The organism is Enterococcus montenegrensis (assembly GCF_029983095.1).
GTDB classification, from domain to species: domain Bacteria; phylum Bacillota; class Bacilli; order Lactobacillales; family Enterococcaceae; genus Enterococcus_C; species Enterococcus_C montenegrensis.
Map to the genome: position 1 here is coordinate 2,334,539 of NZ_CP120467.1, position 57,671 is coordinate 2,392,209.

A 57,671-nucleotide genomic window follows, 5' to 3' on the forward strand; every position below is an offset into this window, starting at 1 on the left:
ACGCAAATAGTGAAATAACGATCGATTGCGTCAAGACAACATTTTTAGAAACGCCATATTTATTTTCTTTTTGGAAGCCAAACTTAGGTGGTAAGAAACCTTCTCTTGCAACTTGAATAATAGTTTTTGAAGGACCAGTTACCCAAGCAGAAAGTTGTAACAAGACACCAATGAACACCATGAAACTGAAAATATTACCAATAATTTTTGGCAGACCCAAAATTTCGCAATAAATGATGATTGGTTGGGTAATATTGGCCAATTCCATTTTGCCCGCTGGGACTACATTGGCAACAAGCATTGCATTAATAACGTTTAGTAAAACTAAACCAATTAAAGCGATGAAAACTCCCTTGGTATAATTTTTCGTAGAATCTTTCAAACGAGGCATATAAACTGAACTCATTTCGATCCCAACGAAAATAAAGCTAATACCTGCTAAATATTTTAATGTTTCAATATGTTGCAAGTCTGGTAAAACCTTTGACCAAGAAAAAGCACCCAAGTATCCATTTGATACTAAGCCAACCTTGAAAAAGGCAAATAAGCCAAGTACAAACATTACAACAACGGGGATATATACGCCTAACCAAACGCCGATGTTACCACCGACTTTGGCCATATCAAATTTTAAATTCAAAATGGTAATAATCCAGTAAATAATTAAAATACAAGCTAAAACAAACCAGTGATTATTGCCTAATGCGACATTACCAAATGTATTTCCTAAAAGTGGGCCTAAAGTTGAGGCTACCATTACCATTCCTGGGAACATTTGCACCCATAGTAACCACGCAACTACAAAACCCCATTTGCTACCTAAGGCAGTTTTTACCCATAATTGTGGGCCGCCTTCTTCTGGCAACATGGTAGAAAGTTCACCGGAAATCATTGAGATTGGGCCGGCAAAAAAGACAACTGCAAAAATTGAATAGAAAATTAATGTCCATCCAACTGCTGCTAAAGTTGGGATACTCCGAACGGTGGCACACAAAGCCATTGTTAGACCAATAAAAGTCCCCAAACTAATTTTATTAATATCTGACTTACTCACTTTTGACACGCTCCTTAAAATTGGACCGCAGTCGATCAGTTACCTGACGGCAACTGACCCTGCCGTCTACTGACTGATTAGTGTGCTGAATGTACTAATTTTTCTGCATAGATTTTTTCCAATTTTTCTTGAAGCGCAACTTTGATTTTTTCAGCATATTGTTCAAAGTTTTCTTCTTTATTCATATATGGTGTCATTACGCTGGCACGCAATACGGTAATTTTTTCCACCCGACGCCATTCTGCATCTGAAAAACCAAGTTGGTTAACAAATTGTAATGGGCTGTCACCATAATCAGGCACAGCAAAGTCAGTATGTGAAGTTAAGAATTCATTACCATAAATGCTTCCTTTGACATATGAAGAGTAGTCATAAACATCGTGATTTAATTTATTCATTGCTTCTAAATCATCATTACCTTTTTCTTTGAAGACATAGTCTACCATGTTGAAATCAGGATAAGTTAATGGGTGTACTTCAATTTCTTTATCGCCAACTTTAAAGGACAAGTTATTTAAGAAGTTAAAGAAACGGTGTGAACCTTCAATAGATGCCCCCATTAATTTACCATATCCGGCAACATTCAATGGTAAAACATGATGTGCAGCCCAAACACTGGCAGCTGTTGCACCGGCTTTGGAACCTTCTAAGATATAAGCGCCTAGTAAGGCAGGAATATCAGCGCCTTTTTCAAAAACGTAAGTTGCAAAATAAGAAATTACGTCCCGCATCCGAATATCTTGGATAACAATCCCACCAGCAGAATAAGGAACATAACCCATTTTATGCGGGTCAATTGTAACAGATTCAGCTTCTTTTATGGCACGATAAGCATTGTACACTTCTTCTAAAATATAATTTTTATTTTCAGTGAAGACCCCATTTTCAAAATGAACATCTTTTAATTCTTCAAATGGGATAAAGTTATTATCTTCGTCTAAGAAAATGGCACGACCATAACCGCCATAAGCAGCGTCTACGTGCAAGTAGAAATAAATACCGTCTTTTGCTAAAACGTCGCGTAGGGCAGCAATTTTATCGATTGGGTCGATTGCGCCTTCTTCTGTTGAACCAACAACACCCACAACACCTAAGATTGGTGTTTTATCAGCGGCTAAATTGCGCACGATTTTTTCAAGTTCATTAACATCCATCCGGTAATTGTGATCCACTGGTACTGGAATAACTTGATCCAAGCCAATCCCAATAATGTCAGCAGCTTTCAACCATGAGTAGTGTTTTGTTTGTGGAACTAACCATTTTCCTAATTTTTCTAGGTTTTTACCACTACGGGCAGAAGCAGCTTTAATATCATCAATTTTTTCGGGCACTGTTGCAAGTAAGTCCATAATTTCTTTCGTAGACAAATTCAAAAGTTCCCATTCTGACTTTCCACTAACCAATTCTGGTGTAACTTCTTTCATGGCAAGCGGTAATGATTTAATGTTGCGGGCATACCATAAGCCTTCCAAATTTGCTAAAGAACCGTCAGCAACAATATGTCCCCAACCATCGCTATAGCTCATTAATTGCGCGAATTCACGTCCTACTTCTTCTTCCATTTGACTTGTAGCAGGAGATGATTCATAGGCTACGTTATTGCCGTTCCAAAGCATAGCAAAGTTATAAGCTAACAATGATGGCATTAACGTTTCTGAGTTCATATGTCCCCAGTAACGTCCGGCAGTATGCCATGGGACAGAATGACTGCGCATCCGTGATGAAATTTCAGATAAAACATCTTCCATTTTGTTGACAGTGTTTTTAAAACTTTCACTGCTTTTTTCTTCAGGCGTAATAATTGGCATGTCTTGTGGCATGTAATTTTGACGCCAGCCTAAATGCTCGTCTACTAATTCGTTTAACAAAGCTTTGTAAATTTGGCCATTTTCAGCTTTGTCCCCAATAAATAGGGCATTTAGATTCAAATCGTTTCCTTGTTCACTCATGATGAACTCCTCCTAAAAAAGTATTGATAAAAATTTTGTCGTTTGTAGGTTACACCTGTTCTTTTTAAAAGTAAAATCATATCTGGACTGTTTTTTAATCAAATTCTTAATTGTTAAATTGTTTTAAAGTTCAAGTCAATTGTGAAAATTTAATAAACCAGTCCGCGTGATACTTTTTATCTGAAAATTCTAAACAGATGTAAAAACAATCGTTATTTTAATCGGCGGAATTTTAGTCGTTTTTTTTATTCGTGAATTATTTTTAGGTTAACCTCAATCTGATAGTCATTATCTTTGTGAAGTGATTTTATTTTACATACGATAAAAAAAGAGCACTCTGTCAAGACAGAATGCTCTTTTTCGTAACGTATTAACAGTGATCTTTACTTTTTTAAGACCAGTTCATCATTTGAAATGGAAAATGAAAATCATTGTTTTTCAAGGTAAAAAATTATTGAATTCTAATTTAATACTTTGGCCAAAAAGTATTTTTTCTTACCTTTTCTGATAACAACGAATCTTCCTTCGAAATGATCAGATGGTGTTACGACAAAATTTAAATCAGTGATACGATCACCGTTAATACTTATAGCTCCGTTTGAAACATCTTCTCGTGCTTGACGTTTTGATGGTTCAATTTTTGTTGCTACTAATAATTCCACGATATTTTCAGGGTCGTTGGAAATTTCAACTGTTGGCATTTTGCCAAAACCTTGTTCAATTTCAGTAGCATTTAAATCTTTGATATTACCAGAGAATAACGCTTCGGTAATTTTTTGCGCTTCGTCTAAATCTTCTTGGCTGTGAACAAAGCGGGTCACTTCTTCAGCTAAGCGGCGTTGTGCTTCCCGTTTTTCCGGTTCAGTCGCAACTTTTTGCGCTAATGTATCGATTTCTTCTTTATCTAAGAAAGTAAAGAATTTCAAGTATTTAATGACATCCCGATCATCTTGGTTCAACCAAAATTGGTAGAATTCAAATGGGGAGGTTTTCTTAGGATCTAACCAAACAGCGCCTCCGGCAGTTTTACCAAATTTCGTTCCATCTGCTTTTAGCATTAAAGGAATTGTTAAACCAAAGGCTTCTGCTTCTGGTCCTTCTAATTTTCTGATCAAATCAAGACCAGCTGTAATGTTTCCCCATTGATCGGCACCACCGATTTGAAGTTGTACACCAAAAGTTTTGAATAGGTGTAAAAAGTCGATGGATTGTAAAATTTGGTATGTGAATTCGGTAAAGGAAATCCCCACTTCCAAACGACTTGAAACAATATCTTTTGCCAACATTGTGTTAATGTTGAAGTTTTTACCGTAGTCTCTTAGAAATTCCAATAATGAAATTTTTGATAACCAGTCAAAGTTATTTACAAAACTAATGTTAGCATCTTTACCAAATAACTTGCGCATTTGATTGGATAATGCATCCACATTATGTTGCACTGTTTCCATTGTTTGCAAAGTTCTTTCTGTTGTACGACCACTAGGATCCCCAATTGTTCCTGTTCCACCACCGATTAAAATATAAGGACGGTGGCCCGCCAATTGAAATCTTTTCATCATCATGAAAGGAATTAAATGTCCAATGTGCATGGAATCACCTGTTGGGTCGACACCACAATAAAGCGCAATGCTCTTTTCATCTACGAGTTTACGTAGACCTTCTTCATTGGTTTGTTGGTTGATGGCATCCCGCCACGTTAATTCATCAATAATATTCATCTTATTGACCTCCGTCTATATTTATGAAAGCAGTAAACTGCTGGCATAGCAAAATTTTATTTTGTTATTAAAAAATGTTTTTTATTACACGACGTTCAAATGTAAGTAATTTTTAATTTAGGATATAAAAAAAATCCCTTGGCAATTTTGCCAAGGGACGAAAATTCGCGGTACCACCCAAATTATATGCTATAAAAGCTAGCATATCACTCAAACATTTAACGCTGTCGCGCGGCTTTACGCCAAGACTCCGGAAGTGTAATTCACACAATTAGCATGTACTGGTTTGCAGCTCCACCAGCTCTCTTTAACAGCGGCTATTGTCCTACTGTGTTTCCATCACAGTCATCATTTATTAATGTGTCTACATCATAAAACTGTACAATCGGTTTGTCAACAAGAAAGACGTTATTTTTTTCAGAATAACATTTTTTGAAATAAAAATTACAGCGCTATTTTTCCCAAAAAAATTAGCTGTCACAGCATAATTATTCATAGTGAAAAAGGTATGGTACATCACTTTGACAAGCTTTTTCCATCGGTATAAAAATTGCAGGTGTCACCGGCAAACACCTTACTATAAAATAACAAAAAAAAGACTGGGATAATCCCAGCCTCTTTCACTTTATTTATTCTTTACCCATCGCTCGTTGGAAAGCTTTCACAATTTCCACGACTGGAATAATCGCAAAGGATGAACCAACAACAATTCCCCATTGATATAAATCAAGATGTGCAACGCGGAAGATATCATTTAATCCTGGTACAACAATGATTACCATCATCAAGAAGAATGAAAGTAAAATTGCCCAGTTGAATGATTTGTTGCGGAATGGCCCAACTTTAAATAAGGATTGGTGAACAGATTTCACGTTAAATGCGTGGAATAACTGCATCAAGCCTAGGGTTGCAAATGCCATGGTTAAAGCATCACTATGAATTGCTTCATAAGTTGCGTGTACTGGCCACTGGATAGCAGACCAATAAACAAATAAAACCGTAGCCGCTTCTAAAATACCTTGATAAATGATACTTGAGAAGACACCGCCAGAAAACAAGTTGGAGTTGCGTCCTCGTGGTTTATGACTCATTAAATCTTTTTCAGCCGGTTCCATTCCCAAAGCAATTGCTGGGAAAGTATCCGTTACTAGGTTGATCCACAATAAATGAATTGGCAACAAAGTATCCCAATTTAACATCGTTGCAATAAACAACGTCAAAACTTCACCCAAGTTAGCTGCCAATAAATATTGAACAGCTTTTTGAATATTAGAGAAAACTTTACGACCTTCTTCTACAGCCACAACAATTGTTGCAAAGTTATCATCAGCTAAGACCATATCAGAAGCCCCTTTAGAAACTTCTGTACCGGTAATACCCATACCAACACCGATATCTGCTTGTTTTAAAGCCGGAGCATCATTAACACCATCGCCTGTCATCGCAACAACTTTGCCTTCTTTTTGCCACGCTTTAACGATACGCACTTTGTGTTCTGGAGACACACGGGCATAAACAGAATAGTTTGCAACTTTTTGCGCAAACTCATCGTCAGACATTTGATTTAATTCAGCACCTGTTAAAACGGCAGCATCATCCCCGGCTTTAATAATCCCAAGACGTGCCGCAATTGCTTCTGCGGTATCTTTGTGGTCACCAGTAATCATAATCGGACGAATACCGGCTTCTTTGGCTACCTTAACAGCATCTGCAGCTTCAGAACGTTCTGGGTCAATCATGCCGACTAAACCAGCAAAGATTAAATCATTTTCGACTACTTCTGTTTCTAAATCAGTTGGAATAGCGTCCACATATTTATACGCCATACCTAAAACACGCAATGCTTGTTTGGCCATATCTTTGTTATTGCTCAAGATTTTTTGTTCTTCAGCGTTTGTCATTGGTTTTACTTCATCAAATACTTGATACTGTGTGCAACGATCTAGTAAAACATCTGGTGCGCCTTTAACAGCAACTAAATAGCGACCATCTGCTTCTTGGTGAATGGTTGACATTAATTTACGATCTGAATCAAAAGGTAATTCTGCAACTCGTGGTTCTGCTGCTACTTTTTCAGTAACATCAAAGCCTTGGTCTTGTCCAAATTTCACAAGTGCAGTTTCTGTTGGGTCCCCAATTAATTCGCCTTCTTGACTGAATTTTGTGTCATTGGCGTAGTTCATAATTTTAAGGGCCATATTGTTATCTGGAATATGTTCAGACGATGGATATTGACGATCATTGGTATAAAGTTTTTCAACTGTCATTTGGTTCAGCGTTAACGTCCCTGTTTTATCTGAGGCGATGATATCTGTTGAACCTAATGTTTCTACCGCTGGTAATTTACGGATAATCGAATTACGTTTTGCTAATACTTGCGTACCTAAAGCTAAAATAATTGTAACGATTGCTGGCAAACCTTCTGGAATTGCAGCAACGGCTAGAGATACAGAAGTCAATAGCATATCCATCCAAGGTGTACCGTTAACTAAAGTTCCAAACAAGAACATGATCACAGCAATAACTAAAATTGCAGCTGTTAAGAATTTACCTAAGTGATTCAAGTTATTTTTCAGTGGTGTTTCGGTTTCATCCGCAGCTGCCAACATACCTGCAATCTTACCAACTTCGGTATTCATCCCTGTATTTACAACTACACCTTTACCACGACCATAGGTAACATTACTGTTGGAATAAGCCATATTAATACGGTCGCCAATACCAATTTCAGTACCTTCTAAAACAACTAATTCTTTTTCTACTGGTACAGATTCTCCAGTCAAAGCCGCTTCTTCAATTTTTAAAGAACTAGACTCAATCAGACGCATATCAGCTGGAACAACATCGCCGGCTTCTAACAATACGATATCCCCAGGCACCAGATCTGTACTCTTAATTGATAACGCATGACCGTCTCTTACAACATTGGCATTTGGTGTGGACATGTCTTTTAAAGCTTCAATCGCAGCTTCTGCTTTTGACTCTTGGACAACACCCATCACTGCGTTAATAATGACAACTAACAAAATAATGATGGAATCAACCGGCTCGTGAGGCGCAGAAATAATTGCGGCAACCAATAAAACTAAAATCATCAAGTCTTTGAACTGTTCAAAGAACTTTTGGACCATTGATTTTTTCTTGCCTTCTTCCAGCTCGTTTTCACCGTATTCACTTAGACGCTTTTTGGCTTCTGCGGCACTTAGACCGTCAGCAGTTGCATCTAACTCTTTTAGAACCTCATCTGGCGTTTGGGAATAAAACGCTTGGCTCAACTGCTGTTTTTTGTTTTCTTCTGACAATTTTGTTCCTCCTTTGAAATTATCATCCACAAGTCAGCTAAAAAAAATAGACTTGTGTATGTGCATAACATACATAAGTCTCACTAATTAAGGCAACACCAGAAAGTTAATTTCGGTTGGTGATGTTGCCACAGCTTATGCTGCTAGTTACTCCCTCATGAAAACATATAAATACAAGAAACATTATATAGTAGATTGCAGCCATGGGCAAATACTTTTCGCAAAAATCCATGGTAGAAACAAATTAAGGTTAGCTTTTTTTCGCGCTTTTTTTTCCTAAAAAAAACGCTGATTAAATAATCTTTGCCACTAGCTTTCAACTCTTTAAAAGTAAGAAGGAGATTTTCGAAAATTGTTGCACAAATTTTTGAAAATTCTATACTTCACTTACAGTTTAAATAAAATAAGCCATATTACTTACGTGAAAACGTAAGTAATATGACTCGTTTCATTAGGCGATCACGGAACCATTTGGCATTTGTTTTGGTGCCTCCACAATGGCTAAGTTTCCTTTTTCATCTTCTGCTGATAAGATCATTCCTTGACTCACTTGTCCCCGCATTTTTCTTGGTTTCAAGTTCGCTACGATTACGACCTTTTTACCAATCAGCGCTTTAGGATCAGGATAAAATTCCGCAATCCCTGATAAAATTTGGCGATCTTGACTGTCCCCAGCAGCTAGACGAAATTGTAATAATTTGTCTGCCCCTTTGACTTTTTGACAGTCAATAACCTCTGCGACTTTCAATTCTACTTTATCAAAATCATCGTATTTAATTTGTTTTTCTTTTACTGAAACCAATTCCGTTTCTTCTGGATCCCATTTTACTGCTTCTTCTGGGTTACTTACTCCTTCAGTCATTTTCTTTTGAATGTAAGCAACTTCTACTTCTTGATCCAAACGAGGGAAAATTGGCGTACCTTTGGCAACAACTTTCGTATCACGTGGAAATTCCCCAAAACGTAGATCTTTTAAGTCCATTGTTTCTGGATCCAAGCCTAATTGTTGGAAAATTTTCTTTGGTGTTTCAGTCATAATCGGTTGTAATAAAATTGCCGCAATACGCAGACTTTCAGCTAAATGCACCATCACACTGTTCAATTCAGCTTTTCTTTCTTCATCTTTGGCTAATACCCAAGGCTCTGTTTCATCAATATATTTATTGGCACGAGAAATCAACGCCCATACTTCTGATAAAGCAACACTAAATTCCATTTTATCCATCGCTTGGTGATAACGCCCCACCACATTTGCCGCTGTTGTTGATAATTCACTATCAAAAGCGGTAACTTTTGATGCATAAGCAGGGACATTGCCATCACAATATTTATTAATCATGGCAATTGTACGGTTCAATAAGTTCCCCAAATCATTGGCTAAGTCATAATTTACCCGCGCAACAAAATCTTCTGGGGTAAAGACACCATCAGAACCAAAAGGCATTGCCCGCAATAAGTAGTAACGCAGAGCATCTAAGCCGTAACGTTCCACGAGCATTTCAGGATAAACCACGTTACCTTTTGATTTACTCATTTTGCCATCTTTCATTAATAACCAGCCGTGACCAAAGATTTTTTTTGGCAATGGTAAATCTAATGCCATTAACATAATCGGCCAATAAATCGTGTGGAAACGAACAATTTCTTTGCCTACCATATGCACATCTGCTGGCCAATACTTGTCAAATAAATGCGTATCGTCTGAACCGTAGCCCAATGCCGTAATATAATTTGACAAAGCATCGATCCAAACATAAACAACGTGTTTTGGATCAGATTTAACTGGAATCCCCCACTTGAAAGTCGTTCGTGAAACTGCTAGGTCTTCTAAACCTGGTTTAATGAAATTATTGATCATTTCATTTTTGCGCGATTCCGGTTGAATAAACTCTGGGTGTTCATTGTAATATTCTAGCAGGCGATCTGCGTATTTACTCATACGGAAGAAATAAGATTCTTCTTTAACCAATTCAACTTCATGACCGCTTGGCGCTTTACCGCCAATCACTTTACCATCTTCATCACGATAAACTTCGGCTAATTGGGTTTCGGTAAAATACTCTTCATCAGAAACTGAATACCAACCTTCGTATTCTCCTAGGTAAATATCACCTTGTGTTAACAGTTGATCGAAAATTTTTTGAACAGCCGCTTTATGATAGTCATCTGTTGTCCGAATAAATTTATCGTAACTAATATCTAATGTCTTCCATAATTTTTGAATGTCTGCGGCCATTTTATCCACATATGTTTGGGGTTCAACCCCCAACTCCAATGCTTTTTTCTCAATTTTTTGACCGTGCTCATCAACACCAGTTAAGTAAAAAACATCAAAGCCCATTAAACGTTTGTAACGAGCAACGGCATCACAGGCGATTGTCGTGTATGAATTTCCGATATGCAATTTGCCGCTGGGATAATAAATTGGGGTTGTAATATAAAAAGTTTCTTTGCCAGCCATGGATTTTCCTCCTAGTTAATAAAAAAGTTAAATGACTTACCTTAAAAATACAGTCAAAAAAATAAAATAAACACCAAAATAGGCTGCTAACCATACTTTAGCCAAGGTAGTCAAACTAATTTTCAAGTACACATCACGTAAATGATTCTTAGCTAGTATACCACAATTCCAACTTTCTTTAAGTCCTTTTCCTTGTAAAAAACATCGGCAAATTCATTTTCCCTCTATTTCGTCGCCTTAAAAAAAGTTTTTTTGGTATAATGAAAGAGATTAACGAAATTGAGGGAAATAATATGACTAAAAAACATCGTCTTCTAATAGCGGCAATTGCCATTTTAACGCTCTTGCACATGGTATTTTGCGCCTTTTACAGCCGCTTGTACGGCTATTTTAATTTACAAGATAACTTACGACTATTTCTTTTAGCAACATTAATATTTCGCGGGATTTTCTTGGCTGTTATTGCGATTTCAGGCTTTATTAGCCTAAATGACAAAGCTAGTAAAGTAACGCCCTTTTATTTGATTTTCTTTTTGTTTAATTTGATTATTCCATTTGTTTTTAATTAAAAGTAGAGGTGAGCCGTTTATGCCAGAATTTGCAACATTAGCTGAAGAAAAACAATACTATGAACAAGTCGCCACCGAAGAAGAATTTCTCCAGTGGTATAAAAAACAAGATCACCCAGAATACGAAAAGCCATCTTTAACTGTAGACATGGTTTTAATGTGTTACAACAAAGAAGAAGATCAATTAAAAATGCTTTTAATCAAACGAAAAAGCCATCCTTACCGTAATTCTTGGGCTCTCCCAGGTGGTTTTGTTATGCCCAATGAATCAACGGATGACTCTGTCTTACGAGAAACGCAAGAAGAAACTAGCGTCGAAATTTCTAAATCAAATATTGAGCAGCTCCATACTTTTAGTACGCCTAATCGCGATCCTCGGGGTTGGGTCGTCACCGTCAGCTATTTAACTTTTATTGGTGAAGAACCACTAAGTGCCGGCGATGACGCCGATGACGTTCGCTGGTTTACGATGGAAAGAAAAGGTAGTGAGCTTTATTTAACCAGTGGTCACGATGTTGAAATCATTTTGAATTTAAAAACCGGCGCTTCTTCTGGCAGTGACTCTTTGGCTTTTGACCATAGTCAAATTGTCTTAAAAGCATTTAACCGGGTAGCAGAAAAAATGGAGCATGAACCGCGCGTCTTACAAGTCTTAGGACCAACTTTCACGATTACCGAAGCTCGTAAAGTTTTTGCGAAATTTTGGGGCATGGATTTTAAAAGTATTGATCATTCCAACTTCAAAAAAGCTATGTTGCAATACTTTGTTGAAATCGGAGAAAAACCATTGGGAATTGGTCGTCCTTCAAAAATTTATCGTTTAAAAGATGATGTCCTGTTGGCAAAATTTTGATCAAAAAAGCTCTCGGTACTCATTTAGACACGAATAATCAATCAATTTTAGAAGACTTCAGCTTTTTTTTTAGCTGGCTGGTTTACAAAATCAGCTAAAAAAACGTCATTAAGGCCAATGACATTTAACTGTCAGCCTTTAATGACGTTTTTTTATTTGGTTTATCATAATTAGTGAACGGATTCCTAGAAACAAAGCCAAGCTTTTTTATCCCCTAGGCGAGCCCTGGAGTCCCTTCCAGTTAAACTGTTTAACTGATTTTTCGCACCGTTTTAGCGGCTGTTAAAAAAATCACTTTTTTCCCGTACCAATTGGCTTTATACTGCAACTTAACTAAAAAACTTTGCCAGTCCGCCAACGTAAAAGATCCCTCTATCCCATTTTTTGGGACTTCAACATATAAAAAATCATAGTTTTTAATCAGATGCATTGTTAGTTCGTCAATCCACGCTTTTTTTTGCTGTTGCTTATGATGGTACAATTTTTGTACCTTTAATTTTTGTTTTTGATAGTTTTTGGCCTCTGCCAATCTCACTTTTCGTTGCTGTGCACTTTTGGCTTTTATTTCCAATTTTCGTTTGGCTTTTTTTAACTTGGTTTCAAGGTCATTTACACAAAGTTGACGACAAAATTTTAATTGATTGCCTACAACAAGCTGATTTGGAGCAAAACGTAATTCAATTTCAGTTTTAGTCTTAGGCAAATGATAAACTTCTTCTTCACATAATAATGAAACATAAAACTGTTGCAAATTCTTTGCAGTAATTGTTGCAGATTTAATTTTTCCTACCACTTTTCGATGACAAACAACAGCAATGGGCTGTTTTAATTTAGGTACCTTCAATAAGTTATCCTTTAACCAGATTGTCTGTTGCTGATTATTCGTGGTGTAAGACTGCCACGTACTTTTTTTGAGCTTCATTTTTGGATGCCCACTTCTACCTTGATAATAATTTTGAAATGCGCGCGCTAAATTTCGTTGTGCATTTGCTAATGCCAAGCTATCGGTTAATTTTAAAAAAGGAAATTCCTTTTTTAAGGCAGCAGGTGTCAGCTTTTTACTTGCTTCAATCGTATTGAACTGACGCTGTTTTAAAAGCGTATTGTACGTAAAGCGAACGCAACCAAAAGTTTGAATTAAAAATTTTTGCTGTGCTTTGGTTGGATAAATGCGAAACTTGTAAGCCTTTAGCACTTTCCTTTGGTTTTTCCCCATATTTTCCCCTTAAAAAGCATACTCCCCAACAAAACAACAAGCCGGCAATTGCTGGTAACTAGCAATTACTTTTTCTTCAATATAAAATGCAACACTTAAATTTTCTGAATATTGCATCTTTTATCTTTGTAAACAATTTTAAAGAATCTTCTGAAAAATTGCAAGCCCGTTTTTACTTGTGAAAAATTTATACATTCCAATTAAAAATACTCGAACACCTTTAGTTAGCTAGCAGACCAACTTTAAGGTTATTCGAGTATTTGTTGTGCTTGTTTATTCTTCTGTTAGTTCTTCAAAATCACCAATTCGCTTTGCCATAATAATATCTGGTTTAAACCAGCCGTTTGCGTCTGGAATTACACCGGTAATTTGATAGCCCATTTTTTGATAAAAACTGTAGGGGTGATTCTTTAGATTTTTTATTTGCGCAATCGTGCCAAAAAGATCCTGATACAAATCAACTTGACTTAACGTTGTTTCATCATTTTCGTCATCGGTACCTAAATAAATAGTAATGCCACCACGAGATGCAATTTCAGATTCTAAAAAAGATACTAAGCGAGCCCCGATTTTTTGACGTCTAAAATCAGAAACAACAACTAATGGATGCATTTCCCAGCCGGTTTGACCATATTGTGGGATTGCCCCAACAAAGCCGACTAAGTCATCTTCCACCAATGCGGCTACGGCAATACGCTCTGGTGCTAACAATTTTTCAACTTCTGCTTTTGCTGTTTGCCCATAATCTTTCGGCCAAGTTTTCGCTAAAAGATCCGCCAACTGGTCTCTTAAAATCCGATTATCTCGTTCAAATTCTGTAATTAACATTGGCATGCGCCTCCTGTAGTATTATGGGTAGTTTACCAATAATTAGAAAATGTCGGAAATAAAATGCTTTTTACTTCTTTTCAATGAAAAACGCAACGTCATTTTTAGCTTTTGGAAAAAAAGCCCGCTGTTTAAGTAATAAGCTAAAACCAGGGTAAAAAGGCTGGCCGATGATAAAAAAAGTTGAGATAAAAGCCAGGCTGACTTTCATCTCAACTTCAAAAATTTTTCTTTCGGATATCTGAGTGGACGTTAATTCATCTCAACTCCTATTTGCAAATAAACAGTGTGACTAAAGGAGCTTCTTTTGCGATAAGTGCAATTCTTGAAGAGGTAGCGCTTGTTCCAACCGCTCTTAAGCTTGCTGTTTTTGCTTTTGTTCTTGCATTTTTTTACTACGTAATTGCCCGCAAGCCGCATCAATATCTGTTCCGTGTTCTTTGCGAATAACACAATTAATCCCATTGCGTTTTAAAATATCGTAAAAACGTAAAACATCTGCTTTATCGCTGCGGGAGTATTGATCGTGCTCACTAACTGGGTTATAAGGAATCAAGTTCACGTAGGCTAATTTTTTCTTATCTTTTAATAGATCTGCCAATTCTTGCGCATGATGTGGGCGATCATTTACATTATTTAACATAATATATTCAAAAGTCACCCGTCGATTTGTCTTTTCAATATATTCGTCGATTGCTTCCATTAACACTTCAATTGGATAGCTTTTATTGATGCGCATCATGGAACTTCTCACTTCATTATTAGGTGCATGCAATGAAATCGCCAAGTTAACCTGTAACCCATTGTTTGCAAATTCTTTAATTTTACGCGCCAAGCCACTAGTTGAAACAGTGATATGGCGAGCGCCAATGGCTAAACCTTTGGCATCATTAATGACTTGAATAAAGTTCATCACGTTATCATAATTATCAAATGGTTCACCAATTCCCATTACCACAACATGGGAAACACGTTCATCTTCACCGCGTTCATCAAAGTAATGTTGAACCAACATAATCTGCGCAACGATTTCTCCGGTAGTTAAATCCCGTTGTTTGCGCAAAAGCCCACTGGCACAAAAAGTACACCCAATATTACAGCCAACTTGGGTCGTGACACACACAGACATCCCATATTCTTGTCGCATCAAAACAGTTTCGATCATTAATTTATCGGGCAACTCAAATAAGTATTTGACCGTTCCATCACTCGCTTCTTGCACAACCAGTTGTTTTAATGGATTAACGATGAAATGCTCTTCTAACTTTGCGATTAAATCTTTAGACAAGTTGGTCATTTGGCTGAAGGCTGTCACCCGTTTTTCATAAAGCCATTCCCAAACTTGGGTCGCTCTAAATTTCTTTTCGCCATTTTCAATAAACCAATGAATTAATTCTTCTTTATTTAAACCATAAATCGATGGTTTCATTGTAGGTTTTCTCACAATTTTTCCCCTTTTTGACAGATTCGCTCCATACTATAACAGATTTATTGTCCTTATTTCAATAAGGGCAGGATTTTTTTAAAGAATAAGAAAAATTTAAAATTCAAGTGTGGCTAAAAAGTATGCTAACTTTTTAACGAAGTATCTAAAAAATTGCGACATATTGGTATTTTTATCATAAAAAATAACCACTTTATCTGACTTGTTCCCTATTTTACTTTCTCAAAAGCAAGAAGGGGAACTGCAAATAAATAGTGGTTATTTTCTCAGGTGCGGCTAAATTACGCCGTTACAGCTTGATAGACTTTGCGGAAGTAAAAGATGCGCGCGACCAAGTAATAAATAATTTGGATGACTACAAAAACGCCAAGAACTTCCCAACCAGCTAGCTGCATCCCCATTTTAAACATATGATACATGGCAGTTAGTGCCACTGCGCCATGAATAACCGACACAATAATTGGGGTAAAGAATAAAATACCGATTTGTTGATAAATCATCTTTTTCAGCTCTTTTTTGGCCAAGCCCATTTTATAAATCATCTTGAATTTTTCAATATCGACATCCATATCACTATATAAACGGAAATATAAGAAACTACCGGCAGATACGAAGAAGACAATCCCAATGAAAATTCCGACAAATAAAACAGGTGCGTAACTTTGGATAACCATATCTTTCATAAATTCGACTGAAACGATATCAGTATTTTTTTCCACCGCTTTACCGGCTTTAATCTGATCTTCTACACTTGCATTCGGGGTAAACCAATAAACATAGTGATTTGGTTGATAATCTTTCATTGCAACTTGATCACTAACGACATAAGTTGGTATAAATGTACTCAAAATGGAAGTATCTTCTTCTTTTGTGACTTCTAAATTACTACCTGCCACTGTCACATTTTTTGTTGTTGCCGCATTTTCCATCCCACTTGTGTCTTTTAATTGAATCGCAGTCCCCTCTTTTAGCGCTAAGGCTTGCGTTTTAGTAGCCTTGGCTAATTTATTGTATTCACTTTGGCTAATAACTTGAATCCCTTCACCAGTATAAACACTCACGGGTACTTCATCAGCTTTAATATCATATTTTTCAAGCGCGCTATTTACAGCCTGCACAGAAGTTTCTTTGGCATCAAGTGCTTGAAAGGCGTATGACGTAGCATCCATATTACCTACCAACAATTGACGGAACCCATATAAAGAACCAATTGCTGAAAAAGCTACGGTAGAAATAATCGCAACTAAAAAGAAGGAGCGCGCATTATCTTTCATCCGAAAAGCAAGATCTGAAAAGACGACCATATTGGTTTTCTTCCAAAAGACTTTTTCGTTTTTCCGTAATTTTTCAATAACCCAAACACTTAACTGATCAAACAAAAATTTCGTGCCCACAATGACTACAAAAACAACTGGTAGAAAAACGATAATAACCGCAGTTTCTGGCGCTAGTAAGGCAGTAGCGTAACCTGCTGCAATCAAAACTACCGCTAAAATACTTTTCCAACGAGAAACTTTAAAGGAGCCCTTACCTAATTCACCGGCTTTTAATAACGTTTGCACGTTTAGTTTAGGTAATCTAAATTGAATGACAAAGGAAATGACAAAAAACAGTGCCATAAAGGCCACAACAGTTAACGCTAATGCTTTAACCGGAAAATAAAAGCCTAAATCAATTCGCATTAAAAATTTTGATAGCCATAAAATAAGCTGTGAAAATAAAACACCTACTAGACTACCACTAATTGTCGCAAAAAAACCAATGACAATATTTTCAATAAAAACCATCTTTCGTAACTGTTTAGGGCTCATCCCTTGAATCATTAATAGTCCGAATTCTTTTTTTCGGGATTGTAAAAAAACATCCATGGAATAAAGAACAAAGAAAAAAGCAAAACCGTAAATAATGATTGCGGCTCCTAGCATCCCCACTTGGGCTTTTGAATTTAAGGCATCCCCAACAAGTTTGGGATGAAAAGCAAAAACGCTAAAGGTGAAAAAAACCATCACCGCAAATAAAGTACTTAAAAAATAAGCAAGGTATAGGTGTTTGTTGCGCATCGTATTACGCACAACGAATTGTCTAAAATTCATTGTCAACCCCCTCAATTGCGGCTAATTCCTCCATGATTTGGTTATAAAAGGCTTGCTGACCATTTTGGCGTCTGATTTCATGAACCAATTCTCCGTCTTTAATAAATACGATTCGTTCACAGTAGCTGGCTGCCAATGGGTCATGGGTTACCATTAAAATTGTAGCTTTTTCTGCTTCATTTAATTGTTGCAATAAACCCATCACGTCTTTTGATGACTTGGTATCTAAATTTCCGGTTGGTTCATCGGCTAAAACCAATTCTGGTTGATGAATCATCGCTCTTGCAACTGCGACACGTTGCGCTTGTCCGCCGGAGATTTCAGCAATTCGCTTTTTCAATAAATCCCCGATCCCTAAGCGACTTGCTACTTCTTTAACCTGACGCTTCATGACCGCTACTTTTTCACCATCCAAGGTTAGCGGTAAAACGATATTTTCTTCCACTGTTAATGTTGGCAATAAATTAAAGCTTTGAAAAACAAAACCCAGTTGATTGCGACGAAAAGCAGCAATTTCTTCTTGATTTAACGCATGAGGGTCTTTGCCATTTAACAAAATCTTGCCGCTAGTTGGTTCATCAATTGTGGCCAATAAATTTAGAAATGTTGATTTCCCACTTCCTGAAGGTCCCATAATACCGATGAATTCACCATCGTCGACTGTTAAGTCAATTCCTTTTAGTGCTTCATATTTCATGGTGTCCCCATAAACTTTACGTAAATTTTCAACTTGTAACATCTTCGCACTTCCTTAGTCATTCGTATTTGATAAAAATAATTTGTCTGATTTACCTGTTACAATCAGACCTCCTGTTTACTCTTTTAGTTTACGAAACTTTCGGCTAACACAAAATAGATAGGGCTAACAAGGGCCTAACACTTTTGTTAGGTGTCTTCATGTAATAAATAAATTTGATTGGTACAAAAAAAACCTGAATAACTAACTTTTCTTATCCCGCCATAAGCTTCGTAAGAAAAGTTAATTTTCAGGTTTTATTTTTGAACTTTTTGAACGCTTAGAAATTTTTTGACTTTATTTTCCCTGTTCTTTTTGCTTTTGTTCTTTTTGTTCCAGTTCACCGTATGCGTTACGAGCAAAGGTATTCCCGCTTGCGGCTCCACTATTACGTGATAGACGGGCGATTTTACGCAATAAATTTAGCAAGAGTTCTTTCATACTTCACCTACTTTTGGCAAATAGCAAAGCTAACGGAATCATTCACCCCTATGCTACCCCCCAATTTATACCTTCTTTATTGATAAGAAAAGCTACTAAAACGCCCTTAATCCTTACGTGATCCGGGTAAAATATTACGAAATTGGGATTACTGTTGGAATTTAAAAAAATTTCGCCTTATTGTAAACATTAGCATTTACACAACTTGATCTGCATATGTTTACCACAAAGCATATCCAAAAGGGAACAATATATTTTTAGCGTTGAAAATGAAACTATTTATTCAAAATCTTGCGGAAGTTCTTCTGGTTCACTTGGTTCAATTAAAACTTTACGGGGTTTACTACCTTCTGAAGGCCCCACAACACCATGCATTTCTAATTCATCGACTAGGCGTGCTGCTCGGTTGTAGCCAATACGAAAACGGCGTTGCAGTAAAGAAACACTGGCAGTTTGCATTTCAACGACTAAATCTTTTGCCTGTTCATACAACTCATCTTCTGGTTGTGCATTGGCGCCACTGTTTGTTTCGTCTTCTTCGGTTACCATCATTTTCTCTTCATAGTCAGCACCTTGTTGTTCTGTGATGAATTCCACGACACGTTCCACTTCATGATCGGAAATAAATGCGCCTTGAACACGAATCGGTTTATTTTCGCCCATTGGTAAAAAGAGCATATCGCCACGACCAAGTAGTTTTTCTGCGCCATTGCTATCTAAAATGGTACGAGAATCTGTACCGCTAGAAACAGCAAAGGCCATACGTGAAGGAACGTTTGCTTTAATAATCCCGGTAATAACATCGACACTTGGCCGTTGTGTAGCCAAAATCATATGAATACCCGCTGCTCGTGCCATTTGCGCTAGGCGAATAATCGCATCTTCCACTTCATTTGAAGCAACCATCATTAAATCCGCCAATTCATCGACAATAACAACAATAAATGGCAAAATCGGGTTGTTTTCCCCATGACTTAAATTACGGGCTAAAATCATTTCATTGTAGCCGGTAATATTTCTAACACCAGCTGCGGCAAATTTCTCGTAACGTTCTTCCATCTCTTTAACAACTTTTTGCAATGCTTGCGCGGCTTTTCTAGGATTTGTTACAACCGGAGTTAAGAGGTGAGGAATACCATTATAGACATTTAATTCCACCATCTTTGGATCAATCATCATTAATTTGACTTCATGAGGTTTTGCTCGCATCAAAATGCTGGTGATAATCCCATTGATGGCTACTGATTTCCCGCTACCAGTGGAACCAGCAATTAACAAATGCGGCATTTTAGTTAAATCAGCCGTTTGTACCCGCCCGGAAATATCGCGGCCAAGTGGTACTTCTAATAATTTATCAGGATGATCTGGCTGTGCCTCAATAACTTCTCTAAAGGAAACTGTACTGATACTGCTATTGGGAACTTCAATCCCAATTAAAGATTTTCCGGGAATTGGCGCTTCCATCCGCACATCTTTTGCCGCTAGTGCCAATGCAATATCATCGGTCAAGCTAACAATTTTGCTAACTTTAACACCAACAGCCGGTTGCACTTCAAATTTTGTTACTGCTGGTCCTAGACTAGCCTTCACAACTTTGGCATCGACGCCAAAACTTTGGAAGGTTTTTTCTAAGACTCCAATATTGTGTTCAATTTTTTGATACTCATCACTTTGATCAGTCGGTGGTAGTGAATCTAATAATGTAACATCTGGCAATTGATAATCACGATCTTCTGCTTCTGCAGGAATTTCAAAGTCTAAATCTTCACCGTCATCTGGCATTTCTGCCGTAGTTTCTGAAAGATCTGGTGTATTTTGTATTTTAGAATCCATTTTGGGTTTTACTGCTACTTTTTCTTGGAAGTGATCAATCGGCACAAAACTCAATTGTTCAGCTTCGACTGCCGTGTCAACTTTTTCTGTCGCTGCCAATTTTTCTCCAGCAGTCATGGGACGCACTTGATTTTTTTCATTGCGGGCCAACTCTTCTTTAGCCGCTGCTTTTTCTTCTGCAATTTTTTCGGCCTTTCTCGCCGCTTTTTCTTCTTGTCGCGCTTTTTTCGCCGCTTGTCGCGCAGCTTTTTTCGCAGGATCACCAGCTAAAAATTCTTGTAAATTATCCCCTATATTTTGCAAGTGTTCTACTAATTCACCGCCACTCATCATGCTGACTAAAAACAACCCTACTATTGCAAGTAAGAAGGCCAAAAAATAGCTCCCCACTTGGGAAACAAGAAAGTAGCTTCCCTGATACAAAATTGCCCCCAACATACCGCCGCCGACATTTTGACTAACTTGATTAGAGCGAATGTCTCCTAATAAGGTTCCCCAAGTCGTAGTGATAATATTGGGTGTGCCGCTAATCACATTGCGGAATAATAGAGCATGCAAAAATAATAACAATGCCGCATAAATCAGCAAGCCACCAAAAAAGCGGCGAAAACTTTCAAACTTTGCTGCTGTCGTTTTAACCATTAACCACAAGCCATACAAAGCTAAAGCCACAGCCAAGATAGGATACGTATTTCCACCGATAATCCGCAAGCAATTTGCAATTAAGGTGCCTAAAAAGCCTAGCTTAAATAAACCCAATCCGGCAAATATAATAAATGCGGCGCCGATTGCCGCCAACATCATTTTTTCTTGTTGCTGTTGTTGTTTTTTAGTCACGCGTTTCTTTTTCTTCTGGCGTTTTGGTTGTGCCATTTTCAATCCCTCATTTCATCTTCTCCATTATACAAAAAAAAACAGGCGAACAAAAGTTTTGTTCAGCCTGTTAAAAGTTATCTTTTCGCAATTATTTTGGGGCGACATCTTCACCAAACCATTTTTCAGAAATCTTTTTAAATTCACCGTTGTCTTTTAATGTTTTAAGTGCTGTATTAATTTTTTCTACTAAAGCCTGATCATTTTTTCTTACGCCAATTGCGTAGTCTTCATTTTCAAAAGGACCTTTGATGATATTGTAATCATCCATTTGCTTTTTCTGCGTTAAATAATAATCAGCGTAGACTTTATCGATTAATAAGCCATCGATTCGCCCATTTTCTAAATCAATAAAGGCTTCGTTAAAGCTAGCGTATAAGACCGCATCATTATCGGCCACAATATCTTTTAATACTTCTGGTTGCTTTGTAAACAAGTCATACCCAGAAGAACCTTCTTGCGCGCCTAAAATTTTCCCCTTCATATCCTTAAAAGCAGTTAATTTACTTTTCTTTGGTGTTACTAACACTTGGTCATTTTCCATATACGTATCTGAAAAAAGAACTTTTTTCTCCCGTTCTGCCGTTTTGGAGTAGCCATTCCAAATGACATCAATGGTCCCGTTATCTAGTTCTGTCTCTTTCATAGACCAATCAATGGATTGAAATTTGACCTTTTGTCCTGTTTCTTTAAATACTGCTTTGGCTAAATCAATATCAAAACCAACTAAATTTCCCTTCTTGTCTTTAAACCCCATCGGCACAAAAGTATCGTCTAAACCCATAACAACTTCTTTTGGTACTTCGTTTGCTTTCGTTTTAGGATTTTCCTCTTTGCTTGCACAAGCCGCCAGTAAACCCAGACTTGCCACTACTGTTAATAACGCGCCCCATTTTTTTAATTTCATTTTCCAAACCTCCATTTTTTCCCATTTATTTTGGTGATACTTTTAACGTTTGATCGGCAATATGTTCGGCAAAGGCCCAATCATGGGTAACCACAATTTGAGTGACGCCTTCTTTTTTTAAAGATAAAATTAGTTTTTCCACTTGTTCTCTTAAGGCTGGATCTAGAGCACTCGTTGGTTCATCATAAGCTAGAACTTGCGGGTCCATTGCCATCGCCCGAGCAATCGCCACCCTTTGTTTTTGACCACCAGACAATTGGTAAGGATAACTTTGTAATAAATCTTCTAAGCCTAGTTGAGCTGCTAATTTTTCGGCTTTTTTACTATAGACAGCTTGTGTTTCTTTTAAGACTAACTTTGGCGCCAAAGTTATATTTTCAAAAACGCTCAGGTGAGGAAATAATTGAAAGTCTTGAAACACCACACCAACAACTTGTTCTTGTTCATTTAAGGCAGTGGGATTAAAGGCTTTACCGTCTAATAAAAACGTTCCGCTATCTGCTTTTTCCAAACCTGCCAACATCCGTAGTAGCGTTGTTTTCCCGCCACCAGAAGGACCCACAATAGCTAAAATCTCGCCGTCTGGAATATTTAAATCCAAATTTTCAAAAATATTTTTTTTACCAAAAGCCTTGTTAATTTTTCTTAATTCCAACATTTCTACTTCACCTGCCTAACGGTAATAATTTAATTTATTTTCTAAAAGTTTCATAATTAACGTAAATAAACCAGTCATTACTAAGTATATCAAACCAACACCAACTAACGGTAGTAATGTTGTATCCCGTTCCATCGCAATTTTGCCGATACGCATCATATCTGAAAGGCCTAAAATGTAAACCAATGAAGTATCTTTTACTAAATTAACAACTTCATTTCCCACAGAGGGAAGAGTAATTTTTACAACTTGCGGAATAATAATTTTTTTGATCGTCTGCATTTTACTTAGGCGTAATACTTGGGACGCTTCATATTGTCCTTGGGGGATGGATTGAATCCCGCCACGAAAAATTTCAGCAAAATAGGCAGCATAATTAATCACAAAAGCCAATAGCGCTGCATCAAAGCGATCTAAAACCAAAGCTGGTAGCAATAAAGGCAACCCATAAAAGATAAAAATTAACTGTAGTAGTAAGGGTGTCCCCCGCATTACCCAAACATAGACTTGCACCAATAGTTTGAAAGGTTGCAGGTGACTCGCTAGAACAAAAGCTAAAATAATCCCTAGCGGAATCGAGCCCAATAGCGTTAAACCAAATAATTTTAATGTGATGCCTGCACCAGACAACAATTGTGGTAAAACAGAAATTAAATAATTCATTTGTTTCTCTCCTTTATTTTTCTAATTCAAAAAAGTGGAAGACACTGGGTCAGACGCAACTTTTTAACCTGACAAATTAAAAAGCAGGTGTATGAATCGCTCACGGTCTATCTTTTGATAAACGAAAAATTTTCGTGTGAAAATTTTTACTTCCAGATAAAAAAAGCCCTCTGACTTTTACATCAGAGGGCGTAACAACGCGGTGCCACCTCTTATTTTTTACTTTTTCACAAAAGTAAACTTAAGCAGTCAAATCAAAATAGCAAAGCTTAAAAACTCCCTTGTACTAAAAAAATGGGAAATTTAAGAAAAATTATACCCAACCGTAAATTCCGCCTTCGTTTTTTAGCACTAGTTTGTGAAGTTTGACTATGGTAACAAAGGAATTTACGAGAAATTCGTAATCCGACTATAAAAAAAGTCCTTTAGCGCATGCGCTAAAGGACGTAAATTACGTGGTTCCACCTTTTTTCACTCTTGTTTTACAACGAGAGCCTCCATAAGTCATCTATCAATGACTGCTGCTGTAACGGGCATACCCGGATTTTCTTACTTTTATTTCAGAAAAACAACTCCAAGATGTGGTTCACAAATTGCCATCGTCTCTTTTCACCAACCAGAGACTCTCTTTGGATAAACAAACTTGCTACTCTTCTTATCGATGTCGTATTATTAGGTTGTCTTTAACTTTAAAAGGTCAAATGCATTTTGTCAACTATTTTCTTTGAAGGGAGTTTTTTTCATGACTGCAACACAACAAGAAGCGTACCGCCTGTTAGCTGATTTAAATATTTCTTATCAACGAGTGGACCACGAGCCCATTACTTCTGTTAAAAACGTGCCCTTCTCATTACCTGGACCGCAAGTAAAAAATTTAGTTTTAAAGCCTCGCAAAGGCGAACATCGTTTTTTAGTCATTTTACCTGATGAAAAGCAAGCAGATTTGACACATTTAGCCGAAATTTTAGCGGAAAAGCGTCTTTCTTTTGTTTCTGAAAAAAATTTGTTAGAATTACTCAATGTGCCTGCAGGTTCAGTCACACCTTTAGCTTTACCAAATGATCATGATCACAAAATCACAGTGGTCATAGACAAAGCCATTGATCAAAATGATACCGTTGGTTTTCACCCAAATATCAATTCAACGACGTTAATCATGCAATTTGCTGACTTTGCCAAACTATTAGATCATCTTGGCTACAAGCCGCTTTATTTAGCAATTTAATAAAATTACGAGGTGTATTTGCTCTTATGTTATTCTTATTTATCTTCACCCTAATTGCCGGTGGTGCCGGCTATTTATTTTATTTATTAACAAAAGATTCAATTCGCGAAGTTTATGAACAATTAGATGACAAAAACAAAAAAGTTCGCAAAATAAAAGCAGTCTGTTTAGGGGTTTTTCACTTAATTGCCTTTTAATCGATAAAAAAAGCGGCAGGAAATTGTCCAGGGTTGAGCTATAAGACCAAGATTTACGAAAACGGCTTTTTCTTTTTAGCAAATTTCGACTTTGATCGCAGGATTAATTCGTGAAACTAGGCAGTTCAAAAGAATGGACAGCGCTAAAACATTCAAAGCAATGTTGTTTTTCAAAAAATTTATACTCCTTCCATAGATGAAAAAAACGTCTTTTAGCGTGTATCAATCGTAAAGGGTTAACTTTTCGATTGATTAGCTAAAGGACGCTTTTTTTATGTAATTTTAAAGCTTGAAAAAATATGTATTATACCAGTAAATCCAATCCCAAATATTTCAAAACTCCTAACAACACACCTGCCAATATAATAACAGATAAAATCATAAATAATATCAACCCAACTAAAAACCGACCTCGACTTCGCATTGACAGCCCTCCTTAAAATATTCTACTTGCATATTTATACTAGCATGTACGAAGCCAATTCTCGAAAAAATGTGAGATATTTTAGTGCTTTAACCCACTTTTTTTATATCCTTCCCACCTAAAAAAAGATTTATTAAAAAACGAAGCTAAAAACTTATAAATAACGATGTTATGTATTAAAAATTCATTTTCCTTCGATAAATCACGCGACAAAAAAGTTGTTTCAAAGTCTTTTACACGCAGTAAGATAACTTTGAAACAACATTTTATTTTTTATTTTCTCATTTTTTTATCAGATGATTACTCAGAATAAGAACACACTGTATCGTTATACTATCTTTTGCATTTGATTAGCATCGGTCTTTTTATTTATTGTGCATCATAGGCAGTTAATATAACGTTACCATTTAAATATTCACCTAAATAGATTTCGCCAATCCGCTCATGACCTTGTTTTTTTACCTCAGCTTCTAGCCAATCGCTGTCTTTTTCAATGATTTCTAATAAATCAAAGTTAGCTTGCCCATCTACTATAATAGGATAGCGGATCATTTCTGCACCATATTCAATCACATTTAACTGGCCATTTTGTTCCATCACAGCCAGCTTCACTTTCTCCACTTCAAAAATACCATTAGAACGTAGCTTAAACATCAAATCATTTGCAGAAATACCAATACGTAGGCAATCTTGCACATTAACAGCCCCATTGCGAATTAACGTGACCGGTGCGCCGTCTATAACGCGTTTGACCCAACGATTGTGTTCTTTTGCAAATTTCAAAACCAAAACTAGCAGCGTCCAAATAATTAAGACCAATACAAACTGCAAGACAGTAATGGCTTCATTATAAATCACACCGCCAATAATGCCCCCTAAAACGAAATTTTGTACTTGATCCATGGGTGAAGTTGGAGCCAAATTGCCTTTACCCATAATCGTAATTTGTAAGATTAAACAAATTAGGCCTAAAGCAAACTTAGCCAAAATTGGTAAATAGTAACTCATTTTATTTCCCCCTATTTTTGTTTCACAATTTGATCTTTTGATGTCAACAAAGCAACCGAATCCAATTTAAAATTCGTACCATCTTGACTTAATGTTACCCGGTAACAATCATCACCAATCAACACGAGCATTTGATCAGACAAAGTCGTGCTGTTTACATATACTTCTTCGGGTGTGACAACTTCATCTTGAGCCACTTTTTTAACAAAATGCACCATCTGAGATGATTGAGAATGATTGGTTTGATCTTGTTTGTAATCAGAATATTGCACCCCTAATAAAAAAAGCAGCAACAACAGCATAATAATCGTTAAATCTCGATATTTGGTATCTAACCGGTGCCGTAAATAAGCGCTAAATACAAAAATCAAAAAAAGCAAGGCGGCAAAAATCAGCCCATATTTGATATAGTCGTTTACGCCAGCATTATTTTGCAAATAGCTTATGCCGTAAAAAGTCATTTTAACTCCTCATTTCTTCATATACTTATCCTCATTTTAGCATGAAGACGAATTATTCTTGATATATTTGATTTTTTTACAGCTATTGTTTGACATTGCTCTAAAAAGTCTTGATAATGTAGCTTAATTAGGGGAGTAGCACATAGATGAGCTATGGTTTTAGATCAACAACTCGCGTAAATCGCTGGTCTAAAACATAATTGCCAGACCTAAGTTAAACCAAAAATTCACTAATAAAAAAATTTTGGTTAATTTAAGCAAACTTAGGAGGAAAAAATGAGTCAGCAAAAAATGTCAAAAGTAACAGCAGCTGGTCTGCTAGTCGCCATGGGGGTTGTTTACGGAGATATCGGGACAAGCCCTCTTTACGTTATGAAGGCGATTGTAGAAGAAAACGGTGGCCTAAAAAGTTTAAATCCCGATTTTATTTTGGGCGCAGTTTCTTTAATTTTTTGGACGTTAACTTTTTTAACGACCATCAAATATGTAGTGATTGCTTTAAATGCCGATAACCACGGTGAAGGTGGGATTTTTTCTTTATATACCCTGGTCCGTAAAAAAAGTAAATATCTCATTATTCCAGCCATGATTGGCGGTGCAGCTTTACTAGCCGATGGCGTCTTAACGCCTGCTGTAACCGTGACAACAGCCATCGAAGGGCTTCGCGGCATTCCTGCTTTTTATGAACACTTTGGGATGAATCAAAATATCATTGTCATTATCACCTTAATTATTTTATTGATTTTATTTACGGTGCAACGTTTTGGGACAGATGTTGTCGGTAAAGCATTTGGACCGGTAATGTTTTTATGGTTCACTTTTTTAGGTGGGATGGGACTTTTCCATTTTGGCCAAGATCTATCGGTTATTCGCGCTCTAAACCCGCTATATGCCATTAAACTTTTGTTTAGTCCAGATAATAAGTTAGGAATTTTAATTTTAGGAAATATTTTTCTAGCGACTACCGGGGCAGAGGCTCTCTACTCGGATATGGGACATGTAGGGAAGAAAAATATTCGGGTCAGCTGGCCTTATGTCAAAATTTGTTTATTGCTAAACTATCTTGGGCAAGCTGCTTGGCTTTTAAGTGTTTACCAAGATCCTAAAACACAAGCAATTGAACAGTTAAATCCATTTTTCCAAATTTTACCGGCAAGCTGGATGATCTTCGGTGTCGTCTTTGCTACGATCGCTGCTGTCATTGCTTCACAGGCTTTACTTTCAGGTTCTTTTACCCTTGTTTCAGAAGCGATTAAGTTGCGCTTGTTACCGCGCATGAAAATTATGTACCCTGGTTCTTCAATTGGGCAAATGTATATTCCCGCGGTAAACTTTATTTTATGGCTAGCTTGTTCTTTAATTGTTTTAACATTTAGAACTTCTTCTCATATGGAGGCTGCTTACGGACTATCGATTACCGTTACGATGTTAATGACCACCTTGCTTCTTTATTTTTATTTGGCCCAAAAACGCCACAATCGTTTATTGGCAGCTTGTGTGAGTCTTTTCTTTGCCGCAATTGAAACTATCTTTTTCATTTCCAGTGCCGCCAAATTTTTACATGGAGGTTTTGTCGCAGTCATTATGGCCCTTTTCATTTTAGCTGTCATGATTATTTGGGAGTGGGGCAATATTATCCAAGAAAAAGCCAGCGATACTGTACATCTAAAAGAATATGTACCACAATTAACTGCATTGCGTAGCGACGAAAGTGTCCCGATGTATCAAACAAACGTCGTCTTTATGGTGCCCCACGTTACAAATGATGAGATCGGCAAACAATTTGTTTACTCTATTTTGGATAAACGACCAAAACGGGCGCAAACGTATTGGTTTGTCAACGTCATCGTAACAGACGAGCCTTATACTAAAGAGTTTTCAATTGATACATTAGATACTGACTTTATTGTAGTTGTTCGCCTGTATTTGGGCTTTCGCGTCAACCAAGAGGTCAATGTTTATGTCCGTCAAATTATTCACGATTTAATGAAAGACGGGCGTTTACCAGAACAACCTCAACGTTATTCCTTAACACCTGGCCGCATTGTTGGTGATTTTCAATTTGTATTAATTGAAGAAGAATTGTCCAACAATACAGAATTGGATAGATGGGAACGCCAAATTATGCAGGCAAAACTCTTTATTAAACGCCATACCATGTCTCCTGAAAATTGGTTTGGACTAGAGTATAGCGATGTCTTATACGAAACAGTCCCACTAATCATCGGCAAGATGAAAAAAACGCGTCTTATCGAACGATCAAAATAAAGAAAAAGAGCTAGGATTTTTATCCTGGCTCTTTTTCTTAGAATAGACGTTGTTAAATTGCCTGTAATAAATCGTACTGGGATTGATACAAGTGATAATACAAACCCCGTTGTTTCATTAACTCTTCGTGATTGCCACTTTCAGCAATGACGCCCCCAGCTACATAAAAAATACGGTCTGCATTTTTTATCGTTGATAAACGGTGCGCAATAATAAAGGAAGTTCTTCCTTTTAGCAACTGTTGCAATCCTTCTTGCAATAGTTCTTCTGTTTTGGTGTCAATACTTGAAGTAGCTTCATCTAAAATTAAGATTTTAGGATCCGCCAATAATGCTCTGGCAAAGGAAATTAATTGACGCTGTCCTGCCGATAGCGTACTTCCTCTTTCTTCTACCACTGTTTCATAACCATCTTTTAAATCCTTAATAAAATCATGGGCTCGAACAACTTTAGCAGCGGCGATAATCTCGTCTTTACTAGCATCGAGTTTACCATAGCGAATATTTTCAATAATGGTTCCAGAGAAAATAAACGTATCTTGCAGCATAACCCCCATTTGACTCCGTAATGACTGTAATGTCACCGCGCGTACATCAACGCCATCAACTTTAACACTACCGGAATTTACATCGTAAAAACGACTAAGTAAATTAATTACAGTGGTTTTACCCGCTCCAGTAGGCCCAACTAATGCAATACTTTGGCCGGCTTCCACATGGAAATCAACACCATTTAAAATATTTTTGCCCTCTTCATAGCGGAAAATTACATCTTCAAAATCAACATTTCCTTTAATTGGCGGTAAAACTTTGGCATCTGGTGCATCTTGAATATCGGGAATTTCATCTAACGTTTCAAAAATCCGTTCCAAATAAGCACTCGCCGTAATTAAAGAATTATAAAAGTTTCCAATATTAATAACAGGATTCCAAAAATTATTGATATAGCTTAAAAAAGCAATCAAAGTCCCCGTCGTGACATTAACCCCTAAAGAAGAGATACCAACATAATAAATAATACAGGTTGTCAAAACGGCAATATTTTGCACACCGGGCCATAAAAGAAATTGAATTTTGACAGCCTTCATCCAAGAAGTCCGATATTCCCCACTAACTTCATCAAAAACGCGGGCGTTTTCTTTTTCCCTGGCAAAAGATTGCGTAATCCGAATCCCTGCAATACTTTCATGAATATAAGCATTCAGATTAGATTGCTTGTTACTCAATACTTGATAGGCTTTTCGCTGCTTATTTTGAATTATCAATACCATGACAAAAAGGACTGGCAATAAGATCAAGCTGTATAACGTTAAACGGACGTCGATAAAAAACATAAATGCTAAAGTAATGACGACACTGAAAATATCTGAAATTAAATTAATTAAACCATTACTTAATAAATCGCTCAGGGTATTAATGTAATTTACAACCCGAATCAAAATTTTGCCATGAGGACGATTATCAAAATAAGAAAAAGGCAATCGTTGTAAATGTTCAAAAATATCAAAACGCATATCTTTTAACATATCTTGCCCAATTTCTGTGATGTGCATGATGCGATAGTGCATACACCACCCAATCACCACTAAAGACAAAAGAAAAATCCCGCCTAAAAACAACAAACGATTACTGTCTTGTTGCGGAATAACAGTATCAATAGCAATTTTGGTTAGATAAGGACCTAACATCCCCAGGCCATTGGCCAAAATGATGGTAGCCAACACGACAAAAATCGCTTTTTTATAAGGTGCGACATAGCTTAATAGCCGTTTTAAATCGCCCCAGCGAAACTCTTGGGCTAACTCTTCATCTTCATCAAAACGATTACGCGCCATCTTCTTGCCCCCCTGTCAAACCAAGCTGCTTACGATACACTTCATAATATTTTCCACGCTTTGTAACTAATTCTTCGTGGGTTCCTTGTTCTACGACATGACCTTTTTCCATTAAAAGAATCAAGTCCGCATCTTTGACAGAAGAAATGCGATGGGCGATGACAAACGTCGTTTTTTCTGTCGTCAGTTTTGCCAATTCGTGCTGAATTTTCGATTCTGTCTCCATATCCACAGCCGACGTTGTATCATCTAAAATTAAGATAGAAGGATTTTTTGCCAAAGCACGAGCCAAGGAGATCCGCTGTTTTTGCCCACCAGACAAGCCCACGCCTCGTTCTCCAACGACAGTCTCATACCCTTGTGGCATCCGCGCAATAAAGGAATCGGCATCTGCAACTGTCGCCATTTGGCGGATAAAGTTTTCATCAGCATAAGGATTACCAAAAGCAATATTATCAGAAATAGTATTTGAAAATAAAAATACATCCTGCATTACCATGGAGATATTTTCCCGCAATTGTCGCACGGGGTATTCTTTTGCATCTTTGCCATCAATCAAAACGCGTCCTTTTGTCGGGTCATAAAAGCGACCAACTAAATTTACTAACGTCGTTTTACCAGAACCGGTTTCCCCTAAAATACCGACTGTTTTACCCGGTCCGGTTTTAAAACTGATATTGGATAAAACATTATGTTCCGGATCATCTGAAAAATGAAAACTAACATTTTCAAAGACGACTTCTCCTTTAATCGGATTAAGTGTCTCCTCTTCTTCTACTGGAATACTTGATTTTTGCCCTAGTAATTGACGAATCTTAATACATGCGGCGTTAAAGCGCTGGACATCATTGATCAACCAACCACTCATCCGCAAAGGATTATTTAACATCCACAAATAACCATTAAAAGCTACCAATTGCCCTAACGTCATGTTACCGCCAATAACCAAAATCCCCCCGAAAACCAGTGTGATGACTGCTAATGTACCAGCAAAGCCATCCAACCATGGTAAAAAGCGGGCCGAGACTTTAGCCGATTCCATATTACGTTGTTTAAAATCTTCGTTGTATTGCTTAAATTTATCTAACTCAAAATCTTCTCTAGCAAAAGCCTTTACCACTCGGTTACCACCGATATTTTCTTCTACCATAGAATTTAATCGTGAAAAACTCTCCCGTATTTCAAAAAACTTAGGATGCGCCTCTTTGGCCATTTTATTAGTTAAAACAAAAATAATCGGCGTAACGATCAACAACGCCAAAGTCAGCTGCCAACTGATAAAAGCCATCACGATAACTGCTGCCAAAAACCATAAGACACACTCTACGATATTGTAAGTTACCCATGCGACGAAATGCCGAATTGCATCCACATCCCCTGTCATGCGTGCCATGATATCGCCCACTCGCGTATGGTTAAAAAAATCAAAATCTAAGCTTTGCAATTTGTGATACATATCCTCTCGCAAGGCATAAATTGCGTTTTGACTCATTCTTTCACACAAAATTTGATATAGGTAACGGACAATTGTCCGAAAAACAGTTGTACCAATCATCAGTGCAATCAAAGGTAGTAACCACGTTTTTTTCCCTTGATTAATGACATCATCGACAATTAATCCTCCAACATAAGGATTCACCACAATTAAAACAGCATTGATTATAATAAATAAGCAAATAAGGCCAAAATGATTACGCGATTTTTTTACATACTGCCAAATCCATTGCATATTAGACATCCACTCACCTCCAACTTCTTGTCTATAAACATCTTAGAGCAATCAATTGGAAAAGAAATGGGATATCTTCTTTAAAATGATGTAAAATATTAACAAAGACGATTTTCAAAATTTATTATTCCATTATTTTTTTAATCAATTTTTTTAAAGCGATTGCAAAAATTGTATTTTATTTTATTACTTAGACTATTTTTAGTTAAATACAAAATATAGGAGCCTATCATGCATTTAATTAACGCTCAGACTTTTAATCCCGAAATATTATATCTCTTTGATGCCTGTTGTGATGAAGACTGGGTCGGTGAATTTCACGCCCACGATTTTTTAGAAATTTCTTTAGTGCTAGAAGGCGAATCCGAGTATTTTTTTGAAGACTTACCTCAAACAACTATTCGAGCAGGACAAGTTTTATTGTTTAACCCGGGCTACCACCATATGGAGCGCCATGTAAAACAAACGTCTCATCAATTGCATATCGGTATTAAGAATTTTACTTTACAAGGTTTGCCGAGAAATACATTTCCCCATAAAAGTCCCATTTTAAATTTGGGTCGTCACCAGCAAAATGTGTTGCAAATCGCTTGGCGCCTCTTAGAAGAACTGTATCAAGACGCACCAGAAACCCTTGTTTTGCGCAAAATTCTTGTTAGTGAAATGCTGGTGCATATTTTACGCGGCTTAGATGATACCAACGAGCGGCAACCGACTTTTCTTTCCAGTCGCCAACAACGGCAGCAAAAAATTGTTAACGATACTATTTACTTTTTGGAAAATCATTTTAAAGAAGAAATAACATTAGAACAGCTGGCACAAGCACAGTTTGTCAGCCCAGCCTACTTATCGCGCCTTTTTAAAGAAATAGTCGGTGAAAGTCCCATTAATTACCTAATCAAATTGCGTTTAAAAGAAGCAAAGCATTTATTAAAGACGACACCTTTAACGATCAAACAAATTGCTCAAGCAACAGGTTATCAAGATGCTTACCATTTCAGTAAATCTTTTAAAAAACAATTTGGGATTGCCCCTTCTGGTTTAAGCGAAAAAAAGACATCATAGTTTTATAACTTTAGTGAGTAAAATTATCTCTCAGCTCGATAAATTTATTTGGAGATTGAAAAAAAGAGAATTCCAAAAAGAAAAAATATCATTCCAAATACTATCTTTTTATTATCACTTCGTTCTCCATTCGTATATGCAATAATACTATTTAGAATTACAGAAATGAATACCGCTAATTGAGATAATAAAAATGCAAATGATATCGAAACACTTTCGCTTAAACGAAAGAGGCTAAAATTAGCAATTGACCAAGCCACTCCTGTCAAAATGTTTTTAGAAACTAACTTTTTATTGTACTTAACCTTGCGTAGATTACTAATGACCAGCGTTGTAACAAACATCCCAATAGCTTGAGGTAAAATTAGACTTTCATTTTTTATTTGGAAAAGTTTCGGGAAAATGATATATAAACACAAAGAAAATGATGAAATCAGAATTATTATCATTACTTTCAAAGGAGCTATTTTTGAATTTTCCGTTTTATTTGGACCTTCTCTTGTTGCTGGAAATAATTTTATTCCTACTAAAATAGATACAATTCCAACAATACTAACTATAAAACTTATTAATGAGTGCCACTCGTTAAGTAATATTCCACCACTCAGTGTTACAAAAATTATCTGTGTACCATTTGATAATGGCATTACTTGAGAGACAGACTCTCCTTTTAGAGCAATAAATTGCAGTAACTGACCAATTGACCAAAAAGCCCCCGACAAGAAGCCTACTATAAATATCAATGAATTAAAGTTAATATTTGTATTAGAACAGCTGCTAAACATAAATGAGAATACCAAAGCTGCTAAAGTTGTTCCTAATAATTGATCTTCTGGTTTACCACCTATTTTTTTTGCTAAAATTGGCATTATTCCCCATCCCAATGCGGGAAGAAACATCATAAAAATTTGCATAATCCTGATTCCTTCCTAAAAACAGCTCACTTCTTTTCAGAAGTGAGCTGTTTTGTTAACTTTTTGACTTCATATAGGCTTCAAAAGCTTCTCTAACTTGTGGCACTGATAATCCAACAATAACCTGAAAAGCATTTTTGTTGCGAACAACTCCATGGGCTCCAAATTGTTTAAACGCATTGTCATCTTTTACTTTTCGTTCATCTACTACCGAAATTCGCAATCTTGTCGCACAATTAGCAACTGAGTCAATATTCTCTGCTCCTCCAAAAGCGTTTAAAAAACCAATTGCCTGATCAGAATATAACGTAGATTCTCCACCTAACTGTTTTTCTTTGAAATCTTTTTTTGTAAATAATTCTACTTCATCACTGGTTCTACCCGGTGTTTTAAAGTCAAATCGTAAAATCAAAGTTCTAAAAACAAAGAAATATATAATGATAAATACTAAGCCGATACCGACTTGAAGTAAGTATGTCTGCCAATGATTAGCCCACATGGGAATCCAATTTTTTGTTATCAATTCAATTAATCCACCGCCCATATCACCAACTACACCAAAGGCATACTCTGTTGTTGCCAAAATCGCAGCAAGTAATGCATGAATAAAAAATAGAGCGGGTGCTACGAATAGAAATGTATAATCAAATGGTTCTGTAATACCACATAAGACCGCAGTCAATACACCTGGAACGATTAAAGCTAATACCTTTTTCTTATTTTCTTTCTTAGCAGTTACATAAAAGGCTAATGCAATACCTGGAATCCCGAAAAGATTAGATAGGCCTTGCAAACTAAAACCACCTTCAGGAAATAACGACTTCAAGCTTTGTGTTGATGAAGCAAATTCTTTCATATGCTCCATCCAATACAAAGTTGTTCCCCCCTCCACAACAGCCGGACCATATTGAAAAGGCGCATAGATAAAGTGATGTAATCCAGTTGGTAATAAAGCTTTCTCCAAGAAAATATAAGTAAATACACCAAAATTTCCTGACCTTACCATAAATCCTTGTAAAGACTGCACACCATGTTGGAACATAGGCCAAATCCAAGCAAATAAAAATCCCACAGCTAACATTACCCAAAAACCAATCATAGCAACAAGTGCTGATCCTTGAAAAATACCCAAAAATTCAGGTAATTTAGTATCAAAAAATTTATTGTGAAGATAAATTGCAATAGCAGCAATTACAATCGCACCTAATACACCTGTATCGAGCGTTTTGACACCACCTATCATCTTCAATCCATTTCCTGCTTCTTGAGAAAAATCTACACCAAAGTTTGAACCAAATAGTTCCAAAATTTTTGAGACAAAGACATTAAAACTCATATACAAAACAAATGATTCTAACGCAGCTCTTGACTTAGCTTTATTTGCTAACCCTAACGGCAACCCTATCGCAAACAGAATTTCCATGTTATTAAAAACTGTCCAGCCACCTGATTCAATTATTTGCCAAATTTTATTCCACATAGTCCCATCAGATGCTATTGTTCCAACAATATCTGGATTATTAACAACAGAAGCAATTGCAACAACTATCCCTGAATAAACAAAGAATAATACTGGTGTAAACATTGCGCCCCCAAAACGCTGAACTTTTGCCATCATAGTAGAAATCCTCCTATTTTCAATTTAACTCCGGCCAAAAATCTCCATTTGCTTCAATTAATTCATCTAAGACAACTTTTGCAACTTTTGCAGATGGTACAGTTTGATTCAAAGTAAAAGCTTGTAAAGCTTTTTGATAAGAGTTTTCAAAATACGCATCAACTAATAGTTTTTCAGCTGCATTTTGTGCCTCCATTAAACCTTTATGAAAGTCATTAATCTCAAATCTTAAAGAGATTGGTTCAGCACCCGTTCTACCAACATAAGCAGGAATTTCCACCATTGCATCACTACGCAAATTGGGAATAGCCCCCATATTGGGAACAATAAGCATAAATCGATCATGCTTATCATTCAATATTGATACAGCCATATCAACAATATATTGGCCATGTTCACCAAAATTAAAATCTAAAATATCTCCATCTACTTTTTCTCTAATTTTTCTTGACATTTCTTTGGTACGCTTTTCTCGACCATCCATAACCATATTTGCACGGGTATATTTGGGATTGGATTTTTCTACAACTTCATTTGAATATAGATAATACTCTAAGTAATTATTTGGTAGAAAGTCCGGAAAATTTTTTGTCATAACACACAGCATATCCCACGCTTCTTGCCACGTCTTATCACCTGAATTAAAATCAGCAACTTGTAATCCATCTGCATTCAATTTTTCAATAATTTCTGGCATAACGTCACGATCTAAAGATTTATCATAAATTGATGTATACCATCCAAAATGGTTTAATCCATAATATGTCGGAATCCAATTTTTACGGTCATAACCATAATTAATTGCAACTGTTTCCTCAATCGAAATTGTCATATCACACGCATTCAACATTTTTACATGTGGAAATGCTCTACGAACTGCTTCTGAAACTAATGTTTCCGGATTTGTATAGTTCAATAACCAAGCATCGGGAGCATATTGATCCACATAGGACACAATTTCCAACAATCCTTTAATCGAGCGTAATCCATAGGAAAAACCACCGAGTCCACACGTTTCCTGCCCAACCAAACCATGGCTAAGTGGAATTTTTTCGTCGATTTCTCTCATTTCCATACCGCCTACACGTATTTGAGAAAAAATAAAGTCAGATTTTAGAAAAGCTAACTTAGGGTCTGTGGTCTGAGATAAGGCGACTTCTTTTTCAAGGCCTTCTTTTTTTAACATATAGTCAATGATCTGATACATATCATCATTACGCATTTCATCAATATCGTATAATGAAATCGATGTAAAATTAAATTTATCTCTACTATTAATCATTGCTTGAACAATTCCAGGTGTGTACGTACTCCCACCACCTGCGATTACAACTTTCAAATTATTCATTTTCATAACTATCACTCGACTTTCTTTATGTTATACTCACATTATAATTAAATAGAAAAGAAAAAATACCCATTTCAATGAAAGCGGTTTTGTTTGCATTTTATGATTTCTATTTCATAATGCGAAATCCATTTCACAATTAATATCATGAGGTCAAAGATGAGATTAGAAGAAAGAATCAATAAAATTAAAACTTTTTCGAATACTGAATACAGTCTAATTGAATATATCCTATCCGCTAAAAGTAAGGTGATTTCCATGCAAACTGCAGATTTAGCAGAAGTAACCTTTACTAGTCCAGCTAGCGTGACCAGATTATCAAAAAAATTGGGATTTTCTGGATTTAACGAATTGAAGTTTTTTCTAAAGTCAGAGCTTGAACGACAAGAAAAAATCAGTATGGAAAGTTGGGATTTACTACAAAATGATGTAAATAAGACAATTAGCTTAATATCAGAAACAAATTTGATACCTATGAGCGAGTTAATTGCAAAAGCAACTAAGATATTTGTTTTTGGCACAGATTGGGGTGAAAGAAATGCGACTGAATTATTAGTTAGAAATTTTATGACTATAGGAGTATTTCTAATTTCTGTCCCTTCAATAACTGAGTTTCGTTGGATTGCTGAAGAAGTGACACCAAACGACCTCGTTATAGTTGTCTCTTTTAGTGGTGAAAATACCGAAGTAACTGAAATTTCACGTTTAATCCTATTAAAAGGAACAGAAATAATTTCCATTACACCACTAACTAAAAATCATTTATCTAGTCTAACTGTCAATAACCTTTATTATCAGACTTCTGAACTTCCAAGACTAAATAACAATCCTAATGCTGAATACAATATGTTTACAACACTGCATATAGTATTAGATGCACTTTTTAGAAATTACTATGATAATTTTTTGCACTCTTGATTCTTGTTTTCACTATTCAAAAAAATGACAATTATTTTGTTCCTAAATTTAGCAGTATTTTTTAATTTATTCTAATATGTACTTAACAGTTTTTGAGGAATTCTCCTTGCTATCTGCCTTTTTGTAGTGTATATTTTTAACAGCAAAAAAATTCACCTCTGAAAAATTATTTTAATAGCTGCGGCTGTTAATTTTTTTCAAGTCATCCTTTAACATAGTCCAGAGAGGCTAAGAAGGGTCCGTTGCAAATCAATTGGGGAAGTTTATCCCCATTGTAGCCATTGACGATCCTCCTGCCTAAAAGGGTAGGATTTTTTTGTACCAATTTTTTAGGAGGATTCTCATGGAAGAAAAAAATGATATTCACTTTCACAATGATGATGTCGTCTTAGACATCCACGATCGACCAGCGCCATTACATTGGTTTGGCCTAAGTTTGCAGCACTTATTTACTATGTTTGGCGCAACAGTTTTAGTACCTATCTTAGTTGGGATTAATCCAAGTATCGCTTTAGTGAGTTCAGGACTTGGCACACTTGTCTACTTGACTGTTACGAAAGGAAAAATTCCAGCCTATCTCGGCAGTAGTTTTGCTTTTATTGCGGCAATGCAAATGTTAATGAAAACAGACGGCTATCCTGCTATTGCTCAAGGTGCATTGACTACAGGTATGGTTTATCTCATCGTTTCATTTATCATCAAAAAAATCGGTACCAATTGGTTAGATAAAGTTTTACCACCAATTGTTGTCGGACCAGTCATTATGGTTATAGGTATTGGCCTAGCTAGCAACGCCGCCAACAACGCCATGTACAACGCCAGTGGAGCATATGATTTCAAATATGTCGCAGTTGCATTGTTGACGCTTGCTGTAACGATCGTCTTCAATATGTTTTTAACAGGATTTCTAGGTTTGATTCCGATTTTATTAGGTATTATTTCTGGCTACTTAATTGCATTGGTTGCTGGTATCGTTGACTTCCAACCTGTTATTGACGCTCCTTGGTTCCAATTACCAGCCTTTGAAGTCATGTTTGTACAATATCAACCTAAACTTTATCTAAATGCCATCACAACTATGGCTCCAATTGCTTTTGTAACAATGACTGAACATATCGGACATTTGATGGTTTTAAACAAATTAACCAAACGTAATTTCTTTAAAAATCCCGGGATGGATCGTACACTAATGGGAGATGGTTTGGCACAAATCGTAGCCGGATTTGTAGGTGGACCACCGGTTACAAGTTATGGCGAAAACATCGGTGTACTTGCTATTACTCGTGTTCACAGCGTTTTTGTAATTGGCGGTGCCGCTGTTTTAGCTATCGTTTTAGGCTTCGTAGGAAAATTAAGTGCATTAATTTTAAGTATTCCTGGCCCAGTTATTTCTGGTATCAGCTTTGTTTTATTTGGAGTTATCGCGGCTAGCGGACTAAAAATTTTAGTTGAGAATAATACCAACTTTGATAAAAAGAAAAACTTATTGATTACTTCAAGTATTCTTGTAATTGGGATTGGTGGTCTAGTTTTTGAAGCTGGTACCTTCACATTATCGGCTATGGCGTTATCGACGTTAATCGGGATTTTCTTAAATCTAGTTTTGCCAGACCGTTAAATAAGAAAGGCGCCATGAACTTAATCGGCTCTTTAGTAATAAGATAAAAAGCTTCGTGGACACCCTTAGCTTTTAAGCAATAAAAAAAAAGTACCAGGGCAAAAATCTTGCCACGGTACTTTTTTTATATACGACTTTTCCTCAAAATAAGACTGCGTTTTTTTTGAAACAAAACGTTTCTGTTACGCTTTCTTTTTTATTTTTTCAAAAATTCTTTTATTTCAGCCTGTGTTAACGCTTGCCATGGCGCCTCGTCAGAATTTGCCCCAGATTTTTCTGGATTTTCACCTTGATTCCACCATTTCGCTTCGTAACCAACGCCTTCAAACATAACCCGATCACCGCTATGATAAACGACTTCGCTATTCCACTGGAGATAGGCATCGGCTGGTAATTGGACTTTGGGTAATGGTTTTTCCCCAGGTAAAACTGGTCCGACTAATTCCCATGGAATTTCACTTGATTGTAAAACTGGACTATCTGGTGCCTCGCCTTTTGTCCACCACTTTGCCCGATAGACATTGTGTTTCCAAACAACTTTAGTTCCTGCCAAATATACCCCTGCTTCTTGCCAAATTTCATAAGGTGAAGTTGCTGGATCATCGGCTTTTTGCAACTCTTCTTCACTTAATTCAGATACCGTTTCTCGTTTTGCATCTGCTTTGATACTTCCAGTCAATCCTTCTTTTAGTAGGTTGGCAAATTCGCCTTCTTCTTGCTTTACTCCAGTGGCGTGATTGGAAACTACTTGCGTGTTAATATTACTTTCTCGCGATTTGCGGTCACGATTGGCTGACCACATCGAAACGCGACCTAAATTTTTCTTTTTGGCAAATGTATTTAACTTGCGCGCGTCTTGCAAAGTGAAAACTTCAGAAAGAACATCATTTTGCCCAATCATTGGTGTTGCACCTAGCTTGGTCCATAATGTTTCATTGGTCAAATTAATATCTTGTTCTTGATACAAGATTTTTAATTGACGATGCGTTTGTTTTAACGCATTAATTGAATTTTCTGCCATGGACAATTTTTTATCGCGACTATCCCCATAATTCATAGTCATAATATTGACACCCGCTAAGTCAACACCAGCTGTTAATAATGTCGCCACTGCATCTGTTCCATCTTTGGTTAACCCTTTTGGTGTTGCTGGTAAGGTCAGCCAAATCGCTAATTTTTTATTTTCCTTTTTTTGTTCGGCTTGCAACTGCGCTAACGCCTCTCCTCGGCGTTTTCCTGCTTCTTTATCCGTAAGTCCTTTGTTTTCTAAATCTAAATCAATGGTATTTAATTCATAACGGTCGATGACACTTTTATAGGCTTTAGCAAGTTCTGCTGGCTTTTGGTAGGCCAATGCTAATTCATCATTTAATAAGCCACCAAACGAGACAATGATCTCGCTGCCTTTTTGACGGAGACGTGCAATTCTACGATCCAAATCTAAATCATTACTGGCTTCATCTAAAGAATATGCTGCCCCCCAACTTGGTTTTTGTCCATTTTTTTGGGCCACTACAAAAGATAAGACCACATTATCAGCGTATTGTTCAAATGCGTATTGCGGCGTTAACGTCGTATCTACATAAGACGCAAACCAAGGTGCAGTAGTTTGCTGTTTTACCTCTTTTTTCTTTGTTCCTGTCGCTACTAATTTGTCGCCATTCAAAAATAAAGTGACCGCCCCACCGATAATTACTAACACAACGAGACACCGAAAAAGCGAAAGGCGTCGGCTTTTATTTTTCTTATCATTGCTCATCACTTATTTTTCCTCCTGTGGGGTCACACTTTGGCCTAGGGCAACAGATAATGGTACTTGTTCTGAATCATCGCCATAATATAAAACAGAGCGCCAATTTAATTCTTCTTTTTTGCGATCCTCACTTGCATCTTTTGTTTTGACATCAACAAAAAGCCAGTTGATAAAATTGCAAACAAAATCCACAATGGTATTTTTAATTCCAATATAAGCTAAGGCTGCCCAACTTGCCGTAAAGGCATTGAAACCGGCAAAGATTGCGTTTGGAAAATTTCCGGCCGTATAAGAACGCCAGCAAATAAAAGCTGAAAAAGTAATAATTACAAGCGGCGCTAATAAATAAAGCGTTGGCGAAGCTGTGCGGTCATTTACTTTTGGTGTTCGTGCAAAAGGAATTTTTTCGCCGGTTAGATATTGTTGAATGGATTTCACTACGCCAGCTAAATTAACAGCTAACAAAATTAAATTAAAACCATAAATTCGTAAAATATCCAAGCGTTTATACCGACAGTAATGTAAATCACTCGCCATTGCGATAAAATACGGCGCTGCTGCACAAATAATATAAACACTTAATAAATTATCATCAAAGGGATAGGCTAAAAGGAAGATTAGGCCAAAACTTGCCCAAGCAATTGAAGCCATATAATTTAAGCGCATGAAAATTTCCATCATTTTAAGTGGATTTCCTTGTTGGCGCCGTTCTTTTATTGTGGCAAATAATTTGGGTAAAATTAATAAACCACCATTCGCCCAGCGTCGCCGTTGAATAATTAAAGAACCAAAATCCGGCGGCGTAGCACTATAACTTAAACGCTCCGGATAGTTATACAATTCCCAGCCATGTTTTTCTAAGTCAACACTAGACTCTGTATCTTCAATAACGGTTCTATCTTGAATAAACCGTCGGACTGGAAATCCTTGCACGATTTCTGTTTCGGCAATATCTTCTAAGCCACACTTGCGGATAACTGCATTCGCCCCTACCCAAAAAGTCGCCCCATAATGGGTTGTTCCTTGGTGCAAAATATGTTGAATGTCTGTCGTCGCACCGGCAATTCGTTCAATTCGTGAAGGACAACCGCGAAAAGAAGAATAGGGTGTTTGCGTTACCGCGATTTTTTCGTTTCCAGGTTGATTCAATAAATAAACTAGGCGCAGACAATATTCTCTTAATAAAAGTGAGTCTGCATCTAAGGTTAGTAAAAACTCACTATCTGGTACTACTAAATCGGCTTTTTGTGCTGGTGCCACTGGCAATAAGACTTTTCCGACTTCAGTCTTTTTGACTTGATAATTTTTACCCATTAAGTCGATATAAGAATTCAAATTCATTGCCTTATTGGCCTCGTGGGATAAAGAAATATATTCTTTACGTTGGAAGTAGTCCACCTCTGCACCAAAAATCCAAGTTAAGCGGAAGTATAATTGTTCAACTCGTTCAACAGGTAACTGACTCTTTTCTTCTACAACTTTTTCAACTGCCTTTGCAGTAATTGCTAATTCTTCTGCTAAGTCTAAAATGACATGATTCACAAAAAAATCATCCACGTGATCTTCATGCGGTTCGCTGGCAGCAAAATTTTGTAACCATTTGACAGCAAAATGATATTCGGCAACGACTTTTAACAGTTCCTGATTTTTAACAAAATTGGGCTGTTGTCTAGCTTTAAATTGCTCCAGAGCCTTTTTAAAACGTTGATGCGGTTTTGCCAACAGCTGATTAATGTCGCGTGCCAATTGCTTTGTCTGTTGTAGTTTAGCTGCCGCTTCTGGTGTACTCGGATTTGGTTTATCATCGATTAATAGTCGAACCAATACTTTAGGGTACTCTTGCAAAGCAGCGGATAATAGCGTTTGTCGAATGACGGTAACTTCTTCATCATAAGAAGGAACCAAAACGGTAATATCTGATTGATTTTTGGCAAAGTAGCTGTCCAACATTTCACGGGGAATGCGTTTATGCGCTTTAAAGCGTAGTAACGCCCCTTGGCGCGAAAATAAATAAATCATTGCCGAAAAGCAAAGCGTGGTTACGATAATAATATAAAGTGCTGCTTCCACCGCTTTTTGAAAACTGCCATTACCCTTGGTAATTTGGTAATAAATTGTCGATGCTACGTACACTGCCCAAAATACCATTGTCAAAATAATGTAGATTCGATTTAATGTCACTTTGACAACGGAAGCTTTCTCGTGCTGCTGTGGTAATGGTTGCATATTTTTTTCTGTGTTAAATTGGCGCTTCATCTTCTTGTTTTCATCTCCCCTATAATTATTCCCCTTAAAATCCCAATGCGATGCTACTACACTCGTCATTATCTAACTTTGTAATTGTCAGAAAATTGCGAGCATAAAGTCACTTGTGCAGTTTAACACAAAGTTTTTTATATAACAGTTATAATAAAATGGCGAAATAATTGTGAAAAATGAATTTTATCTCTAAGATTATCTCAACTTTACTTGCTAAACACTTTAGAAAAAACGCGTATTTATCACGATTCTTTTTTTGCTGACAAAATAAATTGGCGCAGTTTTTCGTTGTCTTATTATAAAAAAATACTCGTGATAAGTTCTATAACATATGTATTTTTACAAAAATTAGCTCATTAGGTTTTGTTATCAGCAAAAAAAAGAAGATTTTTTTCATATACCAGCCGGAAAAATTAGAAAATCAAAATAACAAATAAAATATATTAAATATGACTTATTTTGACAAATAAAATTTTACTTTGATTTTATTACAGCGTGAAGATGCAACCATTTTACTAAAAAAAGAGCACACCTAGTTGGCTGTGCTCTTTAAAAGACTTTATTTTACTGTTGTTGATTCAAAATTTTAAAAGGATCAGTCTTCTTGTTTTAGTGCTGCCTTCAAGGCTAAAGCCAATGGACTTTCTGCAGCTTCTTCTTGTTGACTGTATTTCTTCACTAATTTTCGTTCTTCGTGTTTGGTCATCTTTTTATTGCGGGCTTTTTTATCAGGAATTTTTTCTGTGATCCCACAATATTTACATTTAAAGAAGGCACCATTTTTGCCTTCTAAAATTTCCATTTTTTTATGACATTGCGGACAACGATGATTGGAAATTTTGGGTTCTTTTCGCCGACGATAGCTACACTCGCTATTGGAACAAAGATAAATTTTTCCATCTTTGGTATTTCGTTCCTTTAACTGAGAGCCACATTCTGGGCAAATTTTCGTTGTTAAGGAATAATCTTTATAGGTCTCCTTGGAATTTTTAATTTCACTAACCAAACGGGCCGTATCTTTTTCAATCCCTTTTAAAAAGGCGGTCGCAGATTCTCGTCCTTGTGCAATATTTTCTAAGCTTTTCTCCCATTTTGCCGTTAAATCTGGACTAACCAAGGAAGTATTGACTAGGCTCAACAGTTGGCGCCCTTTGGGTGTAACAGCTAAAGCATTGCCACGACGTTCCATTAGTTCTGATTTTAATAATTTTTCAATAATCTCTGCTCGAGTAGCTGGTGTTCCTAACGCATATTTTTCCATTTGTTGTAATAAACTGCCCTCAGTTGCAAGTTTGGGCGGTGTCGTCAGTTCTTTATTGATCGCAAATTGCCCTTTGACACTTTTAACCTGTTGCCAGTCAGTTTTTTCAGCTACTTTTTCATTAGCTTTTTGCCAACCACTTTGTAAAACTTTTTCTTGTCGGAAAATAAATTCACCCTCAGGAAATTGGACAACTGCCTTTACATTAACGGTAACATATTGTTCTGCAAATAAGCCTAAGAAGCGTTCTATAATAAGGTGATAAATCCGGCTTTCGTCTGTAGACATCTTTTCAAAGCGGGGCCGTTCTTCAGTCGGAATTAAAGCATAGTGGTCTGTTACTTTGCTATCATTGAAAACAGCTTTTTGTTTTACTTGGGCACCATTTTTTAAATATTCTTTTGCCCGCGCATCCACATTTGCTAGTGCTTGAAGTCTTTCTTTTAATGTTGCCGCCACATCTTGTGGTAAATATTTCGAATCCGTCCGAGGGTAGCTGACTACTTTATGGGTTTCATACAAGCTTTGGACTAATGATAATGTCTTTTTCGCTGAGTATTGATACAGGCTATTTGCTACTCGTTGTAATTCCGTTAAATCATAAGGCAATGGAGCAGACTGTCTTTTTTCTTTAGTCGTGACATCTGTTACTTTACCAATTTGGTTTTGCCAATTCGCCACAACAGCTTCTGCTTCATTCCGGTTTTGAAATTGTTGTGGATTTTTCAATTGCAGGCGCCCTTTTTCATTGCCATAAATCAGATCCACCGTGTAATAAGTTTGTGGGATAAATTTTTCGGATTTTTCTTGCGCTTTTGCCACTAGCGCAAGTGTCGGCGTCTGTACTCTTCCGGCACTTAGACTGTCGTGATATTTGACAGTTAAAGCACGGGTAACATTTAAGCCTACCAGCCAGTCAGCTTTTCCTCTGGCAACAGCAGATTGGTATAAATTATCGTATTGTTTTGCCGGTTTTAATTGGTTAAAACCCGTTTTAACAGCTTTGGTTGTCTGAGAAGAAATCCATAGGCGTTCTAATGGTTTAGTAAAACGAATCCATTCAAAAATATAGCGCCCCACAGCTTCACCTTCACGTCCACCATCTGTGGCGATAACCCCACCGATAATATCTTTTCGTTTGGCTAAATTTGCGATTAATTTTAATTGACGATTTGTTTTAGGAAGTGGCTTAATGCCGATGTGTTTTGGAATCATAGGCAAGGTTTCCATATTCCAAGTTTTCCACTCTTGTTTAATATCTTCTGGTAATTTTAATGTTAATAAATGACCATAGGCCCAAGTGATGACGTATTGTTCATTTTCAAAATAATCTTTTCCCTGTGGCTTGGCTCCTAATACTTTAGCAAAGTCTTTGGCCACACTTGGTTTTTCAGTTAGTACTAATTTTTTCCCCATACTGGCTCCTTTAAGAAAATTAATTGCAATCTTTTTTAAACATCTTGTTTATGATGTAAAATAATTCAATTTTTCAAACGCAATTTTGATAAATTACGTGCCTTTCATTATAACAGCTCCCTTAAAAAAGCTAAACTGCTATTAAACAATCTTACAAACTCTATTTAAGCTAGTCTTTAGTTTTTTTAATTATGAGACTTTCGACAATAAAAAAGCTTAAACCAGCCACCACAGCCAGTTCAAGCTTACAAATAATGATTAGTTGGCAACTTTACGTTTACAAACTCGTAATTTACCTTCACCGTTGATGGTTTGACACAAACGATTGGAACTTTTTTCAACTACAGCGTTGTAGTCTTTCAATAAAGCTAAGCCGGTATACTGCTGCAAGTAATCATCACATTCTTCACACCAACGTTCATCGCTTTCATTCCAAAAAGCAGCTTGGTAATTCGGACGTGATTTCAAATTTGAAAAACACGGGCTCAACTCAAGCCACTTATTTTCGTAAAATTGTTCTGCCGCTGTTAAATCGTTAAAGGTATACTCTTCTGTTACATCAGCTTGCCAATCTTCAAAAAACCACCACGGCTCATTATCCCCATACATTATAACAACCTGGTACATAGTTTATTGCTCCTTTTATTCCCCATTTGCATTAATCATACTCACGAAACGTGTGGATGACAAGAAATTCGCACCAAACTTAAATAACTATAATTATTTTTATTTAATTTGATTAAGTTTGTGAATTTTATTCTTTTAAGAAAAAAATTTTGACAAAAATAGGCAAAAGTTTTTGCTTAGGATGCTTATTTTTTTAAGCATCCTAGACGATTGTTTTTCAAGCGGATGCTTAGTTGCCTAATTTATTTTTAAAGTTATAAAATCTGTATTTTTTATTACTGCTCTGTTTTAAATTAAGTATAGAATAGTTTTCGTGAAACAAAACACTTTTTTTATATTTCTCATTATTTTTTTCAATAGATAAAAAAGAGAGTTAAAAACAAAAAAATACCTGAATATCAGGCATCTTCTGATCCACAGGTATCAGAAGACGCCATTTATTTCAGATATTTCAAAATTTTATTCATAATGATCATGTAAATATTGTAAAACATTTGGCGCTAATTGGGTGGCCGATTCATTATCTTGACGATTTTCTAACATACTGATAAAGAGATAGCCACTATTTTTTCCTTCATAGGCAAGTAAAAAGCTATTTTCTTGGCCCCGTTCATCTTGTTTTTCTTTAATTTCGGCAGTACCTGTTTTAGCAAAAAGTGTAAAGCCTAGACTGCTTAAACTATGAGCCGTACCATTGGGATCACTTACAACAGCCTTTAAGTCTTCATTGACTTTCTCTACACTGGAAGATTTTACAACTGCGGTTTTTTCTTTTACTTTCGCATCTGTTACAAGCTTGGGATAAACCAGCGTCCCTTCGTTAGCAAAAACAGAATACATGGTAGCTTGTTGGATGGGATTAATTAGCAGTTGCCCTTGCCCATAACCGGTATCGGCTAACAAAATTTTGGAATCAAAACTTTTTTCGTTGCTAATTTGAGCGGGATTCATCGCCAGTGGCAGATCCATTTTTTCACCAAAAATAAATTTGTCTAAGCCACTTCGAAAAGCTTTTTCACCCATTTTCAATGTTTCTTGCGCCATGTAAATATTATCGGAATAAACCAACGCGTCTTTTAAGTCCACGCTGGCTACATCAGCTACCCGCGTGACATAGTAATCTCCCCAAGAGGAATCTTGTTGCCACTTCAAACCATTAATCGCTAATTTTTCGTTAGGATTTAGACTACCATTATCTAATCCAATCGCTGCTGTAATTGTTTTAAAGGTTGAACCTGGTGCATAACCTGTTACCAAACGATTTAAGAATGGTTTCTTTTCATCTTTTTCATAAGCATCATAATCTTTTTGGGAAATCCCATTCGTCATCTTATTAGGGTCATAGCTTGGGCTGCTAACTAAAGCTAGTAAATCGCCAGTTTTTGGTGCACTGACAACAGTCGCACCAGATTTTTCAGCCAATGCGTGATAAGCTAATTCCTGTAGCGTACTGTCGATAGTTAACTGCACTGTTTTGCCATCTTGCTTGGTATTTTCTAGTAAAACAGTTTTTTCGTTCCCTTTTTCATCAGTAATCGCTAATTTTCCTCCTGCTTTTCCCCGCAGCGTTTCATCATAAGCTGCTTCTAAGCCCGCGCGCCCAATTTGTCCTTCACTCGTTAATTCCGGATGTTTTTTCAAATCTTCAGCCGTAATTTTACCTAAGTATCCCACTAAATGTGCTGCCGCTGCTCCTAAAGGATATTTTCGCCCCGTAATTTCTTTAATACTTGCACCTGTGGGCAAACCTTTTGCTTCATCCACAATTTTTAATGGTACAAAATAATCTGGCTTTACCCAGCTTTGTTCTAAAGCTTGCGTAATTTGTTTTTCAGTTAAATTGTAATCTGTGGCGATTTTCTTAATATTCTTTTCTTTTTCAGTGCCTTCACCTAGTTTTTGCGGTACTACGCCTAATTGTTGCAGTTGTCCATTTTCTGCTAGAGGCTGATTGTTTCGATCTAAAATTTCCCCGCGCACAGGTTCATCTACTGTTAGACTTACTTTATCTTTGCCACTCATTTGAGGAAAAATCAGATTTGGACCCCATTCCAATTTAGGCTGCTCTTTTTCATAAGCCAAATACGTTTGGTACTTTAAATTTTTCAACTGACCCATAGCTGTTGCAAGCGACAATTCATAGGTCACTTGATATTTGTTATCTTTTTGTTCTGTTATTTTCAAATTAGTCATTTTGATATTTTTTGCATCGATTGCAGTAAAAATATTTTGATATTTTTCGATAATTTCTTTGTTGCTGTAGCCATTTCTTTGCGCAGTATCTGCTAACAATGTTTTAGGCAGACTTTCGTATTTTCCTTGCGCCAAATAGCGGGTGAAATCTTCCACGAGAGCTAATCTTTGTTGCTGTTTTTTTTCTGCTGTAACATGAATAATAAATCCCGCTCCTGCTACTAGCAATAAAATAATTGGAACGATAATAAAAATCGGCTTAAACGCCTTCTTTTTTTGATTCTTTTGACTTCTTAAATGTTCTGTCATTTTTATGCTCCTAATAAAATAGTTATTTTATTTTACCTTATATCCTGGCGTATATTAATTTAATGCACGCATTTTTAATAAAAGTTAACGAATTTCTAGAACTATATTTGTTTTATTTTAAACATAATAAAAAGATGCACCCGAAGGCACATCTCAATTTTTAGACATATTGTAAAACTTTTTCTTCTTTATAGGCACGGTCAATTAATCCGCCGCCAAGACATTTATCCCCATCATAAAAAACTACTGCTTGTCCGGGTGTAATTGCCCGTACAGGTGCATCAAAAATGACTTCAGCTTGGTCATTAGCTAACAAGCGGACAGTCACAGGAACATCAGCCTGACGATAACGGAATTTAGCCGTACATTTGAATTCTTGTGGCATCTTTTCATTGGTGGTGAAATGAATTGTACTTGCATCCAAACGATCTGCATACAATGCTTCATGATGAAAGCCTTGTCCAACATAAAGCGTATTGGTCGCCAAATCTTTTCCGACCACAAACCACGGATCATTTGAACCACTGCCGCCGCCAATCCCTAGTCCTTGGCGTTGACCGATTGTATAATACATTAACCCATCGTGCTCACCTTTGACTTGTCCATCAAGGGTGACCATCTTTCCTTTTTTCGCAGGCAAATAGTTACTTAAAAACTGCTTGAAATTCTTTTCGCCAATAAAACAAACCCCTGTAGAATCTTTCTTCTTCGCAGTTGCTAAACCTGCCCGCTCAGCAATGGCACGAACTTCTGATTTTTCCATGCCACCTAGTGGAAACAGTGTTTTAGCCAACTGTTCTTGAGATAATTGACTTAAGAAATAAGTTTGATCTTTATTATTATCCACACCCCGTAACATGTGAACGACGCCATTTTCATCTTTTGTAACGCGCGCATAGTGTCCAGTGGCCACATAATCGGCACCTAATTCTAATGCATAGTCTAAAAAGGCTTTGAATTTAATTTCCTTGTTACACATAACATCAGGATTTGGCGTACGGCCAGCACGATATTCTGCTAAGAAATATTCAAAAACGCGGTCCCAGTATTCTTTTTCAAAATTGACTGAATAATAAGGAATCCCGATTTGAGCGGCTACTTGCGCAACATCTTTATAATCTTCAGTTGCAGTACAGACGCCGTTTTCATCTGTATCATCCCAATTTTTCATGAAGATACCTACGACATCGTATCCTTGTTCTTTTAGCAAAAGTGCGGTTACAGAAGAGTCCACTCCGCCACTCATGCCCACGACAACGCGTGTGTTGCTGTTGTCTGTCATGTAATCACCATCATTTCATTGTTAATTCCGAAAATTTAACGATTTGAAGGTCGCAACTTTTCAGTATTTGTCATTATACAACAGATGGCTAATAATTTCATGTACTTGTTTTTAAATTAGGATTTTCTTTAAAGGCAGGTTAATTAATATAGCAAAAAAAATGCCAAATATGAACCTTTATGTTTAAAAGGAAAACTTATCCGTTAAAAACAGCTTCATATTTGGCATTATTTTTAGTTCATTTTGCGATTGCGCCACCAGTAATAAAGACCTGTTAGCCCTGCAATACTACTTAGAGCAGCCGCCATAATTAAAAAGATCTGCGTGCCACTTCCCCCTGTTGCAGGCATAAAACCTTCTGGGCGTGAATTTGTGACCGTAAATGCTATCACCTGCGTTTTCTCATCGATTACAAATTCATTGGACTCTGTTTGATTGGTTTCATTGTAATATTTAACCGAAAATTCTTTTGGTTTATTGACCTCGACTAAACGATATTTTACACCTGTTGTTAAATATTGGCGCCAATCTTTTATTAATACTTCTTTTTTAGCGGTGGTGTAAAATTTTATCTCACCTTTTGTCTTTCCTGCTTCAATTTCCCCACAACCATAGGCTACAATCGTAGCATCTGCTACTGTTTCAATGTTAAAATCAAAAGTCGCTTTTCCCGTTGCACCTTGAAGTATTTTTTTAGCTTCAAAATCAAAGGGCGGACGTTCATCGTTGGCTACATTTAAAGTCAAGTTCAAGTTATCCGCTGAGGCAGCAAAATGATAATGCTCCGTCAATGTAGCTGTTACATCCCCGGCTTCATCGGTAATAACTGGCTGCTCTTTGTCTAAGGTGAAATAAGCATATTGTGAAAATAGTTGGTACCCTTTTGGTGCTTGGACTTCTTTAATGCGATAATCACCTGATCTAAGTCCGGTAAAAGATAGTAGTCCACTGTTGGAAGTTGACACTTCAGCTTGCTTGACGTTAATTTCTTACCAGGTGTCTCCGTTCTTTTTTTCTAAAATGAATTTCGCACCCGCCAAGGCCTCTTCATCTTTGGAATGTTTTTTTATTGTCAACATTCTAGCATTTCCACTAATGGTACCAGAAGCACTGACATTTCTGATCTCAATTTTTTCAGTATGCGTGTTTGTTGATTTTTCACCCCACTTAATTTTGATGTGATTTTCAATATAACTTTGCTCGGCTTTTTTCGGTTTACCGCTGTACTCAATAATTAAAGGTGTACTCACCACGAAATCTTTGGCAAAGGAAATTTTGAAGCCGCCATTTTCCCATTCAAGTTGATAAGCCTCAGTTTCTACTTCACCGTCTTTGTCTATTTGTGGTTTCCAAGTATTCGTTCCTTCTTTTATTGTTTCTAAATTGGCATAATACAATTTAATTTTACCCGGAATTATATCTTGGTCTGATGAAGTATCTTCAATCACTAAGTTATGCAACCGAGCACCTTCAGGATTAACGATAGCTGTCCAAGGGATCTCCATGGTCTCTACATCAAAATCTGAAGCTGTTTTATAAACCCCACTTGCCACTTTTGTATACGATACACTAGCGGCACTTTTTGTCGTGCCACTATTCGTTACCAGCGCGGTTGTATTTAAGATTTGATTTTTATTGCCTTTTTCAGCGGCCATAATCGCTTTATCAAGTTGCGTTGCAAAACTGACTTTAAAAGCGGCATATCCCATATCTTTTTTAAACCGGATGGTAAAGCCCTGGCTAAGGTATCTTTTGTTTGTTCTAAAACTGGTATTTCAGACCACTGCTTGCCGTCATTTTTTAGCGGGATTATTTCATAATCTGCATTGATTTCTAATTTCACTTTTTTGTAGTCGTGATACCAATCTGTAGTCGAATTTTTTTCTTTATCATCTTTTGTTTCCAACTGATAAACAACGATTTCTTGCAAATCTTGTAATGTCATACGCTGAATGAAGCTCGTGGTGTTATCATCAAATTTCCAAACATTCATATGGTCGACAATTTCATCTCCAGCTTTGATGGCGTATCCTCTTGTGTTTGCTAATATTTCCCAGGTGACAGAAGAATTTTTTATATCAAGCGTTCCTCTTTTTTTCAATGCATCAGCAACTTGGACATTGTTCGTCCACCCCGTATTCGCCTGGGCATGACCTTGATATGTGCCTTGTAGTGCTTCGATTGTATTAAACAAATAATTACTAATCGGCACTTGCGGTACAAGTTCTGGTGTATTGCCATATTTTGTCGCAATCGCTAACCAGATTTTTTTACCAGCATGTTTTTCATTAATCTTCAACTGAAATCCAGCTGCTTTCTCCCCTGTTTTCAATGTATCAGATTGCAATGCAATTCCAGCATCAGGGTCAGCTATTATTGTCCCTGCTGTTGTAGTTAACTTGCCGTTATCAATCGTAAGCATGATATCTACTGTGGGAATTTCACGAAATTCCCCATTTTCGTCTTGATAAGCAACAATTATGCCTTTTTCCTTTAAATAGGATTGATTAATTCCTTCATTAAATTTTTTTCCAGTTACAAGAACTGCCTCTTTTGCCAGCGTGCTATCTTTATTCCAATAATAAGCGAGACCATTTTTATAAAAGACGCCTTCTTTTAACCGTAATGCGGCATCGTTAATTAAAATCTCACCTGCACCTGGTATTGTCACAACCGAAGCTGACCATAAAATCGTTTTATCGCTAAAGTTACTATCAACACTTTCGTCAAAGAGCGTTTGTCTGATTACTTGTTTTTCAACTGCTAACGAAGTAAACGTACTAGAAGCTGCCGTTAAGTCGCCGCCGCTGATTTTATTTTCCACTAAAGTCTGGCCTTTAGTATCCTCATGCTTACTTTGATAGGTGACGATATAGCGCCCCTTTGGTATTTTTTCACTGAAGGATAATGTAAACTGACTTTCTTTTGTGTCTTTAAGCGTAATTAAATCGTGGTATTGTTCTGGTGTAGTGGCGATATTAGGAAATACTTGTTGCCCTTTTTTTAATTCGGCAAAAACTTTAAGTGTCTTAAAATCGATTTGACCATCGTTTAATTCATCAATAAAGTCAATTTTCTCATTTTTGTCCCGATGATAAATGACTGTCCATTCAATAATACCGTTGCCCTTACTGACAGCTGACTTTTGCAAATGATCATAGTAGTATTCCGTTTTGGCTATTGCCTCTAACTTACTACTGCCGGCGATGTTACTTTGAACCCTGTTGCTAATCTCACTGGGATGATTGTCTTTTAAAATCGTGGTGTATTGAATTTTTACCGGCCCTGTTATCTGGGTATCAATTCCGTCATTCCAATGGTAAAACAGCAAGGAAAATTTACTATCATTATTTTTGTCATACGTAATTTTATAATCTTTTCCTGCTAGTAATTCTTTGGCCTTGCCGTCAACTTCCATTGTAATTTTAAACAATTGAAAATCTGCCAATTCGCTAATCTTTGCTGCCAAATCTGTCGGCGGCAAGTAAAACCCGGCCTTGGCGCCACTCTCTGGATAAAGTGTTGTGATATCTTCATCGGCAATGCGCAAGTCTTTAATTGGAACAAATTTACTTGGATCTTTTTTATCCCGACCAGGTGTAACGGTGATTTCCCACTCCAAGAGATGATAATCTTCTTTAGCTAAAGTAACCTTAGTGGGCGCTTTACTTACACCTTTTTGCAGGCTGTACTCATTTTTTACCGGTTGAATTTGAATCGTTTCTTTAATTTCAGCATCTTTATCAAGCATTACATCAATGCTTTCTGTCACTTCTTCTATGATCACTGTAGAAGTTAAGTTCATTTCACCTTGAACATTCTCTTTACTCCAATTTTCATTATTAAATGTAACCGTCCATAAATGATTTTTACCGTCTTTGCCCCCATTTTTTTTAATGGTGAATTCTCCTCTTTTTTCACCATTAATTGTCAGCATTTCTTTTATATCACTTTCCAAATGGATATCCCCAGAAATTTCAAAACTAAACTCAAAATTTCGTTCTCTATTTTCATCTGCATCAATTTCTGCTTTGACTTTTGCTCCTGCTGGTGTCTGAAAAAACTGATCCAAATTAAAGTGATACTGCAGGCGAATCGATGTGTCTGAAAAAATAAATGGTGGCTGTGTTTCATCTACACTTTGCCAGTCGCCATTACCTTGCTTTGTTTCAAAGCTAACCTTATCAATCGGCCACCCTGATAGATCTGTTGGCATTTTAATCGTAATTGGTGTCACTACTTTTTGCTTTACAACGGGTGGGGTTTTTTCAGTTGCTGTCTGATCAACGGCGTGTTTTTTATCTTCATCATTTTCTTTTTGATGGGGGTTAGTTAATGTATGCGTTTTCTCTGTTGCTGATAAAGCATAATTGGGTGTTGTTTCTTCTTGCAACAAGTCAAAATGAATCGTCGGACGGACGTCTTTTGTTGTGGTAAATGTAAATTCCCCTTCACTTTTTGTTGTGCCACTAGTCTTGTCTGACTCACTTTTTTCCTTTAGCCAATTTGTTTCTGTAAAAAAGTCATTTCCAGAAAGCGGCTGAACAATTTTGTCATCACTAATTTTTATCGCAAGCTGTGTTGCGGTTACACCGGTGTTTTTAACATAATGAAATGTCCATAATAAATGATCGTTACCTTGTATTTCTACTTTGTGGTCGATCTTCAAAAAATCGTTATTGACCAAATAATTTTTATCACTGCTTGCTTTGGGACGCCACGTAAACAGACTCCCGCTCATAGCTTCTAAAAAAGGAAAAAGTAGACAGATGCACACCATAAAAATTATTTTCTTATTTTTTATCTTCATATTTAACCTCACAATTCTTTTTGTTTTCTAATCTTTTTATAATTATATAACAATTATGCTTTCCGGCGCAATTTTTAACGGCAAGACAAAAAGACGGTAAACGCTTGCTATTCTCACAAAATTTCAAATTAGAAATAAAAAAATTTATTTAAGAAATAATTTTCAGAATAAAAAAAGAAACAAAAGGAAAATTCCTTTTGTTTCTTTTTGAAGATCCAACTTTTAAAAAAATATTTTAAGGTTATTTTATTAACGAAGTTTAGCCAATTCTGCTTCTTTCTTGGCTGCAATCAGATCAATTTGATTTTCTGAGATGGGAGTTCCAAAGGGCAATTTTTCTGGTAAGAAATCAATTTCTGGTGCATCGACGCCGACATTGATATTTTCTTTAATCGGTACACTATAATGATGCACATGTCCATGCAAATTACGAATGTTTTTGGTGACCCCCAACAACATGGGATAATGCGTCAAATAATACTGATGGTGATTAAATTTGATAATGATCCCCACATCTGCAAACTGAAATTTTGGCTGACCATTTGATAAGGTTCTATTATTTTTTTCTAAAAATTTGAAAAACGTGCGATGATCGTGATTTCCTTTAATAAAAATTATCTGCCCATTCAAACGCATCAGTAAAGCTAAAATCTCCGGGTAGCCTGCCTCATAAGCAGGATGCATTGCGACATCCCCTAAATGGTATACAGTATCGCCTTCTTTTACAACAGCATTCCAGTTTTTTATCATTAATTCATGCATTGTTTGCAGATTTTCAAATGGGCGCGGTGCAAAATCATTGTCCCCTAGTAAATCTTGATGGAAATAATGGGTATCGGATGTAAAAAATTTCATTTCGCTCACCTACAATACTGCCAATGGCTGCTTTTTGGTTGGAGCAAGATAACGTGCTGCAATTTTTTGCCACTCTTTTTTGGTTAACTGGATTTTTGCTGCAGCTAAGTTTGTTAAGACATGATCTTTGTTGCTCGATTGTGGAATTGCCAATGTCTTTTCATCCCGAATTGCCCAAGCTAAAAGCAATTGAAAAATAGAAACCCCATGACGAGCAGCAATTTCTTGTAGTCCACCATCTTGCAAAAATTGATTACCTAAACTATCCCCTTGTGCAATTGGAGAATACGCAATTAGTGGCACTTGTTGCTTATTCAGCCAAGGAAGTAGATCAAATTCAATGCCGCGGCTACCTAAATTATATAAGACTTCATTGGCAGCACAGTTTTTGCCAGCTGGTAGTTGCCACAGTTCTTGCATATCGGATAGATCAAAATTTGAAACGCCCCAATTTTTAATCAAACCACTTTTTTTAGCATCCTCTAATGCAGTGACTGTTTCAGCTAAGGGCACTTCTCCTGGCCAATGTAATAAATACAAGTCAAGATAATCCGTCTTTAATCGCTTCAAACTAGCAGCTAAACTTTGAGGCAATTTTTCTTTTGTAGCATTCCAAGGGTAAACTTTTGAAATTAGATACACGTTTTCCCGCGAGACAGACTGTAGCGCTTTCCCTACTAA

At 36.7% G+C, this 57,671-nt stretch carries 41 protein-coding genes and 2 other annotated features (2 of these 43 running past the window's edge); of the genes, 8 read left to right on the top strand and 33 right to left on the bottom strand.

What is annotated here, in order from left to right:
* From tyrP to metG, 5 genes are all read right to left on the bottom strand, one after another.
* Window positions 1-1,000, bottom strand: partial view of a tyrosine-tyramine antiporter gene (tyrP, locus tag P3T75_RS11305; protein ID WP_242595722.1) — the 5' portion only. 383 nt of this gene lie to the left of the window's left edge; the window shows 1,000 of its 1,383 coding nt (coding positions 1-1,000); its start codon is at window positions 998-1,000; its stop codon lies beyond the left edge, outside the window.
* Between the two features lie 131 nt (window positions 1,001-1,131).
* A complete protein-coding gene (gene tdc, locus P3T75_RS11310; RefSeq protein WP_206902276.1) occupies window positions 1,132-3,003 on the bottom strand; it encodes a tyrosine decarboxylase in 1,872 nt (623 codons plus the stop codon).
* Window positions 3,004-3,464: 461 nt separating this feature from the next.
* On the bottom strand, window positions 3,465-4,721 hold the full coding sequence (tyrS, locus tag P3T75_RS11315; RefSeq protein WP_206902275.1) for a tyrosine--tRNA ligase: 1,257 nt from the start codon (window positions 4,719-4,721) through the stop codon (window positions 3,465-3,467).
* A gap of 150 nt (window positions 4,722-4,871) precedes the next feature.
* Window positions 4,872-5,073: a binding site (T-box leader), on the bottom strand.
* 277 nt (window positions 5,074-5,350) lie between these two features.
* On the bottom strand, window positions 5,351-8,023 hold the full coding sequence (locus P3T75_RS11320) for a cation-translocating P-type ATPase (RefSeq protein ID WP_282461643.1): 2,673 nt from the start codon (window positions 8,021-8,023) through the stop codon (window positions 5,351-5,353).
* A gap of 451 nt (window positions 8,024-8,474) precedes the next feature.
* Window positions 8,475-10,484, bottom strand: coding sequence for a methionine--tRNA ligase (gene metG, locus P3T75_RS11325; RefSeq protein WP_206902273.1), 2,010 nt, complete (start codon window positions 10,482-10,484; stop codon window positions 8,475-8,477).
* 260 nt (window positions 10,485-10,744) lie between these two features.
* Here metG and P3T75_RS11330 point away from each other — a divergent pair, with 260 nt between their 5' ends.
* Both P3T75_RS11330 and P3T75_RS11335 read left to right on the top strand, forming a co-directional pair.
* Window positions 10,745-11,053 carry a hypothetical protein gene (locus P3T75_RS11330; RefSeq protein WP_282461644.1) on the top strand — a complete coding sequence of 103 codons (309 nt, stop codon included), beginning with the start codon at window positions 10,745-10,747 and terminating at the stop codon, window positions 11,051-11,053.
* A gap of 19 nt (window positions 11,054-11,072) precedes the next feature.
* Entirely contained in the window at window positions 11,073-11,906 is an 834-nt protein-coding gene (locus tag P3T75_RS11335; RefSeq protein WP_206902271.1) for an NUDIX domain-containing protein, read from the top strand.
* A gap of 250 nt (window positions 11,907-12,156) precedes the next feature.
* On the opposite strand, the gene P3T75_RS11340 is transcribed toward P3T75_RS11335, so the two are convergent.
* The 10 genes from P3T75_RS11340 to P3T75_RS11385 all read right to left on the bottom strand — a co-directional run bounded on the left by P3T75_RS11340 (window position 12,157) and on the right by P3T75_RS11385 (window position 23,598).
* Complete coding sequence (locus tag P3T75_RS11340; protein ID WP_282461645.1) at window positions 12,157-13,122, bottom strand: RNA-guided endonuclease TnpB family protein; 966 nt, start codon at window positions 13,120-13,122, stop codon at window positions 12,157-12,159.
* A gap of 273 nt (window positions 13,123-13,395) precedes the next feature.
* Entirely contained in the window at window positions 13,396-13,950 is a 555-nt protein-coding gene (gene aac(6'), locus P3T75_RS11345; RefSeq protein ID WP_230710261.1) for an aminoglycoside N-acetyltransferase AAC(6')-Ii, read from the bottom strand.
* A gap of 355 nt (window positions 13,951-14,305) precedes the next feature.
* Window positions 14,306-15,379 carry a 23S rRNA (adenine(2503)-C(2))-methyltransferase RlmN gene (rlmN, locus tag P3T75_RS11350; RefSeq protein ID WP_230710494.1) on the bottom strand — a complete coding sequence of 358 codons (1,074 nt, stop codon included), beginning with the start codon at window positions 15,377-15,379 and terminating at the stop codon, window positions 14,306-14,308.
* 296 nt (window positions 15,380-15,675) lie between these two features.
* Window positions 15,676-17,487 (bottom strand): FtsX-like permease family protein, encoded by a 1,812-nt coding sequence (locus P3T75_RS11355; RefSeq protein ID WP_282461646.1) that lies wholly within the window; start codon window positions 17,485-17,487, stop codon window positions 15,676-15,678.
* Window positions 17,477-18,226, bottom strand: coding sequence for an ABC transporter ATP-binding protein (locus tag P3T75_RS11360; protein WP_282461647.1), 750 nt, complete (start codon window positions 18,224-18,226; stop codon window positions 17,477-17,479). Before P3T75_RS11360 ends, P3T75_RS11355 begins: the two co-directional genes overlap by 11 nt.
* A gap of 294 nt (window positions 18,227-18,520) precedes the next feature.
* Window positions 18,521-18,664, bottom strand: a complete 144-nt coding sequence (locus P3T75_RS11365) for a hypothetical protein (RefSeq protein WP_206902266.1) — start codon at window positions 18,662-18,664, stop codon at window positions 18,521-18,523.
* Between the two features lie 279 nt (window positions 18,665-18,943).
* Window positions 18,944-21,370 carry a DNA translocase FtsK gene (locus tag P3T75_RS11370; RefSeq protein ID WP_282461648.1) on the bottom strand — a complete coding sequence of 809 codons (2,427 nt, stop codon included), beginning with the start codon at window positions 21,368-21,370 and terminating at the stop codon, window positions 18,944-18,946.
* Between the two features lie 91 nt (window positions 21,371-21,461).
* Window positions 21,462-22,277, bottom strand: a complete 816-nt coding sequence (locus tag P3T75_RS11375) for an amino acid ABC transporter substrate-binding protein (protein WP_230710269.1) — start codon at window positions 22,275-22,277, stop codon at window positions 21,462-21,464.
* A 25-nt stretch (window positions 22,278-22,302) separates the two neighbouring features.
* Window positions 22,303-22,935, bottom strand: coding sequence for an amino acid ABC transporter ATP-binding protein (locus tag P3T75_RS11380; RefSeq protein ID WP_282461649.1), 633 nt, complete (start codon window positions 22,933-22,935; stop codon window positions 22,303-22,305).
* Between the two features lie 15 nt (window positions 22,936-22,950).
* Window positions 22,951-23,598 (bottom strand): amino acid ABC transporter permease, encoded by a 648-nt coding sequence (locus tag P3T75_RS11385; protein ID WP_206902262.1) that lies wholly within the window; start codon window positions 23,596-23,598, stop codon window positions 22,951-22,953.
* A 437-nt stretch (window positions 23,599-24,035) separates the two neighbouring features.
* Window positions 24,036-24,269, bottom strand: a binding site (T-box leader).
* A 71-nt stretch (window positions 24,270-24,340) separates the two neighbouring features.
* Between P3T75_RS11385 and P3T75_RS11390 the strand changes: the two genes are divergently transcribed.
* Both P3T75_RS11390 and P3T75_RS11395 read left to right on the top strand, forming a co-directional pair.
* Window positions 24,341-24,823, top strand: coding sequence for a prolyl-tRNA synthetase associated domain-containing protein (locus P3T75_RS11390; RefSeq protein WP_206902261.1), 483 nt, complete (start codon window positions 24,341-24,343; stop codon window positions 24,821-24,823).
* Window positions 24,824-24,849: 26 nt separating this feature from the next.
* Entirely contained in the window at window positions 24,850-25,020 is a 171-nt protein-coding gene (locus P3T75_RS11395) for a hypothetical protein (RefSeq protein WP_206902260.1), read from the top strand.
* A 793-nt stretch (window positions 25,021-25,813) separates the two neighbouring features.
* Here the strand turns inward: P3T75_RS11395 and P3T75_RS11400 are convergent.
* The gene (locus P3T75_RS11400) at window positions 25,814-26,452 is read right to left on the bottom strand and encodes a DUF421 domain-containing protein (protein ID WP_206902259.1); all 639 of its coding nucleotides are present in this window, start codon (window positions 26,450-26,452) and stop codon (window positions 25,814-25,816) included.
* A gap of 11 nt (window positions 26,453-26,463) precedes the next feature.
* Complete coding sequence (locus P3T75_RS11405; RefSeq protein WP_282461650.1) at window positions 26,464-26,913, bottom strand: DUF3290 domain-containing protein; 450 nt, start codon at window positions 26,911-26,913, stop codon at window positions 26,464-26,466.
* Between the two features lie 276 nt (window positions 26,914-27,189).
* Here P3T75_RS11405 and P3T75_RS11410 point away from each other — a divergent pair, with 276 nt between their 5' ends.
* The gene (locus tag P3T75_RS11410) at window positions 27,190-29,181 is read left to right on the top strand and encodes a KUP/HAK/KT family potassium transporter (RefSeq protein WP_206902257.1); all 1,992 of its coding nucleotides are present in this window, start codon (window positions 27,190-27,192) and stop codon (window positions 29,179-29,181) included.
* A gap of 52 nt (window positions 29,182-29,233) precedes the next feature.
* Here the strand turns inward: P3T75_RS11410 and P3T75_RS11415 are convergent, their stop codons facing one another.
* A complete protein-coding gene (locus P3T75_RS11415) occupies window positions 29,234-31,015 on the bottom strand; it encodes an ABC transporter ATP-binding protein (protein WP_282461651.1) in 1,782 nt (593 codons plus the stop codon).
* Window positions 31,005-32,753, bottom strand: a complete 1,749-nt coding sequence (locus P3T75_RS11420; RefSeq protein WP_282461652.1) for an ABC transporter ATP-binding protein — start codon at window positions 32,751-32,753, stop codon at window positions 31,005-31,007. The genes P3T75_RS11415 and P3T75_RS11420 overlap by 11 nt, the downstream gene beginning before the upstream one ends.
* A gap of 222 nt (window positions 32,754-32,975) precedes the next feature.
* Between P3T75_RS11420 and P3T75_RS11425 the strand changes: the two genes are divergently transcribed.
* On the top strand, window positions 32,976-33,809 hold the full coding sequence (locus tag P3T75_RS11425) for a helix-turn-helix domain-containing protein (RefSeq protein ID WP_206902254.1): 834 nt from the start codon (window positions 32,976-32,978) through the stop codon (window positions 33,807-33,809).
* Between the two features lie 44 nt (window positions 33,810-33,853).
* Here the strand turns inward: P3T75_RS11425 and P3T75_RS11430 are convergent, their stop codons facing one another.
* The 3 genes from P3T75_RS11430 to P3T75_RS11440 are packed head-to-tail and all read right to left on the bottom strand — an operon-like array spanning window position 33,854 to window position 37,695.
* Window positions 33,854-34,723 (bottom strand): GRP family sugar transporter, encoded by an 870-nt coding sequence (locus tag P3T75_RS11430; RefSeq protein WP_282461653.1) that lies wholly within the window; start codon window positions 34,721-34,723, stop codon window positions 33,854-33,856.
* A 55-nt stretch (window positions 34,724-34,778) separates the two neighbouring features.
* Window positions 34,779-36,341: an alpha-glucoside-specific PTS transporter subunit IIBC gene (locus P3T75_RS11435; RefSeq protein WP_173102229.1), complete on the bottom strand. Its 1,563-nt coding sequence runs from the start codon at window positions 36,339-36,341 to the stop codon at window positions 34,779-34,781.
* A 19-nt stretch (window positions 36,342-36,360) separates the two neighbouring features.
* Entirely contained in the window at window positions 36,361-37,695 is a 1,335-nt protein-coding gene (locus P3T75_RS11440; RefSeq protein WP_407649802.1) for a family 4 glycosyl hydrolase, read from the bottom strand.
* Window positions 37,696-37,848: 153 nt separating this feature from the next.
* Between P3T75_RS11440 and P3T75_RS11445 the strand changes: the two genes are divergently transcribed.
* Window positions 37,849-38,607, top strand: a complete 759-nt coding sequence (locus tag P3T75_RS11445; protein ID WP_230710281.1) for a MurR/RpiR family transcriptional regulator — start codon at window positions 37,849-37,851, stop codon at window positions 38,605-38,607.
* A gap of 343 nt (window positions 38,608-38,950) precedes the next feature.
* The gene (locus P3T75_RS11450) at window positions 38,951-40,225 is read left to right on the top strand and encodes a solute carrier family 23 protein (protein WP_282461654.1); all 1,275 of its coding nucleotides are present in this window, start codon (window positions 38,951-38,953) and stop codon (window positions 40,223-40,225) included.
* A gap of 196 nt (window positions 40,226-40,421) precedes the next feature.
* Here P3T75_RS11450 and P3T75_RS11455 read toward each other — a convergent pair whose 3' ends face one another.
* The 11 genes from P3T75_RS11455 to P3T75_RS11505 form a co-directional block, all read right to left on the bottom strand.
* Window positions 40,422-41,984: a chitinase gene (locus P3T75_RS11455; protein WP_282461655.1), complete on the bottom strand. Its 1,563-nt coding sequence runs from the start codon at window positions 41,982-41,984 to the stop codon at window positions 40,422-40,424.
* A gap of 3 nt (window positions 41,985-41,987) precedes the next feature.
* Window positions 41,988-44,234, bottom strand: coding sequence for a glycosyltransferase family 2 protein (locus tag P3T75_RS11460; protein WP_282461656.1), 2,247 nt, complete (start codon window positions 44,232-44,234; stop codon window positions 41,988-41,990).
* 598 nt (window positions 44,235-44,832) lie between these two features.
* Complete coding sequence (locus P3T75_RS11465) at window positions 44,833-46,914, bottom strand: DNA topoisomerase 3 (protein ID WP_282461657.1); 2,082 nt, start codon at window positions 46,912-46,914, stop codon at window positions 44,833-44,835.
* Window positions 46,915-47,172: 258 nt separating this feature from the next.
* Complete coding sequence (locus tag P3T75_RS11470; protein ID WP_282461658.1) at window positions 47,173-47,541, bottom strand: DUF1033 family protein; 369 nt, start codon at window positions 47,539-47,541, stop codon at window positions 47,173-47,175.
* 459 nt (window positions 47,542-48,000) lie between these two features.
* Window positions 48,001-50,043, bottom strand: coding sequence for a penicillin-binding protein PBP4(5) (pbp4, locus tag P3T75_RS11475; RefSeq protein ID WP_282461659.1), 2,043 nt, complete (start codon window positions 50,041-50,043; stop codon window positions 48,001-48,003).
* A 160-nt stretch (window positions 50,044-50,203) separates the two neighbouring features.
* Window positions 50,204-51,325 (bottom strand): tRNA 2-thiouridine(34) synthase MnmA, encoded by a 1,122-nt coding sequence (gene mnmA, locus P3T75_RS11480; protein ID WP_230710294.1) that lies wholly within the window; start codon window positions 51,323-51,325, stop codon window positions 50,204-50,206.
* A 233-nt stretch (window positions 51,326-51,558) separates the two neighbouring features.
* Entirely contained in the window at window positions 51,559-52,290 is a 732-nt protein-coding gene (locus P3T75_RS11485) for a prealbumin-like fold domain-containing protein (protein WP_282461660.1), read from the bottom strand.
* A gap of 24 nt (window positions 52,291-52,314) precedes the next feature.
* Window positions 52,315-53,034, bottom strand: coding sequence for a hypothetical protein (locus P3T75_RS11490; protein WP_282461661.1), 720 nt, complete (start codon window positions 53,032-53,034; stop codon window positions 52,315-52,317).
* Window positions 52,944-56,066 (bottom strand): hypothetical protein, encoded by a 3,123-nt coding sequence (locus P3T75_RS11495; protein WP_282461662.1) that lies wholly within the window; start codon window positions 56,064-56,066, stop codon window positions 52,944-52,946. The genes P3T75_RS11490 and P3T75_RS11495 overlap by 91 nt, the downstream gene beginning before the upstream one ends.
* Before the next feature lie 318 nt (window positions 56,067-56,384).
* Window positions 56,385-56,990, bottom strand: coding sequence for a metallophosphoesterase (locus tag P3T75_RS11500; RefSeq protein WP_282461663.1), 606 nt, complete (start codon window positions 56,988-56,990; stop codon window positions 56,385-56,387).
* Window positions 56,991-56,999: 9 nt separating this feature from the next.
* Window positions 57,000-57,671 carry the 3' portion of an aldo/keto reductase gene (locus tag P3T75_RS11505; RefSeq protein WP_282461664.1) on the bottom strand. The gene runs 180 nt beyond the window's last position, so only the last 672 of its 852 coding nucleotides appear in the window; the start codon falls outside the window, past its right edge — the gene reads right to left on this strand; it ends in the stop codon at window positions 57,000-57,002.

Bases quoted from the DNA above. Each gene is read 5' to 3' on its own strand.
- P3T75_RS11375 (WP_230710269.1), bottom strand. From the start codon at position 22,277: ATGAAATTAAAAAAATGGGGCGCGTTATTAACAGTAGTGGCAAGTCTG.
- mnmA (WP_230710294.1), bottom strand. From the start codon at position 51,325: ATGACAGACAACAGCAACACACGCGTTGTCGTGGGCATGAGTGGCGGA.
- P3T75_RS11360 (WP_282461647.1), bottom strand. From the start codon at position 18,226: ATGTTACAAGTTGAAAATTTACGTAAAGTTTATGGGGACACCATGAAA.
- P3T75_RS11415 (WP_282461651.1), bottom strand. From the start codon at position 31,015: ATGGCGCGTAATCGTTTTGATGAAGATGAAGAGTTAGCCCAAGAGTTT.
- P3T75_RS11405 (WP_282461650.1), bottom strand. From the start codon at position 26,913: ATGACTTTTTACGGCATAAGCTATTTGCAAAATAATGCTGGCGTAAAC.
- P3T75_RS11335 (WP_206902271.1), top strand. From the start codon at position 11,073: ATGCCAGAATTTGCAACATTAGCTGAAGAAAAACAATACTATGAACAA.
- P3T75_RS11460 (WP_282461656.1), bottom strand. From the start codon at position 44,234: ATGAAGCGCCAATTTAACACAGAAAAAAATATGCAACCATTACCACAG.
- P3T75_RS11470 (WP_282461658.1), bottom strand. From the start codon at position 47,541: ATGTACCAGGTTGTTATAATGTATGGGGATAATGAGCCGTGGTGGTTT.
- P3T75_RS11430 (WP_282461653.1), bottom strand. From the start codon at position 34,723: ATGCAAATTTTTATGATGTTTCTTCCCGCATTGGGATGGGGAATAATG.
- P3T75_RS11380 (WP_282461649.1), bottom strand. From the start codon at position 22,935: ATGTTGGAATTAAGAAAAATTAACAAGGCTTTTGGTAAAAAAAATATT.
- pbp4 (WP_282461659.1), bottom strand. From the start codon at position 50,043: ATGACAGAACATTTAAGAAGTCAAAAGAATCAAAAAAAGAAGGCGTTT.
- P3T75_RS11385 (WP_206902262.1), bottom strand. From the start codon at position 23,598: ATGAATTATTTAATTTCTGTTTTACCACAATTGTTGTCTGGTGCAGGC.
- P3T75_RS11495 (WP_282461662.1), bottom strand. From the start codon at position 56,066: ATGAGCGGGAGTCTGTTTACGTGGCGTCCCAAAGCAAGCAGTGATAAA.
- P3T75_RS11410 (WP_206902257.1), top strand. From the start codon at position 27,190: ATGAGTCAGCAAAAAATGTCAAAAGTAACAGCAGCTGGTCTGCTAGTC.
- P3T75_RS11440 (WP_407649802.1), bottom strand. From the start codon at position 37,695: ATGAAAATGAATAATTTGAAAGTTGTAATCGCAGGTGGTGGGAGTACG.
- tdc (WP_206902276.1), bottom strand. From the start codon at position 3,003: ATGAGTGAACAAGGAAACGATTTGAATCTAAATGCCCTATTTATTGGG.
- P3T75_RS11500 (WP_282461663.1), bottom strand. From the start codon at position 56,990: ATGAAATTTTTTACATCCGATACCCATTATTTCCATCAAGATTTACTA.
- P3T75_RS11425 (WP_206902254.1), top strand. From the start codon at position 32,976: ATGCATTTAATTAACGCTCAGACTTTTAATCCCGAAATATTATATCTC.
- P3T75_RS11420 (WP_282461652.1), bottom strand. From the start codon at position 32,753: ATGTCTAATATGCAATGGATTTGGCAGTATGTAAAAAAATCGCGTAAT.
- P3T75_RS11400 (WP_206902259.1), bottom strand. From the start codon at position 26,452: ATGAGTTACTATTTACCAATTTTGGCTAAGTTTGCTTTAGGCCTAATT.
- P3T75_RS11330 (WP_282461644.1), top strand. From the start codon at position 10,745: ATGAAAGAGATTAACGAAATTGAGGGAAATAATATGACTAAAAAACAT.
- P3T75_RS11395 (WP_206902260.1), top strand. From the start codon at position 24,850: ATGTTATTCTTATTTATCTTCACCCTAATTGCCGGTGGTGCCGGCTAT.
- P3T75_RS11465 (WP_282461657.1), bottom strand. From the start codon at position 46,914: ATGGGGAAAAAATTAGTACTAACTGAAAAACCAAGTGTGGCCAAAGAC.
- P3T75_RS11435 (WP_173102229.1), bottom strand. From the start codon at position 36,341: ATGATGGCAAAAGTTCAGCGTTTTGGGGGCGCAATGTTTACACCAGTA.
- P3T75_RS11355 (WP_282461646.1), bottom strand. From the start codon at position 17,487: ATGAATTTTAGACAATTCGTTGTGCGTAATACGATGCGCAACAAACAC.
- metG (WP_206902273.1), bottom strand. From the start codon at position 10,484: ATGGCTGGCAAAGAAACTTTTTATATTACAACCCCAATTTATTATCCC.
- P3T75_RS11370 (WP_282461648.1), bottom strand. From the start codon at position 21,370: ATGGCACAACCAAAACGCCAGAAGAAAAAGAAACGCGTGACTAAAAAA.
- tyrS (WP_206902275.1), bottom strand. From the start codon at position 4,721: ATGAATATTATTGATGAATTAACGTGGCGGGATGCCATCAACCAACAA.
- P3T75_RS11455 (WP_282461655.1), bottom strand. From the start codon at position 41,984: ATGAGCAATGATAAGAAAAATAAAAGCCGACGCCTTTCGCTTTTTCGG.
- rlmN (WP_230710494.1), bottom strand. From the start codon at position 15,379: ATGAAACCATCGATTTATGGTTTAAATAAAGAAGAATTAATTCATTGG.
- P3T75_RS11390 (WP_206902261.1), top strand. From the start codon at position 24,341: ATGACTGCAACACAACAAGAAGCGTACCGCCTGTTAGCTGATTTAAAT.
- P3T75_RS11365 (WP_206902266.1), bottom strand. From the start codon at position 18,664: ATGAAAGAACTCTTGCTAAATTTATTGCGTAAAATCGCCCGTCTATCA.
- P3T75_RS11450 (WP_282461654.1), top strand. From the start codon at position 38,951: ATGGAAGAAAAAAATGATATTCACTTTCACAATGATGATGTCGTCTTA.
- P3T75_RS11340 (WP_282461645.1), bottom strand. From the start codon at position 13,122: ATGGGGAAAAACCAAAGGAAAGTGCTAAAGGCTTACAAGTTTCGCATT.
- P3T75_RS11490 (WP_282461661.1), bottom strand. From the start codon at position 53,034: ATGGGATATGCCGCTTTTAAAGTCAGTTTTGCAACGCAACTTGATAAA.
- P3T75_RS11445 (WP_230710281.1), top strand. From the start codon at position 37,849: ATGAGATTAGAAGAAAGAATCAATAAAATTAAAACTTTTTCGAATACT.